The 43,864-nt window shown below is 41.3% G+C and carries 32 protein-coding genes; 10 read left to right on the top strand and 22 right to left on the bottom strand.

Going from position 1 to position 43,864, the window contains the following annotated elements; genetic code table 11:
• Window positions 1-309 precede the first annotated feature (309 nt).
• Window positions 310-1,278: a response regulator gene (locus I8752_RS03340; RefSeq protein ID WP_214430911.1), complete on the bottom strand. Its 969-nt coding sequence runs from the start codon at window positions 1,276-1,278 to the stop codon at window positions 310-312.
• Window positions 1,279-1,684: 406 nt separating this feature from the next.
• Here I8752_RS03340 and I8752_RS03335 point away from each other — a divergent pair, with 406 nt between their 5' ends.
• Window positions 1,685-3,778, top strand: coding sequence for a prolyl oligopeptidase family serine peptidase (locus I8752_RS03335; protein ID WP_214430947.1), 2,094 nt, complete (start codon window positions 1,685-1,687; stop codon window positions 3,776-3,778).
• A 262-nt stretch (window positions 3,779-4,040) separates the two neighbouring features.
• Here I8752_RS03335 and I8752_RS03330 read toward each other — a convergent pair whose 3' ends face one another.
• From I8752_RS03330 to I8752_RS03320, 3 genes are all read right to left on the bottom strand, one after another.
• A complete protein-coding gene (locus I8752_RS03330) occupies window positions 4,041-5,399 on the bottom strand; it encodes a YcaO-like family protein (protein ID WP_214430910.1) in 1,359 nt (452 codons plus the stop codon).
• Window positions 5,399-6,526 carry a TOMM precursor leader peptide-binding protein gene (locus tag I8752_RS03325; RefSeq protein ID WP_214430909.1) on the bottom strand — a complete coding sequence of 376 codons (1,128 nt, stop codon included), beginning with the start codon at window positions 6,524-6,526 and terminating at the stop codon, window positions 5,399-5,401. Before I8752_RS03325 ends, I8752_RS03330 begins: the two co-directional genes overlap by 1 nt.
• Before the next feature lie 244 nt (window positions 6,527-6,770).
• Window positions 6,771-7,109 carry a hypothetical protein gene (locus tag I8752_RS03320; protein ID WP_214430908.1) on the bottom strand — a complete coding sequence of 113 codons (339 nt, stop codon included), beginning with the start codon at window positions 7,107-7,109 and terminating at the stop codon, window positions 6,771-6,773.
• An 802-nt stretch (window positions 7,110-7,911) separates the two neighbouring features.
• Between I8752_RS03320 and I8752_RS03315 the strand changes: the two genes are divergently transcribed.
• Both I8752_RS03315 and I8752_RS03310 read left to right on the top strand, forming a co-directional pair.
• Window positions 7,912-9,720 carry an ABC transporter ATP-binding protein gene (locus I8752_RS03315; protein ID WP_214430907.1) on the top strand — a complete coding sequence of 603 codons (1,809 nt, stop codon included), beginning with the start codon at window positions 7,912-7,914 and terminating at the stop codon, window positions 9,718-9,720.
• 206 nt (window positions 9,721-9,926) lie between these two features.
• On the top strand, window positions 9,927-12,110 hold the full coding sequence (locus I8752_RS03310; RefSeq protein WP_214430906.1) for a tetratricopeptide repeat protein: 2,184 nt from the start codon (window positions 9,927-9,929) through the stop codon (window positions 12,108-12,110).
• Window positions 12,111-12,211: 101 nt separating this feature from the next.
• Here I8752_RS03310 and I8752_RS03305 read toward each other — a convergent pair whose 3' ends face one another.
• From I8752_RS03305 to I8752_RS03295, 3 genes are all read right to left on the bottom strand, one after another.
• A complete protein-coding gene (locus I8752_RS03305) occupies window positions 12,212-12,637 on the bottom strand; it encodes a KTSC domain-containing protein (RefSeq protein WP_214430905.1) in 426 nt (141 codons plus the stop codon).
• A 226-nt stretch (window positions 12,638-12,863) separates the two neighbouring features.
• Window positions 12,864-15,038, bottom strand: coding sequence for a putative bifunctional diguanylate cyclase/phosphodiesterase (locus I8752_RS03300; RefSeq protein ID WP_214430904.1), 2,175 nt, complete (start codon window positions 15,036-15,038; stop codon window positions 12,864-12,866).
• Window positions 15,039-15,404: 366 nt separating this feature from the next.
• The gene (locus tag I8752_RS03295; RefSeq protein ID WP_214430903.1) at window positions 15,405-16,085 is read right to left on the bottom strand and encodes a RibD family protein; all 681 of its coding nucleotides are present in this window, start codon (window positions 16,083-16,085) and stop codon (window positions 15,405-15,407) included.
• 254 nt (window positions 16,086-16,339) lie between these two features.
• Between I8752_RS03295 and I8752_RS03290 the strand changes: the two genes are divergently transcribed.
• On the top strand, window positions 16,340-16,555 hold the full coding sequence (locus I8752_RS03290; RefSeq protein WP_214430902.1) for a hypothetical protein: 216 nt from the start codon (window positions 16,340-16,342) through the stop codon (window positions 16,553-16,555).
• Between the two features lie 128 nt (window positions 16,556-16,683).
• Here I8752_RS03290 and acs read toward each other — a convergent pair whose 3' ends face one another.
• A complete protein-coding gene (gene acs, locus I8752_RS03285; protein WP_214430901.1) occupies window positions 16,684-18,657 on the bottom strand; it encodes an acetate--CoA ligase in 1,974 nt (657 codons plus the stop codon).
• Between the two features lie 968 nt (window positions 18,658-19,625).
• Between acs and I8752_RS03280 the strand changes: the two genes are divergently transcribed.
• Together I8752_RS03280 and I8752_RS03275 are read left to right on the top strand one after the other, a co-directional pair.
• Window positions 19,626-20,330 carry a hypothetical protein gene (locus I8752_RS03280; protein ID WP_214430900.1) on the top strand — a complete coding sequence of 235 codons (705 nt, stop codon included), beginning with the start codon at window positions 19,626-19,628 and terminating at the stop codon, window positions 20,328-20,330.
• Between the two features lie 53 nt (window positions 20,331-20,383).
• Window positions 20,384-20,821, top strand: coding sequence for a hypothetical protein (locus I8752_RS03275; RefSeq protein ID WP_214430899.1), 438 nt, complete (start codon window positions 20,384-20,386; stop codon window positions 20,819-20,821).
• 19 nt (window positions 20,822-20,840) lie between these two features.
• On the opposite strand, the gene I8752_RS03270 is transcribed toward I8752_RS03275, so the two are convergent.
• The 6 genes from I8752_RS03270 to I8752_RS03245 form a co-directional block, all read right to left on the bottom strand.
• On the bottom strand, window positions 20,841-21,284 hold the full coding sequence (locus I8752_RS03270) for a hypothetical protein (RefSeq protein WP_225895414.1): 444 nt from the start codon (window positions 21,282-21,284) through the stop codon (window positions 20,841-20,843).
• A 448-nt stretch (window positions 21,285-21,732) separates the two neighbouring features.
• Window positions 21,733-22,812 (bottom strand): PstS family phosphate ABC transporter substrate-binding protein, encoded by a 1,080-nt coding sequence (locus tag I8752_RS03265; protein WP_214430898.1) that lies wholly within the window; start codon window positions 22,810-22,812, stop codon window positions 21,733-21,735.
• 218 nt (window positions 22,813-23,030) lie between these two features.
• Window positions 23,031-24,281 carry a serine/threonine-protein kinase gene (locus I8752_RS03260; RefSeq protein WP_214430897.1) on the bottom strand — a complete coding sequence of 417 codons (1,251 nt, stop codon included), beginning with the start codon at window positions 24,279-24,281 and terminating at the stop codon, window positions 23,031-23,033.
• Window positions 24,282-25,100: 819 nt separating this feature from the next.
• Window positions 25,101-25,727, bottom strand: coding sequence for a cytochrome c oxidase subunit 3 (locus tag I8752_RS03255; protein WP_214430896.1), 627 nt, complete (start codon window positions 25,725-25,727; stop codon window positions 25,101-25,103).
• A 114-nt stretch (window positions 25,728-25,841) separates the two neighbouring features.
• A complete protein-coding gene (gene ctaD / locus I8752_RS03250) occupies window positions 25,842-27,578 on the bottom strand; it encodes a cytochrome c oxidase subunit I (RefSeq protein WP_214430895.1) in 1,737 nt (578 codons plus the stop codon).
• A gap of 119 nt (window positions 27,579-27,697) precedes the next feature.
• Window positions 27,698-28,804 (bottom strand): cytochrome c oxidase subunit II, encoded by a 1,107-nt coding sequence (locus I8752_RS03245; RefSeq protein WP_214430894.1) that lies wholly within the window; start codon window positions 28,802-28,804, stop codon window positions 27,698-27,700.
• Window positions 28,805-29,207: 403 nt separating this feature from the next.
• Between I8752_RS03245 and I8752_RS03240 the strand changes: the two genes are divergently transcribed.
• The 3 genes from I8752_RS03240 to I8752_RS03230 all read left to right on the top strand — a co-directional run bounded on the left by I8752_RS03240 (window position 29,208) and on the right by I8752_RS03230 (window position 31,918).
• Entirely contained in the window at window positions 29,208-30,191 is a 984-nt protein-coding gene (locus tag I8752_RS03240) for a COX15/CtaA family protein (RefSeq protein ID WP_214430893.1), read from the top strand.
• Between the two features lie 372 nt (window positions 30,192-30,563).
• Window positions 30,564-31,508 carry a heme o synthase gene (locus I8752_RS03235; protein WP_214430892.1) on the top strand — a complete coding sequence of 315 codons (945 nt, stop codon included), beginning with the start codon at window positions 30,564-30,566 and terminating at the stop codon, window positions 31,506-31,508.
• 167 nt (window positions 31,509-31,675) lie between these two features.
• Entirely contained in the window at window positions 31,676-31,918 is a 243-nt protein-coding gene (locus I8752_RS03230; protein WP_214430891.1) for a type II toxin-antitoxin system HicB family antitoxin, read from the top strand.
• A 74-nt stretch (window positions 31,919-31,992) separates the two neighbouring features.
• On the opposite strand, the gene I8752_RS38950 is transcribed toward I8752_RS03230, so the two are convergent.
• From I8752_RS38950 to I8752_RS03190, 7 genes are all read right to left on the bottom strand, one after another.
• Window positions 31,993-35,061, bottom strand: a complete 3,069-nt coding sequence (locus I8752_RS38950; RefSeq protein ID WP_225895413.1) for an AAA-like domain-containing protein — start codon at window positions 35,059-35,061, stop codon at window positions 31,993-31,995.
• Between the two features lie 45 nt (window positions 35,062-35,106).
• Complete coding sequence (locus I8752_RS03215; protein ID WP_214430890.1) at window positions 35,107-36,237, bottom strand: hypothetical protein; 1,131 nt, start codon at window positions 36,235-36,237, stop codon at window positions 35,107-35,109.
• Window positions 36,234-37,190, bottom strand: a complete 957-nt coding sequence (locus I8752_RS03210; RefSeq protein ID WP_214430889.1) for an AAA family ATPase — start codon at window positions 37,188-37,190, stop codon at window positions 36,234-36,236. Before I8752_RS03210 ends, I8752_RS03215 begins: the two co-directional genes overlap by 4 nt.
• Window positions 37,175-38,155 (bottom strand): hypothetical protein, encoded by a 981-nt coding sequence (locus tag I8752_RS03205; protein WP_214430888.1) that lies wholly within the window; start codon window positions 38,153-38,155, stop codon window positions 37,175-37,177. Before I8752_RS03205 ends, I8752_RS03210 begins: the two co-directional genes overlap by 16 nt.
• A gap of 40 nt (window positions 38,156-38,195) precedes the next feature.
• Entirely contained in the window at window positions 38,196-39,044 is an 849-nt protein-coding gene (locus I8752_RS03200) for a CHAT domain-containing protein (protein WP_214430887.1), read from the bottom strand.
• A 106-nt stretch (window positions 39,045-39,150) separates the two neighbouring features.
• A complete protein-coding gene (locus tag I8752_RS03195; protein ID WP_214430886.1) occupies window positions 39,151-39,963 on the bottom strand; it encodes a CPBP family intramembrane glutamic endopeptidase in 813 nt (270 codons plus the stop codon).
• Window positions 39,964-40,214: 251 nt separating this feature from the next.
• Complete coding sequence (locus I8752_RS03190; protein WP_214430885.1) at window positions 40,215-40,652, bottom strand: AbrB family transcriptional regulator; 438 nt, start codon at window positions 40,650-40,652, stop codon at window positions 40,215-40,217.
• A gap of 1,415 nt (window positions 40,653-42,067) precedes the next feature.
• Here I8752_RS03190 and I8752_RS03185 point away from each other — a divergent pair.
• Window positions 42,068-43,072 carry a succinate dehydrogenase/fumarate reductase iron-sulfur subunit gene (locus tag I8752_RS03185; RefSeq protein WP_214430944.1) on the top strand — a complete coding sequence of 335 codons (1,005 nt, stop codon included), beginning with the start codon at window positions 42,068-42,070 and terminating at the stop codon, window positions 43,070-43,072.
• 236 nt (window positions 43,073-43,308) lie between these two features.
• Here the strand turns inward: I8752_RS03185 and I8752_RS03180 are convergent, their stop codons facing one another.
• Complete coding sequence (locus I8752_RS03180) at window positions 43,309-43,836, bottom strand: TolB family protein (RefSeq protein WP_214430884.1); 528 nt, start codon at window positions 43,834-43,836, stop codon at window positions 43,309-43,311.
• Between the last annotated feature and the right edge of the window lie 28 nt (window positions 43,837-43,864).

The following is a 43,864-nucleotide window of genomic DNA, read 5'->3' as shown; positions in this document are numbered from 1 at the left end:
ATAGGTATGACCGAAACGATAGGTATGACCGAAACGATAGGTATGACCGAAACGATAGGTATGACCGAAACGACAGGTATGACCGAGACGATAGGTATGACAGATAGGAAAATGAGGATTTATTCGACATAGTAAGTAGTAAAAATCAAGAAACACTACAGTTAAACTATGTAAAATCCTTTGCAACAAGTACAACAGCGGTATTCGTGCTTTCTACCGCTGTTGCTTGCCGAGATTGGCGATCGCAATTGGATAAATTAGCCAATTCTCTTGACAAATCATTTCAAGAAAACAACTAAAGTAGCTTCTTCAGCCTCTTCCTGTCAGTTGTGCAATCATTGCAATCAACTCCATTGGCTCTGCTAATTTATGTAAATGCGAGTTAAAACCTGCTCCCAGTACCTTTGCTCGGTCTTCTCCAAGATAAGCTGTAAAGGCAATAGTCGGAATTTGCCATCCCTTCTCTATTTCTAATGCTTTTACTTTTTGAATCAAAGCATAGCCATCTTTCTCAGGCATCCTGATATCACTGATGATAATATCGGGGCGCGATCGCTCTAATTCCGAGAGGGCCTCTGTTACTGAGGCAACAGTTGTCACCATTATTCTATATTGCTTTAGCACTGCTGCAATCAACTCGCGGGTATCGGCCTCGTCATCTACAAAGAGTATGTGTAAACCATCAAGCCTATGAAGTGTTTCCACAGGTACGTTCGAGACAGACTGTTGACTTGCTGCTAATTGCGATTGCTTTACAGTTTGCTTGTACTTGGTAATATCATGCAAGCATAACTGTAGTAAACTCTGTGTTTTTGCAGCGTCTCGCACAGGTTTTACTAAGAGTAAAGCATCAAAAGCTTGACTGTTACGCGGACAGATAGATACTTCCCATTCTTGCACAGACTTGACGTTTAACGACTGGTTGAGTTTGGTACGAAACAATGGACGTTCTAGCTGAGAGACAAAATTGATTAATGGTTTGCCAATTAGCAAACTGGGTAACATATTTAATAATGCAGCAGCAGTATAGTTTATTTCTTTAATTATTCCTTGAGTAGTTATTACCAAATAAGCATTAGGTGCAAATTTGAATAAATTATAATAAAGCTGACGTTCTTTGATGAGTTTTTCATTTTGGTGCAACACTTGTTCTTCAATGATTTCCATTGCTTCTAAACTAGCCTGCATTTCTTCTCTAAGTAATTCTAGGTTTCCTATAGAAATGTCAAGAGTTTTCAATGCTGCCGCTACTTTTTGTTGCTCGATTGGCGACTGCATTATATAACTGTATAGTGTCTCTATCTGGTCTCTGATTTTTTGAAAATCATAGTTAAACTCATTTTGGATCACAGCTAACTTAACCTTTACTACTTTAAGTTTTTGCAATTAACACAATATTTTTAATTTTAAAATGCTCGGAGCTTCATTAGGTCGATTTCTAGTAAGATTTTTGGCAACAGTTATAGTATGTAGTTACTTGCTACCTAATACTGTTACTATAGCTCAGACTAAGTTAGATTCAAAGATAGTAGCCCAAACAAGAGAAAAAATCCTACCTGAAACTTCCTCTGTTTGGCACTCGATCGGAGATGATGACAATGGGAAATTGAGAAAATGGGTAAATTCTCATTCCATTACTCCAGTTTTTGAGTACTTTGCCCCTAGAAGAGTTCCATCTCAAATTATGCCCTATTCTGAAAAACGCTTAACATACCCACCCAGTCGCAAGAGCGATCGCGTCAATAACTATCATAATACTTTAGTTGCAGATCCTTATCATTGGTTAGAAGACCCTAACTCAGAAGAAACAAAGACCTGGATTGAGGCAGAAAATAAAATTACTTTTGCCTATTTGAAAGAAATTCCTGTTAGAGAAAAAATTAAACAACGCCTGACTAAACTTTGGGATTACGAAAAATATGGCATCCCATTTAAAGAAGGCAAATTGCAAGATGGTACTACCGAACGCTATTTTTATCTGAAAAACGATGGACTGCAAAATCAAAGCGTCCTTTATACTTTGAAAACCCTCGACGCAGAACCCAAAGTTTTACTCGACCCCAACAAACTCTCAGCAGATGGCACTGTTGCTCTTTCAGGTTTGTCTATCAGCGATGATGGTAAACTTTTAGCATACGGTCTATCTAGTTCGGGTTCTGACTGGCAAGAGTGGAAAGTCCGCGATGTCGAAACCGGGAAAGATTTACAAGACCACCTAAAATGGATTAAATTTTCTGGGGCATCTTGGACAAAGGATAATCATGGCTTTTTTTATAGTCGCTATGATGAGCCAAATGCAAATAGCAAATTTGAAGATGTCAACTATTATCAAAAGCTTTTCTATCACAAACTAGGTACTCCTCAATCTGAAGATGTACTAATTTATCATCGTCCAGACTATAAAGAATGGGGTTTTAGTGGCGGAGTTACTGAAGATGGACGCTATTTGATAATTTCAGTCTGGTTGGGAACTGATTCCAAAAATTTGGTTTTCTACAAAGATTTGACTAACCAAAATTCTGAAGTCGTAGAATTAATTAATCAATTTGAAGCAGATTATAGCTTTATCGACCGCGACGAAAGCATTTTCTATTTTCGCACCGATTTAAATGCGCCGCGTGGTAGAGTCATTGCTATTGATATTAACAAACCCGCTGAAGAAAACTGGCGAGAAATTATTCCTCAAACTGCGGCAACTCTAGAAAGTGTTAACATCATCAATAACCAGTTTGTTGCTGATTATCTCCAAGATGCTAGCTCGCAAATCAAAATTTTTGACCTCAAAGGTAAATTTGTGCGCGAGGTAGAATTACCCGGACTCGGTGCGGTTGGTGGCTTTGGTGGGAAGCGTACTGACACAGAAACTTTTTATAGTTTTACCAGCTTTACAACACCCGGCACTATTTATCGCTACAACATGGTGACTGGAAAAAGCGAACTGTTTCGTCAGCCAAAAGTAGATTTTAATCCTGATAATTACGAGACAAAACAAATCTTTTACAAAAGTAAAGATGGCACGCAAATGCCAATGTTTATTACTCATAAAAAAGGCGTTAAATTAGATGGAAATAATCCCACCTACCTTTATAGTTATGGTGGTTTTAATATCTCGATGACCCCTAGCTTTTCTGTGAGTACGTTGGTATGGATGGAGATGGGTGGTGTTTATGCCATGCCTAACATCCGGGGTGGCGGCGAGTACGGCGAAGAATGGCATCAAGCAGGGATGAAGGAGAAAAAGCAAAACGTCTTTGATGACTTTATTGCCGCAGCTGAGTGGTTGATTGCCAATAAGTACACAAAACCTCCAAAATTAGCGATCGCTGGTGGTAGTAACGGTGGCTTGCTAGTGGGTGCTTGTATGACTCAGCGTCCCGATTTATTTGGCGCAGCCTTACCAGCAGTCGGTGTGATGGATATGTTGCGCTTCCATAAATTTACCATTGGCTGGGCTTGGACTTCCGAATATGGTTCCCCAGAGAATCCGGAAGAGTTTAAAGTGTTGTACGCTTATTCGCCACTGCACAATCTGAAAGTCGGTACAGCTTACCCAGCAACCTTAATTACCACAGCGGATCGCGACGATCGCGTTGTCCCAGCTCATAGTTTCAAATTTGCTGCTGCTTTGCAAGCCGCTCAAGCAGGCGATGCACCAGTACTGATTAGAATTGAGACTAAAGCCGGGCATGGTGCGGGTAAACCCACAGCTAAAATTATCGAAGAAGCCGCAGATAAGTGGGCTTTTTTGGTGCGGACTTTAGATTTGCAAGTTGAGTAGTTTTGTCGGCTGGGCAATACCAGCCCAGTCAAAATAATTCGTAATTGATAATTCGTAATTCGTAATTATTACCAAGCCCCGTTGAGGCGGGGTGTAGGGTGTAGGGTGTGGGGTGTGGGGGAAGAAATAGCCCCAACAACCTCCAGGGTAAAAGCCCCGCCCTTTCAGGGCGCTTGCGCCCTAAAGGGTCAGAATCCTCTTTCAACGCCGTCTTCACTACACCCCACACCCTACCCCCCACACCCTGTTCAAGAATTACGAATTAATCAAGGGGATGCGGGCAAGGATTTAAGTCATCTTCAGTACGCCGACCACCATAACCTAACCGTTCTGGAACCTCGAATAGACGTTGAGAGCCTAGTGGCTCTTGACCGTAACCAAAATATATAGGGACTAATTGACTTGCTAAAGTCCGCACGACTCGAAAACCAATCGAGGCGATGTCAGGGGTTGTAACATCTACTAAATATGCATCAGCACCTACTGAATGCAATTTTTCGACCGTCGATCGCAATCTCTCTAGTTCTGATGAAGCTGTATAAGTTGGTAAATCTGCAACTTTTAGCGATCGCTCGTTGTGAAGTAAGAAGTCCAACTCGCCTAATCGTGCTGCTGGGAAAAAGAAAGCACTGTGATCCTGTAAATCTTGAATATCATCATATTTATGGAGATTAGTACCTGCACCTGAAGCCATGCGTTCTATATCATGAGGGCGGGCTTGGCAAACTTCAAAGATAGCTTTACGTAGAGCCGTTCGGCCATCGAGATGGCATCCCAGACCAATAACGAGGCTGGGGCTTTTACCCGAACGGTCAATTGCCATTGCTGCTATAACTGGAATTTGAATATCAGTGGTGAAATCAAACGCCATCAGTTCAATGCCAAATCTTGCATAGTTGCGGGCAATTTCAGTTTCAATTCCTGGTTGACCATCGAAATAGATGCGCGGTGCAGGTAGGCGATTCAACCATGTAATTATTAAAGCATCGCGTTCTATTAATTCGCACAAACCGCTGTAGGCAGCAAACTCCACAGAAAAGCCGCTAGCCATGCCGTTAGTAGTGACAGGTAAAATATAATCCCCTGGGAGATCGCTGCAAAAGTTGAGATAAACCAAGGCCGCAGGTACTAAAGTTTGTTGGTTGCTTGCAAGATTCAGCGCCGCCACCCATGAAGTCTGCATTGCTGGCTCGAAAGCTGGAAACCCAAAAGCTGGGTCAGAGTATTGTTTGTCAGAAAAAGAGAAAAAAGCTGGAGGAGGAACTGCGCGATCGCCTACACCCTGCTGTATCTGTTGTCCAAAGGAGTTATCACAAGCATTGCTTAATTCCTCGTAGCTACTAACAATTACCTTTTGACGCTCAACAATGCTGCCGCAGTAGCGCTCCAAGGCTTCGCCAATAGCACCAATAATCGCTTGCTCATCAGTCATGCCTTTACCTACGCCATAGCGCAAATCATCTTGTTGTCTGCAAAAATTGAAATGTGCTAATTCAGCTTGCCATAAGACTGGGAGTTCAAATTCTGTGTAAGGCTTAGTTAACCTATCGAGTGCGCGGATAACACCAGTGTGGGGGCTGATTAAATCGCGCCAGCGTGGACTAACAAGTGTTGAATTCACTATGTTTGCTCCTGAAGTTGGGAACAATGGGGGCAACCTGGTTTTTTGAGTACAACGTTGTGAGTCAGCTTTGTACCGATCGCATCTAAATGCAGTAGTTTACTGTTAGTGGCGATCGGCAAATTAAGTAACATCTTTACTGCTTCAAGACTTAAGTAACCACCAACCAACAGATGTACTGTGGGCAAGTTTTCCCGGAGTCGTGGCTGAGAATGGCGTTCTCGGTCGAGAAAACGCTCAAGAGCCAGTTCTGCTTCTGGCAGTTTCGCACACGCTATAGATCGCATCCGATAGCACAAATAACAAGGGCCATCATGGGAAAAGACTAGCGGCCCAACAGTTCCCTCAATACCAGCTGCTCCACCTGGTAGTAATGGGCGTTGCATTTTCAGACATAATCGGTTTAAGCGATAGGCTAAATTGACGGGCACTGCATCGGTGGCGACAATAACTAAGTCAACGTCCTCAAGCAAAGCATTGATTGTTTCGTCATCAGTTAAAGGATCTGTAACAATCTCAGTTTGAGTTATTCCTTCCATTGCTTCGATGCGTCGAGCCGCTTCCACACTTCGCCAAGCACCAACCTGAGTAAGTCCCCAGCTTGACATCATCATGGAATCGTAAGATACTGTGCAGGCATCGTCACACAGGCGAAGAAAACCAATACCACAACTAGCCAGGGTTATTGCTGCGACTAAACCTGAGCCTCCTAATCCAAAAACAGCAATTCGGGCATTAGCTAAATGCTTCTGAGCATCTTTTTGTTTAAAGCCTAGCTCATGGTACAGACCGAGTTGAGGAAGCAACTGTGCGTGGCTATCTAAATCGACTGTATCTTCTGAAAATTCCTCTACTAAACGATTATCGATCAAAAACTCTAAACATTTATCTAGTGATATGTCTGTCATTTTTTCCCAAACAGCAGCACGTATTTCTCCTATTGTTCGGTTTCCATCTAGTAAAGGTAAAAGAATCTTTTCTACATCGTGTAGGGCTTGACCTTTAACTTCTAATGTCCGTCGCGTTGTATTAAATATCATAGTTTCCTCACCATTAAAATCTGATGGGATAACGCGAAAAACTAGATGTTTTAGTAGACGTAGGCGCTGACTATCGTTTAATTTCATAAGCTTTCTTTTATACTTCCAAGCTCTACAAAAAAATATGAAAACTCGGTTTTATACCTGAGAAGTCAATTTTATTGCTAGATAAAATAGCTCTGCAAAAGTTTTTTGGTTCGCTCGACTAAAAAAAGAGAAACAATAAGTAAAGATTTTAAGCCTCTCCCCAAGATGAGGAGAGGTTTGGCAAATAATTAATTTGCGATTCAAACAACTTTAGAAAAAATTCTCAGTTCTAAGTCTGCAATGCTTAGTATCCAAATTCTGAGTCGGAAGTATCTTCTATGACACTTAATCCGAGACCGTAACCACATCGACCGCAACCAACACATCGACCGCAACCAGAACATCGACCGCAGCCAGAACATCGACCGCAGCCATAACATCGACCGCAGCCGAAACATCGACCGCAACCGCCACAGTTGCCAAACCATCTTTGGTTGGTTTCCGAGTCAAATACCCCTGGAATTGCTAATTTTTCTAAAGCTGCTATTTCTTCTTCTGATAATAGATTTTGTTTTAGTTTATCCTCGCTTTCTACTAAACGCATTTCTATTGTTTGCGGGGTAAGTGTTTTTTCTGCAAGCATGTCATTTACTCCTTTTAACTTCAATCTACTCGTTTGTTGTTAAATTCAATGACTATCTGAAATCCGCATTCAACTCCATGTAGGCGTAGCCCACCGTAGGCATCGCTGTTGCTGATGTTTCTGAATTAACTAGAATTTACCTAAAGATAAATATCTTTACCACTGAGGATGACAAAATTACTGAAAACAAGCAATAACTAGTTCCTGAAGGCTATGCTTTTATAGCGATAGCTAAACAGAAAAATCAAAGCTTATAGTCAGATTTTTGCTAGCGTACTTATCTGTCAGAAAGTAATTATGACAGATAAGTACGCCATCTACCTCATGGTTTTTATTTACCACAAATTCTTACTGTTCAAAAACTTATACCAATTTGCCAAAGTTAGTTTCTTTGGAATCAAGTCGTCTGCTGGATTGACTTTCAAGCAAATAATAGTAACCAAGACAACTTGGTATGATATTGCTCTAAGTGTCAGAAATCGATATCGCTTTTCGAGCATCTGACTTCTATAACAATATCCACGATATCTTCTTCTTGAGCTTTTTGTTCTTTCCTAAGTAGTATTATTTTGATTCTAGATAATACTAAAGTTATAGATAGCGTCGGCAAAGATAAATTATCCTGGCATCAACTGAGTACAGCTAACGATTCTCAGTCTTAATATCTTAAGGTTTAGGCTGTGGTGACTCTTGAGTGAAAAACTCTTGATTTTCTAGTGTAAATAGTAGCAATAGTTCAAAAGTAAGCAATTAATTTGAAATTAGAGAATTATTGAGCACTGAATAACATAAGGTTCAATTGATGAGTGATTTAAGAATTTGGTTTGAAGTTTATACTAAAGCCTTATTTCGTTCTCTACCCTTGTTATGGACAGCAGCACCGAAGGAAATCGTCTTTTTAGTTGCTGTTACTTTATTTCAAGGGTTTCTGCCTGCTTTGAGCGTTTGGATTACAAAATTGGTAGTAGATACAGTTGCGACAGCTTTATCTACTAGGGAAGAATTAGGTTACGCAACTCTAGTACCTTTGCTAATAGGATGGGTTGGAGCTTTACTGCTACAGACACTTTTAGATCCTTGGAGATTAGCGCTTCAAGGAAACCTCAACGACAAATTAACGGCTCACATCAGCTTAATGCTGATGAGTAAAGCAAAGACTTTTCCAGACTTAAGCCGTTTTGAAGATTCTAAGTTCTATGATGAGCTACAACTTCTCCAAGAACAAGTTAGATATCAGCCACTAAACTTACTAGCGAATTTGGTGGAATTAGGTCGGTCTTTTGTGACTTTAGTAGTTATGGTTGGGCTATTAATTCCCTTAGCCTTTTGGATTCCATTAGTAATTGCGATCGCAACCGTACCCCAGGTAGTAGTTTCTTCTCAGTATGGAAAAACTATTTGGTTGACTCTATTTGAAAACAGTCCTTATGCTCGGAGAATGCAATACTATACTTCGGTGATGCTTACTGATAGCTACGCTAAAGAAATTAGGCTGTTTCAGTTAAGTTCATTTTTTATGAAACTTTACTTGCAAGCATTTCAGTCTCTACATCAATCTATGCGCTATTTAAGGGGCAAGCAAGCGTTTTGGTCATCTAGTTTAGCTGTTTTGAGCGCTTTTGGAAATGGTTTTGCTTTCTATTGGGTAGTTAAAAAGGCTTTTAGAGGTGAATTTAGTCCGGGAAGTGTCTTGCTATTTGTACAATCGTTGACTTACTTTCAGCAAAATCTCGAAGGATTTGTCGGGAATTGGCTAGAACTGTTTGAAAATGTTCTTTATATGCAACAGTTTTTCAACTTTCTGGATAGCACAATCTCAATGCCACTGAGTATACCAGGAGAGAAAATCCCCACACCGATACGTTCTGGTATTACTTTTGAGAAAGTTCACTTTCGTTATCCAGATAGTGGATGGGCACTCAAAGATATATCTTTTACTCTTTATCCTGGAGAAACAGTAGCGATAGTAGGAGAAAATGGTGCGGGCAAAACTACTTTAGTCAAGCTGTTGACTAGATTATACGATCCGACAAAAGGACGTATTTTAGTCGATGGTATAGACCTGAAGAATTTAAACTTAGAGCAGTGGCGACAGCAAATTACTGGGGTATTTCAGGACTTTGGCCGCTATGCGCTCACCTTGCGAGAAAATATCGCTTTAGGAAACTTAGAAGCTTTAGAGCGTCCAGAATTGCTCAAATATGCGATTGAAAAAGCTGATATAGTTAACTTAGTTAATCGCTTTCCCACAGGAGAGAATACACCGCTAGGTAAGCAGTTTGGTGGTACAGAACTTTCTGGAGGTCAGTGGCAGAAATTAGCTCTAGCTCGTGCTTTTGTCCGCAAAGAAGCTCAATTACTGCTCTTAGATGAGCCGACTGCTGCGCTTGACCCCCGTAGTGAGTATGAACTCTACCTGCGTTTTGTTGAATTAACTCAAGGCAAAACTACCATTTTGATTACCCACCGACTGGCTTCAGTATTAATGGCCGATCGAATTTTTGTTCTGAAAGCTGGTCGTTTAATCGAGGATGGCACTCACGATGAACTTTTACAGCGTGGAGATGAATATACTACACTGTGGAATATGCAGGCAAAACAATATCGTTAACTGATGACTATTGACGGTTGAAACTCGAAAATCGATGGCTGCTACTTGCGCGATATCTATCGACACCTCACCTTGGGAAAAGCAAAGGACGAATGGGAAGACGTTGCTTTATTCAATACTCTAATTAAATTCCACAATAAATTCTGTTATAGATTGGAGAGAGGCTCACTGCTTCAAAAACTGACCGACAGAACGAGATGGTTGTTATGAAGAGCAAGAATCAAGTTGTTTTCACCTTAGTTTTGAAAAGTGCTATTGTCTTTTCACCCTTGCTGCTGTCTGCTGGTAGTACAAGCGGACAAATTACACCATCTGTCTCCAGAGAGATTACTACTGCTCAAATAACATCAAATCAAGAGCGAGAAGAATTAGCAAGACTGCGAGCAGAAAAGCGGCTGCGAGAACAGGAGCAATTAGGTTTCGATCGCGCCTTTAGTCGTACAACTATTTTACTGAATGTCTGGTTAGTAATATTAAGTTTATTTCCAGTGGCGATCGTTGCTTTATTTTGGCTATTACGACGGGTGGCAATCCGTGAAATTGTTGAAAGAGCTATGGCACAGCTGCAAGGATTAGAAAATTTACAAAATCAGCTAGCTATTGTAAAGCAAGAAGCTGAAAATACAATTCAAGAAGCTAAAAATATCAATCGGCAGTTAGAAAAAGAAGCTGATATTCTACAAAAAAATCTCACCAGACAGCAAGAAGATGTGTCTAATTTGAAATTAGAAATATTGCAAGCCAAAGATAATATATTGGCAGGATTAGAAACGGATATTAAAAGAGTTCAAGGAAATATAGAACAATTAGAGTCTGATTTTATCGCTCAACTATCTGAATTACAGTTGGATAACCAACGCAAAAAAGATAGTACAATAGGTAATTTAGCAAAGCTGGAATCAGACCTGAATTATCAAATATCTCAACTTCAATTAGATGCCCAACAACAAAAAAATACTATATTGGAGAATATAGAAAAATCTAGAGATGAGTTCATTGCTTTAGTTGCTAACTTGCAGTCTGATACTCAGCAAAGAAAAGACAATATTCTTGAGAGTTTAATCAACGTTCGTGCAGAATTGACTTCACAACTATCAGAATTAGGTTTAGATGCTCAACAACAAAAAGATGTAGCGCTGACAAATCTCAAAGAACAAATGGCTGCATTGCAATCTGAGACTCAGGTAAAAAGCGAACAAATCCTTGAAAGTTTAACTCAATTGCAGTCAGAATTTGCAGCGCGACTATCAGAATTACAAATAGATGCTCAACAACAAAAAAATATAGCTCTAGAAAGCCTGAAAAATCAAATTTCTGGCTTAGAATCTGATACTCAGCTACAAAAAGAAAAAATTCTTGACAGTATAACTCAATTACAGTCAGAATTTGCAGCGCGACTATCAGAATTACAAGTAGATGCTCAAAACCGAAAAGACTTAATCGTTGAGAATTTAGAACAATCCGGTTCAGAATTTATTTCTCAATTTTCTCAATTGCAATCAAGCGCTCAAGAACAAAAGTTGCTAATTTTAGAAAAGCTAGAAAAAATTGAAACAGAAGTTGTATCTCAACTTTCTGAGTTACAATTGGATGCTCAAGAACGCAAGGATACCATCTTACAAGAATTGGTTGAGATGAAATCTGAATCAATTACTAAAGAGGAACAAATACAGCAACCGCAATCGCAGCCAGAATTGTTAGCAGATGATTACGTCAAACAGGGAGATATACTGTTTTCTGCAAAGCAATATAAAAAGGCGATCGCGGCTTACAATCAAGCAGTAAAAATCCAACCTGACGAACCTGTTATCTGGTTAAAAACAGGCTTAACTCTCGGCAGATTGAAACGCTACCAAGATGCGATCGCTTGCTATGATAAAGCTATTGCAATCCAACCTGACTATCATCAAGCTTGGTGCGATCGCGGTGTAGCTTTTGGTAATTTAAGACAGCATCAAGAAGCTTTTACCTCTTTTGATAAAGCTACGCAAATCAAACCTGATGATGCAGTCGCTTGGTTAAATCGCGGTCTTTCTTTGATAGAATTGGAAAAATATGAAGAAGCGATCGCCTCTTTTGAGAAATCTCTACAATACCAACCCAATTCTCCCAAAGCTTGGGATAAACGAGGTTATACTCTGGTAAGATTGGGACGAGATAATGAAGCGATCGCTAGTTTTGGTAAAGCACTGGAAATTAAGCCAGACTACGCCAGTGCTTATTACAATAGAGCGGTTTGTTATGCACTGCAAAGAGAACTACAATTAGCCTTAGAAAGTCTGCAACAGGCGATTCAGATTAATCCCAGATACAAAGAAGAAGCAGCCACGGATATAGATTTTGATGATATTGCAGATGATGAGAGTTTTAAGCAGTTGATTGGAAAGTAAATACACTTAAGTTTGATACAGCTTTTTTCAGGTAAATGAGGTACACGGGTAAGGGCGCTGTTACGTTCGCCCTTACATCATTTCACCAGATGTTTATTAAATTAATAGCAACAGTCATCAGTATCTATCCGCTCAGATTCATATCTACCTTTAATCTCCTGATTAAAAAACCTCCCAATTGAATCTGCTGCATGTAAATCTTCCCAAGTTTCTGGATCTACTCCTGAATATTGATAGATTGTGCCATTTTGAAACTCAACTTGTAAAATACATTCGTCGCGATCGTAGCCTACAGCCGCCGCCATTGTTGAGCTAACTGGTAACATCGCAATTGGTTCTTCTTCAAAAGGAAGTGCAGGAGGTTCAGCAATAATTTCGTTGAGTTCTTGCAGTCCTTCGTAAGCTTGGATTGGTGCAGGAATTTCTAAAAACTCCAGTTCGTCACCTCGGTCGAGCAATAACTGCAAATATCCGTCAGAGTGAGCGATCGCTAATAAATTACTCAAGTCTACTTTAGATAGCTTCATTAATTGTGCTCTCCTGTTGGCAACGCGAGAGTGTTAAATTTTGATGCAAGAAAATTTATAGTACATTTATACTAAAAAATTCTTTGGCTGTCAATATTACTACCCAAGCTGTTGTTTTTTAATTTATAGCCGTAGTCACACTCTTTAGGACAGTATTGATTGCTCAAAGCCTTGAAAAAACTGGATTTTTACTCAGCACTAAAGTGCAAATTAAAAGCACAACAGCTTAAAGTTTTTTCCCCCTGCTGAGGCATTTAGAAGAAGACGCTAGGTTTACCTGTTTCGCAATCAAATCTCCTGCTGCTGATGCCTGTAATGGCTTGGAGAAGAAGTTTCCCTGTCCATATTTGCATTGCAGTACTTTAAGTCGTTCGAGTTGTTCAACTGTTTCTATGCCTTCGGCCGTAACATCTACGCCCAGATTGTAAGCTAGGGTAATAATCGTGCTGACAATCTCTGCGTTCTCACCATTGATATCCATTCGGTTGACGAAGGAGCGGTCAATTTTTAATCCACTAATTGGAAAGCAGTGCAAATAACTTAATGATGAATAGCCAGTACCAAAGTCGTCTAAATGTAATTCAATACCTAGTTCTCTCAATTGCACAAGCATGGCTGTTACAGATTGAGTGTTTTCTAAGAGCGCACTTTCGGTAATTTCTAGCTTGAGCCTGCGTGGATCTAAATTATTTTCTTGTAAAATTTGGCTAATTTGCTCGTTGAGATGAGATTGTGAAAGATGTTTGCTAGAAAGATTAACACTGATTGTCAAACGGTTTTCCAGAAATAGCTGCTGCCATTCGTGTAGTTGCCGACAAGCCTCTTTAAGCACCCAATCGCCTATAGGGACAATTAGTCCAGCTTCTTCCGCCACAGGAATAAAATCTGTAGGGAACACAAGACCTTGTTTGGGATGCTGCCAGCGCACAAGAGCCTCAAAACCAATAATTTTGTTAGTTTTCAAACAAACAATCGGCTGATAGTGGATGAGAAATTCTTGGCGCTCAATAGCACGCCGCAAGTCTATTTCTAACTGTAAAAGCTTTGTGGTTTCGCTGTACATTACCTTGTCAAATATCTTATAACGCGCTTTCCCCAAAGCTTTGGCACGATACATTGCAATCTCAGCATTGCATAAAAAATTCTCTGGTTGGTCGTAGTCTGTTGTACTCAGGGCAATGCCTATGCTGACGGTAGTGAATACCTCATGTCTATTCAGATAAAAAGGTATAGTTAATTCTTGTTGGAGCTGCTCGGCAATGTAAATGGCATCGTTAATGTTTTGAATTTCCTCCAATAGAATGGCAAACTCATCTCCTCCGAGACGTGCCAATGTATCTTCAGACTGCAAGCAAGTTTGCAGTCGGTGCGCGATCGCAATTAAGAGACGATCTCCGCTAGTGTGCCCCAGACTATCATTAACGACTTTGAAACGATCCAAATCCAAAAAGAGGACGGCAAATAAATGCTTACGCCTTTTGGCACGTTCGACTGTCTGCCCCAGTCGCTTGATGAATAAGGTACGATTTGGTAAATCTGTTAATGCATCATGATAAGCAATATGCAGTAATTGTGCCTCTGCTCGCAAGCGATCGCCAATCTCCTGTTTTAGAAGCAAACTAGATAATGACAGTTCGACAGTTGGTTCCTCAACCAATTTTTCTAAATCATCGCCAGCTTTTGTTATTGTCTGCTGATTTCGCTGGTACTGAGCGAGTTGGATTGCCTGTTCTGCCCATATCTGTTGTTCGTGCCTGACTTTATCTATGTAGTTGCAGAAAAAATCAGTTAAACTTGGTGCTTCCTCAAGTAAATTACTTAGTTGCTCAATAACCCGGTTATCTGCTTCATAATTGACTTCTGGGTGAGCTTCCATCCATAGATGACAGGTCTTAATATAAGCTAAAAGTGTCACTAAGTGCTGATAATTCACAGGCCCAAGCAGACGGCGCAACTCAGACCGACAGTACTCAGCTTGCTCTCGTTCCAAGAAGATAAATATTGAACAAAAAAGTAGACTTTTTTCAATTACCGAACTCAAATCCGATAATACTATCTGTTCGCTATCCGAACGCCCAAGCATATAGAGGTGTGTTGCAACTTCTTTTTCTGTTGGGGGCGGCGATTCTAATAGCTCTAATACTTCCTGTGTCTTCAAACCCAGAGTACGTAAAGTACAACTATGGCAAATCATACAGTAAGGAACAGTACAATAACGGGAGAGGTATGCAGAAAGCTTTTCTTTCAACAGCGCCGATATAGGATTATTGATATAGGCAGAAAGTGTCTGTTGCCATAGATTTTCCAATACTTGTGCATTTTGTTCAGCTGGCTGAAAGAAGGGTGGGACAAAACCAAATTTTTCCCTGATTTCTGCCTCGATCTCCTTACTGGTTCGCATAGGCTTTCCTAGTTTACGCCTTCTTGAACATACAGTTATTATACCAACCTGCTATTAAGCTGATTTTAACATTACACAAGAAATATAGTTAATGAATTGTTTTTAATTGAACTCGTATTAACTTAAGTAGACAAGATGCCTATCCTTCAGGAGTTTGATGAAATCTAAATGTGTTTTAGCTTACTTTTTTGTCTTTAACAGATTTGCTGAATATAATTTCCCGTCTTCTCTAATAAGAAATCTATATACCTAAATTATTAGTCAAGTTCGGAAAATGCTTTTTTAATCTATGTGTGGCATAGATAAATCTTGATATAAAAGCGATCGCCTGAACTAACAAGCGATCGCTATTTTTTTATCGCTTTTTCACTTGATTATTTGATAATGCAAAAACAACTCACTGCCAACTTGGCGAGTTTCTAGGAGTTGCAGATTAGGGGCATCATGGGGAAGAAAACCCTTTCCTTCCACTGGGGTAGGTGCGTCCTTTCCTCCATAAATGACAGGCCAAATAGTCAACCACAAATCATCAATTCGCCCTACTTCCACAAGGGCGGCTGTTAAAGAACCACCTCCCAAAGCCACGACTTTTTGGATACCCCTTTCTGCCATTAAGGTGTAAGCTCGATTCCAGTCTAATTCTTTATCCCCTAGTTCAATTAGATCGGCTACCTTCTGTAAGTTTGTTGTACTAGAATTGCGCTCTAAACCTGCTTTTGTTGTAAAGATCCATCGCTCAACATCTTGGCTGAAAAAAGGCCAGTCCGGACTGAGATCGAGCGATCGCGTCACAAGACAAGTAATAGGTTGGGGAGACTGACCCCGAACTTGACGCGCTGCTAGCAGTTCGGGATTGCGAATTGTAAAAGTCTGTGCTTCAGCTCGCATTGTCCCCGCTCCCACTAAGATGAGATCGGCAAAGGATACTTGATATTCCAAATGTGCTTGATCGGCTGGATCGGAATCACGAGGTGCTTTTGGGTCTACGGCGCTAATTTTTCCATCAGCCGTCATCGCAAGAACCACAGTTGTTTGAATAGTTGTCATGTTAAGGTTCTGACGGTTCTGTTAAATTTTAATTCATTTTAGCCAGTAAATAATCAATAATTGTCAATTTTCAGCGATTTAAACTTCAAAATCCTCGATGATAAATAGGCTAATGTAAATCCATATTAATTCTGCTACTGAGGGTTTAAACGCTCATTACCAAATAAAGTAACAATAAACTCTACCTAAAAATTACTTGAGATTATGCCTAAAGAATGTAAATGTTTAACGAATAAATTTAAGAAATTGAGGTTATGAACATTAACCCCAGAAGTTTAATTCAATATTTTCCTAAACAGTTTTTACTTTTGCTATTGAGTTTATTAGATGACGTTTTACTATTGGGGTTTTCTCATCTCGGATTACACCTGCAATGGCTAAAATGGCTTTCTCCAGTAATACTTTATGGTACGATATTGTATTTTTTTGTACAAATCATTCGCTACCTATCTAAGTCACAAGTATTGTAGATAAGATTTACGCAAAAACACTCTCAAACTCTCATTTCTCATTGAGATATCTTGTATAAAAAGGCATCTCCAATCAAGGAAATGCCAATCCAAAATCTAAGTCTTTAATCGGACACGATATGGAATTACTAAGCGCCTTCTCGCAACTTATCCAACACACTGCGATCTTCTAAGGTTGAGGTATCGCCAGAAACCTCTTGTCCCGCTGCCAAATTTCGCAGCAATCGCCGCATAATCTTACCCGATCGCGTTTTCGGTAAAGCATCCGTAAAGCGAATTTCTCCCGGACGGGCGATCGCACCGATTTCCTTGACTACGTGTTGCTTGAGTTCTTTACTCAAATCCTCACTGGCCTGATACGTACCTTCTAGAGTCACAAAAGCGACTACTTCTTCACCTTTAAGTTCATCTGGCTTACCCACTACGGCAGCTTCTGCTACTGCGGGGTGAGACACTAAGGCTGATTCTACTTCCATTGTACCGAGGCGGTGTCCTGATACATTCAGCACGTCATCTACACGACCCATCACCCAGAAGTAACCATCTTCATCGCGTCTAGCTCCATCACCGGCAAAGTAAGTATAGTTGCCATCTCTGGGGGGGATGTGTTCCCAGTAAGTGCGGCGGAAGCGTTCTGGATCGCCATAGACTGTCCGCATCATTCCCGGCCAAGGATAACGCACTGCCAAATAACCACCTTGATTATCGGGTACAGAGTTACCTTCTAAATCGACGATATCTGCAATAATTCCGGGGAAGGGACGAGTTGCTGAACCGGGTTTAGTAGGAATTGCCCCAGGTAGCGGCGTAATCATAATACCGCCAGTTTCTGTTTGCCACCAAGTATCGACAATTGGGCAGCGATCGCCGCCAATTACTTTGTGATACCACATCCAAGCTTCTGGGTTAATCGGTTCGCCGACGGTTCCCAATAAACGCAACGATGACAAGTTACGTTTATTGGGATGCTGTTCGCCCATTTTAATAAATGCGCGAATTGCCGTAGGTGCAGTATAAAAAACATTAACCCCGTATTTTTCAATTACATCCCAGAAACAGCCAGGATTAGACGCACGAGGCGCACCTTCATACATCAAAGTCGTTGCCCCGTTGGAAAGAGGGCCGTAGACTATGTAGCTGTGACCAGTAATCCAACCTACGTCAGCAGTACACCAGTATACATCTGTATCTTGCAAATCGAAAATCCATTTAGTGGTCATGTGGACGTACAAGTTATAACCACCAGTTGTATGGACAACGCCCTTCGGTTTGCCAGTACTACCAGATGTGTAGAGAACAAACAGCATGTCTTCGCTGTCCATCAGTTCGGCAGGACAATCGGCTGAGGCATCCTTTTGCAAATCGTGCCACCAAAAATCGCGTCCCCCCAACTGCATATAAGTTTCTTGTCCTGTCCGCTTGACAACCAAGACACTTTCTACACTAGGAACAGCGCCATCAGCTAAAGCTTTGTCTACCTGTTCTTTTAGAGGCACGATCGCATCTTTGCGCCAACCACCATCGGCGGTGACTACTAATTTAGCTTTGGCATCAATTAAGCGATCGCGTAAAGCTTCCGCACTAAAACCACCAAATACTACACTATGAGATGCGCCAATTCTCGCACAAGCCAACATGGCGATCGCGGCTTCTGGAATCATTGGCATATAAATACCGACGCGATCGCCTTTTTGTACTCCTAATTGCTTTAGTACATTGGCAAACTGACATACTTCGCGGTGCAGTTGGGCATAGGTGAGAGTCCGTGAGTCTCCTGGTTCTCCTTCCCAAATCAGCGCGGCTTTATTTTTGCGCCAAGTGGTGAGATGTCTGTCAAGACAGTTGTAAGAAATGTTAATCTTACCGCCGACAAACCACTTAGCAAAGGGCGGTTGCCAGTCTAGTATAGTATCCCATTTTTGGAACCAGTGCAGTTCTGTCTGCGCTAATTCTGCCCAGAATTGCTGAGGATCGGCTTTGGCGCGGTCGTAGAGATGCTGATAATCTTCTAAACTCTTGATATGAGCGTTTTGGGAGAATTCAGCAGGGGGATGGAATAGGCGTTTCTCTTGCAGGATGGATTCTATAGTTGGTTGGGACATATTTTTGGCAGCTAACGGTATTGTTAATGAAAAGTATTATTAGCAAAGTTGTGCCAGATGGTGTTTAGCTTTTCATTGAGCTGGGCGGAAATCACCAAGTTAATCAGTTTACACCAATCAAAAGCAAGTAGTGACGAAGAGCTATAACTCCCATAAGAAATTTAACCTTTAAGGAAAGTTCAGATGGAAGAAAAAGGGACTGGGGATTAGGGATTGGGGATTGGGGATTATTTTTCTCGTTCATTATTTATTACCTAGTCCCTAGTACCCAGTACCTAGAGCCACCAATCTCTGGTATGGTGGGGAATCCTAGCCGCGACCAGTTGATTCTGCTCGGTATTGGGTACAGCGATTAAAAATTTGCGCTATTAATGAGACCTATGAGCAAAAGTGCTTTTTGCACTCTTGTGGTCAAAGGGACTCATCTTTATTGGGGAAAGTGGGGCCCCCTCTGGGGATAAAGGGCGAGGGAAAATACCAAACCTTTCCCCCTTTCCCCTTACCCTTTTCCCGACTTCTGCAAGAGGTCTATGGTAGTACCGTTCGAGTAACTTGAACCAACTATTTAGATCGTGTCGATTATAGCCGTAGTCATATGGGTTAGGATAGTGTTGATAGCTCAAAGCCACCAAGCAGCTGGATTTTCACTCAGCACTCAGCACTTTGCTATATTTTCATAGCCAAATGCCTTCTAGCTGCTTACCCTAGCTTGCATTATGAGATAGGCGATGGGGAATGCTGCGATCGCCTGTTATGTATTAACGCAAATATCCAGAGTGGCGGATACAATATATTATGCAATATAATCTCACAAAGTTAGTCTAGAGTGCAGTTGCCAAATCAAAGGATGCGAATCTACCTAGGTATCAGAAAAAAGCTGACACTAACATTTTTGTTAATAGAGATATTAGGTAGTGAAATTAGGTATAAATTAAAAAAAGCGTTAGTTACTGAAAGTAGGGCATAGTTTGCAAGCAAAAGAGATTAAGGATCGGCTAAAGTCCCTCATCGAGCAAGCCTCCTCGATAGACCCTAATTTAGCGAGAAGATTAGATGAAATCAATCGTTGGGTCAAGAATATCAAACCTGGTTCCCTGACTGCAAAGCCATTAGTCCTTGCCTTCCTCCTAGAGGTGATTACCGATTCTACAATTTGGCTGACGATCAAATCCTTACCTTCAGAGGAAGAACAAAAAGCCAAATTCGAGCAAATGACACCCAATGAGAGATATTGGTATGGTTATCTTTTTCCTAAGTGGATCGATGCAACTGATTCTAAGTTTTATATTTGGAAGCAAAAATTAATGGCAGGAGAGTTTAATCAGATTGATGATGATATCATTAAATCTATAGCTCAAGATATTGTCAGTCGTGAAGGTAGTTTTTGGCAGCGTTATATCGCCGACCTTTCTATGGCTACAGATTTAATTGTGAGCAGTCGTCAGCAAAAACCACTATGCATTCAAGTTACCAGTGTATCTGAAGAATTTAATCACCAAAAGTATCATTATTGGAAAAGTACATTACATTTATGGGAAATTGAGAGAGGACTATTCTTAAGCTATAGTCCTAAAAATGCTGATTTTATCAATCAGTTGGTGAATGTTGCTCTCTATAACAGCGATTATCTTGCGGGTGGCAAGTATCTAAAATTTTCGCGTTCCTTTCAGTAATTGGTTATTCAAGATTTGTGTTTTACTCTACAAACTTGCTCATCACAGATTTTATGGCTAATCAAAGAGAAATTCACGAGTTAGAAAATCAAGTGGATAAATTTTCTGAAACTTTAGCGACAGCCCGAAAAATGCAGCAAGACTGGCTAAATTACGGGTTAAATTTTATCCATCTTTACGTTGAAGACGTAGATGGAGATTGGCTAGAAACCTGGGAAGATGGAGAAATAATAGGTAATTCTTTATTAGACAGTATCAAAGAATTTCTAGTAAGTGACGATCGTGTTGCGCTCAGAGTCAGACAGCATTTAAAAGAACGTTCCCTTTTTGATTTAGCAGTGAACTTAGAAGAATACTGGAGAATTTATAAAGCAGATGAGAGGTTATCTGCTGTGAGAAATTTGTTGGCCAGTAATGTAAGTAGGGAAGTGGATGATGACTTTTTAGATTTAGCAGATAGTCTATTGGCAAAGTTGGCTGAAGTTTTGTGAAAGTTTTAAATGTGCTTTTCTATCTGATACTTACATGTCGTCTATAAACAAACCAAGTTTGTCCACCTTGGTTTAGCTGACTGCTGCACCTAGAGGGTAAGTTCTGAAAAGTAACTTCCCAGTAATCACCTGGGTATTCAATATTGCCAAAGTAACGACTATTGCGATTGTCTTCTCTTACTGGTGATTCATTGACTGGTCGTCTATAAGACGAGACAAGAAATCGCTCGCCTCGTCTGGCATAACACCTTTGATTAGCATCGGTTATTTCTGGTGACTGTTGATACCAATCTATTTGGCGTTTGAAATAAGTACCTGTATAGGCAGTCACTTCTAAATCGTTAGTAGGACTAGGGGTAGTTTGAGAAGATGCAGTATCTGAAGTCACTACACCTAACATTCCACATACCAAACCTAAACCCAAAATTACTTTTGGATACAAATTAATAATATTAATATTCATGTTTGATTTTTTAGTGCTTAGTATGATATTTTTCCGTAATCTCACTATTATTACATAAATTTAGACCTAAGTATAGTTGCGTTTGAACTTGATGTCAGCTATTCAAAAGCTTGTTGCATCAAAGAGAAACTAAAGCAATCTTCTAAAAGAAGTAAGTTTTAAAGGAGATTAAATAGGTTGTGTGAATATTTATCCTGAGAATAAGGCAGAAGGAAAGAGAGTTTTAGCTGATTTTATTTTTCGGCGTTGCACAAAATCGGGAATTATCCTAAAAAGAGCAAGAGCGATCGCTTAAAGAATAATATAGAATTGAGAATCAATTAGTACCGGATTTAGACCCGCCACTAATCGAATAGTGGGGGACTTAAACCCGTTTATTCATCCGCACTTATACAGAATTTATCCTGAATTCTGACTCCTAAATTCTTTTTTGTTAATCTTCAAAAATTTAGTGGCGAACCCCTAAGAAACCAGCTTGTTCGAGTGCCTTTTGCCCTTGGTCAGTAAGTAAAAGATTGGCATAGGCTTCGCCAGCCTTCTGTTCTCGACCTTGGTTTTGCTTAATAATTACAAACAAGCTAGTGGTAATTGGATAGCTGCCATTGGCGATCGCTTCACTATTAACTCGATTGCGCTGACGCGGACATTGTTCGGGTAGCACTAAGGGTTCTCGATAGGGCGGAATTAGGCGATCGCTAGTGCGACCGATTGGCAAAGGCTTGATGCTACATTGAGGCACTACTGCGCGTGCAGAAGCGTAGTATATACTACCCGGAGTTTTACTAACTTGGCGCACAGCCTCTGTAGTGGAGTAGACATACTTGACATTAGGGTTAAGGGCTTGTTTGTGAGAACCACTTTTTGTTGAAAAGATTGCTGTGTCTGCATCCTCTGCTCGTTGAGAGAAAGCAGTAATAGGTAGGTTTGGCCCGCCCACTTGTTTCCAATTAGTAATCTGCCCTAAATAAATCTGCTGCAACTGTTTAATAGTTAACCCTGGTACTTTCAACGATGGGTTGACGATCGCAGCTATGCCATCAATCCCTACCTGCTTTTCCTCCAAAGTAAAGCCTCGCTGCTTGGCAATGGCTCGTTCTTCATCTGTGAGAGGACGGGAGGACTGAGCAAAGTCCAATTGTCCGTCAAGCAACATCCGAATCCCCGAAGTAGAACCAGGGCTACCGTTAACGGGGTTTATGTAGTGTAATTTCAGTTCGGGACGAGTGCTCTGAATCTGAGAATCTACTAGTTGGCGGATAAATGCCCAAGCTGTACTACCACCGTAGTTAAATGACTCAGGTGGGACATTAGCAACTGTTTCAAAGCTGGATGTCGCCTCAGAGGTAGTATCTGCATTTTGAATATTAGCTGTTTCAGGGCTGCTGCGAGTCAAGGAGCCTGGCTTCAGTAACCACCAAAGTAGTCCGCCAATAACCACAAGTGTCAGGACTTTGCCAATGATCAAACCTCTGAGAAAGACAGCCATATCTCCTTTGATTAGAGGTTTTCTTTCGTTTGTATTGTCCATATCATTGCGTTGTTTATATTATTGATTTATATTATTTATCTTTATGGTATTTTTAAATATTAAAGTTCAAAGAATATCGATCTCAAAACTAAATCTTTTGTAAAATTACTCTCAAAAAATAAATTATCTGACTTGAAGTTGTTGACAATTCACAGCTATTCACCATTCAGCGTTCCATCGGTGGTAAGTAACTAACTTTTTATCTGGGAAAATGCAATTTATCTATTAATATCTTCGGCGATCGCACAATTGCTGTTGCAAACTCTTTTGTTATTTGGAGATTTGGCTATAGGAATATCTGTTTTAACCAAGGTTAAATCAAAAAATTTTTCGATGAAACTCTTAAATTTTAATTGAATGGGATTATTTGGTAGTGATGTACTCGTAAACATAAATGTATAGATTAAAACTATCAACACTAAACTAGTGATCGTGCCAAGGCCTATTCCTAATAGCAAAATAAATTTTTTATAGAGTAGTAAATAGTCATCAGTATTTGTGTTTGGCTCGGTAGATTGTGAGGATGGTGAGATAATTTGAGTAGCAGTCAGCGCCTCTAAAGCTTCTGCGGCAGAGTGATAACGCTGGCTATGGCGAACGCGAATCATTGTATCTAAAACATCTGCTAGGGAGTCACTTACCTGAGCCTTGTCACGCCAGATAATTTCTTCTGTATTGGGATCTTCTTGTAGTTGGCTAGGCATTAAACCTGTCAACGCTTGAATACCAATCATGCCTACTGCATAGATATCACTGCAAAGCTTTGGCTTTCCTTTAGCTTGTTCGCTTGGCATATAGCCAGGAGTGCCAATAATAATCGTGGCATTGGTTCCCACGGCACTCATTTTCTTAATACTGCCAAAGTCAATCAACACAATCTTCTTATCAGAGTGTCGCCGCATTAAATTTTGGGGCTTAATATCGCGGTGAATGATTTTGTGCTGGTGGACAAATACCAATATTTCTAGAATTTCTTTTAATAAATTGAAGACTGTTTTCTCGCTGAGACGTTGACCTACTATGAGTTCTTCAGTCAAATCATGACCGTCAATAAATTCCTGGACTAAATAAAAATTTTCGTTTTCGTTAAAGTGGGCAAACAGTCTAGGAATTTGGTCGTAGTTGTTGCCTAACTGATACAAAACTTCGGCTTCACGAGCAAATAGTCTTTTAGAGATCGGCAGAGCATCTGGATTAGAATCTTTTGGCTGAAAATGTTTGACGACGCAGTAGGGTTGTCCTGGTAAATCTAAGTCTAGGGCTAAGTAAGTATCACCTGAACCGCCTCTTCCCAAAAGTTTAACAATCTCAAAACGATTCCGAAGTATCGTTCTTATCAGAGGGGACTGATTTGTGTGGCGGATTTTACCTGTTAACAAGTGGGTATTACCAGATTCTCCACTCTTCAAAAATTTGATAGTGTATGAACCATTTTGAAGTGTTTTTTTGATGAGAGGATACCGACGCATCTGGCGTATTCTACCTACTATAATTACTGACCAGTCAAAGTTAGTTTAAGTATAAGAATTTTTTAATGCTGCGTTTTTGTATCTGAAGCAACAATTTACCATACTTTCTCTGAACTTTGAAGCAGTTCTATGGGTCAGCAGCTTGATTGCTTGATTTTATATTATTATAATCATCTTGGTTTCATGAGACTCATGGAAGAATTTTAGCAAATAATGAAGACTCACAAAATACACAACTTATATTAGGATAATTTGCTTTCAGCCAAACTGACAAATTCTGACCAATGTTTAGATTTGACTGCAAAAAATGCGATCGCCTGAAATTCTCCTGAGTTCGAGGAAGCTAAAAAGCAGCAGACAAACAGATCGAGCTTGAGAGTTAATTCATCCTATAAGTAAGTAGGTCGATGTTAAAAATTGTCGTTATGACAAGGCAGGAGGCAGAGGGCAGAAGGCAGAAGGAAAGAGGGTTTTAGGTAACTTTACTTTTCGTTACATACTTCGGTTTATTTGCACCGTTCTACTTAGAAGGCAGAAGGGAAAAGCCAAATTCTGAGCGAATTTCACAGATTGGCATTTTATATTTAACCTGATACCAATTCAGGAAAATCTTGATACACATGCAAGGACTTGTAGGGGCGCTGTTACGTTCGCCTTTACGTCCGTATTTGTATCATTTATAAAGTGAATTGGTATAATATTTAAAGCTTGTGTCAATAAACACTTATAAATTTATCGCTACCAAATATTAATTAAAAAAGCCCCCAAAAGGAGGCTTGTTAAGTTATTCGCGTGGAGTGAACAACTAATAATTAATACTTACAGTAAATACAGTAATCCGAACAAAATAATCCAAATTACGTCAACAAAGTGCCAATAGATTTCTGCGGCTTCAATACCAAAGTGCTTTTCGCTATTGTAATGACCTTTAACGCGCGATCGCCACAACACTGCAACAATCGCTAAAACACCGATGGTCACGTGTAAGCCGTGGAAGCCAGTCAAAACATAAAATGCGCTAGCAAACAAGTTGGTAGTCAAACCAAATTCCAGATGCGTGTATTCATACACCTGCCCTACCAAGAAAACAGCACCCATCGCTGCCGTGATGGCTAACCAAGTACGCGCACCCCGCGTATCATTCTTTTTGATCGCAGTATCAGCATTGTGCATGACAAAACTGCTAGCAATCAGATTGACAGTGTTAACTCCAGGGAGTAATAGTTCTAATTCTGGCGTGCCTGCGGGAGGCCAAACAGGTATGGTAGAACGGAAAGCTAGATAAGCTCCGAACAACCCCATAAAAATCATTCCTTCAGCGATCAAGAAGACAATTAGCCCAAACAAACGATGGTCTGGATGTTCTTCGTGATGGCCAGCCGTAGCTTCCGCTGTGTGGTGATGATTCAGTTCAGTTTTCGCTGGGTCAATTGTTTGACTTTGCATGAATCTTTATAAGTGAGTGGGGACTGGGGACTGGGGACTGGGGACAAATCAATTAAAAATTAAAAATGTAAAATTAAAAATTTTTAATTCTCCAAAGGTCTCCCAGTACCCAGTTTATTTACGGTCTTCGGGATTAGCAGCAACCGTTGGGTCGGGTTCTGCTCTTAATACTGAGTTAGGGCCGCCGGACAAGACTGGATTGGGGTCAGATAAAGGTACGCCTTCATTAGCCTTTTCTAAGCCGTAGTCGTAAGGGCCTGTAGCTAGTACTGGGGTTGTGTCAAAATTTTCAATCGCTGGCGGTGAGGTTGTCATCCACTCTAAGGTTAATGCCCTCCAAGGATTATTACCTGCTTTTTCTCCGTACAACCAACTCCAAATCGCATTGATAATGAAGGGGAACGTCGAAACTGCCAGGATATAAGCACCATAAGTACAAATTTCGTTGATAAACGCAAATTTGGGATCGTACTGAGCAACGCGGCGATTCATCCCCATCATTCCCAGCTTGTGCATGGGTAAGAAGGTCATGTTTAAACCGACAATTGTCAAAGCAAAGTGAACCTTACCCCAAAATTCGTTCAACATTCGTCCCGTCATTTTCGGGAACCAATGATAAATCGCTGCATAAATGCCGAGAACGCTACCACCAAACAAAACGTAGTGCAGGTGGGCTACAACAAAATAGGTATCGTGTACGTGAATATCAAAAGGTACTGCCGCCAACATTACGCCACTGATCCCGCCGATCACAAATGTGCCGACAAAACCCATAGCAAACAGCATGGCACTGTTGAGTCGGATTTTGCCGCCCCACATAGTTGCCAACCAGCTAAAAATTTTAATTCCTGTAGGTACGGCGATGATCATCGTGGTGATCATAAAAAACATCCGCAGCCAACCAGGGATACCGCTGGTAAACATGTGATGTGCCCAGACGATTAGACCTAAGAAACTGATGGCTAGGGATGAATAGGCGATCGCTTTATAGCCAAAAATCGGCTTGCGCGAATGCACGGGGATCACTTCGGAAATTGCCCCAAAGAAAGGCAAAATCATGATATATACCGCTGGGTGGGAGTAAAACCAGAACATGTGTTGGTACACAACCGGATCGCCACCGCCAGTCGGGTTAAAAAATGTCGTTCCTGCCAATAAATCAAAAGCCAGCAGAATCAAGCCTGCTGCTAGTACTGGCGTTGATACCAAAGTTAGCGCGGAAGTGGCAAACATCGCCCAGCAAAACAAAGGCAATTGATTGAACCCCATACCTGGAATCCGCATCCTCAACATGGTGACGAGGAAATTGATTGCCCCCAGAATCGATGATGTACCCAGCAGGAGGACGCTCATAATCCAAATTCCCTCACCCACTTGACCTGTCACCAAGCTCAAGGGAGGGTAGGAAGTCCAACCCGCATCCGGCGCATCACCTACTAGTAAACTAGCGATGAGCAACAAACCAGAAGGGGGGATCATCCAAAAAGCCACAGCATTTAGACGAGGGAATGCCATATCCTTTGCCCCAATCATTAAGGGGATCAAGAAGTTAGCAAACCCCGCGCCTGCTGGCACAATCCACAAGAAAATCATGATTGTGGCGTGCAGCGTAAATAAACTGTTGTAGACTTCAGGCGTGACAAAATCCACTTCTGGCGTTCGCAGTTCCGTGCGAACTAAGTCAGCCAAAACGCCGCCTATACAGTAAAAAATGAATGTGGTGACGAGATATTGAATCGCAATCACCTTATGGTCGGTGTTAAAGCTAAAGTAGTCTTGCCATTTTCTCACTGGTGGTTCTTCACCATGAGCGGGAAGATTGGCAGTTTCTTGCAACTGAGCTTGTGTCATAAGAGTGCTGAGTATTGAGTAGAGACGCGATTAATCGCGTCTGTACAAGAGTCTTAAGTTGTCAGTTGTTAGTTGTCAGTTGCTTAGTTGTTTCTTTACCACTGACCACTGACCACTGACTAATGATGAATTTGGTGGAGGATTTCTGTTTGAACTCCCATGTCCTTGGTGTAAGGAGCGAGAAATTCATGGGGGGATAGATCCGCAGGGTTGACAGCAACGGCTTGGTTAAGTGTTTCTTTGCTGGCAACTAACTGCTCTTGCATCCATTTATCAAATGCTTCTTGTGTTTCAACTACCACTTGTGTTCTCATTGCGCCGTGGTAGGGGCCGCAAAGTTCGGCACAGATTAGGGCATAGTCACCCACTTTGTTAGGTGTGAAGCGAATCTCACTTTGCCTACCAGGGATTGCATCCTGTTTTAAACGGAATTCAGGAACCCAAAAGGCGTGAATGACATCGTTAGCTGTCATATTGATTTGGACTTCGCGCCCGATGGGAACGTGGAGTTCGCCAGTGGTTACACCAGTTTCAGGATAGGTGAAAAGCCAAGCATACTGTAGACCTGTGACGTTAATCGCTAACTCTGGTGGTTGATTTGCTTTTTCCGGAGTTGGGCCAATACTGGGAGCGACGCTACCGACACCAGGAGCGTTCCGCAGTTGGGGAATTTGGTCGGCGTTGCGGACTGCTGCGGTGGCTGGGTCTTGCATTGCCTCATCAGATTTTTCTTGATTGAGGTTGGATTCTGTGCTGGGAGGCGTATCGTTTAAAGTTGCGGCGATCGCGGTTCCCGGACGCTGTGCAATTGCAGCCCCAGACTTCATCGACATGTCCTGAGTAATTGGGGCTTCATGAACAGCATGAGGATTAAAGCCACCAATTTCGTTGTATACATCAAAGCTGTAGACAGAAATACCGATAACGATAACTGCTGGGATCGCCGTCCAGAGGATTTCTAGAGGTACGTTGCCCTCAACTGGCGGGCCGTCTTCATTGTCACCTGCACGCTGACGGTATTTAATTGCAGAGTAAATTAAGACACCTTCAACTATCAGAAATATACCTGTGGAAACGATCATCATCGCGTTGAACAGACCATCCACCAAAACGGCTTCATCCGAGGCGGCTGCTGGCAACAGACCGTGATTTTGACCATACCAAAGGCTGACTAGCGTTAGCCCGATGCCAATGAGTAATGTCCAGATCGAACTTGGAATCTTCACGGTTTACTTAAATGAATTTACTACGTTATCTCGAAGCTACTCACCTACTAAGTTAGTCTAGGCTAGAAGACATTGAATCTAATCGTCTGAAATTTTTATTAATTTTTTTGGCTAATTTCCTAATCTTAAGTAAAAGAGACTTATTAGATACTGCCAAGAATAGACGTACATCAGTGAGAAAATTTAAGGAAAAATTTAGGATAACAAATTTAACTGCTATTTATCATCTAGTGACAACTTGAAAAATACCTAAAGCTTCAGGCTAAAACTAGCTGGAGTGCTTCAAAGTATAAGTGAAAGCTAAATTTATAAACTTTAGTCTGTACGCTAGGGTAAAGATAGATCGGTACTAAAAATTGAGGATTTTCCAAGCCTTACCAAGAGCGGGCAAAAGGTATTGTTCATGAATGAAATTGTCCTAGAACAGCAAAATGAAGCGGCAGCGAACCAGCAAAAGCCCAAGGAAGTGATTCGTCGCTTGGTGTGGAGAATGTGCATCGCCACCTTAATTTTGATGGCAATAGGCAGCGCCACCCGCGTGATGAATGCTGGACTTGCTTGCCCAGATTGGCCTTTGTGCTATGGGGAACTTGTGCCAGCCAAGCAAATGAATTTCCAAGTGTTCTTAGAGTGGTTTCATCGATTGGATGCCGGTTTAATTGGAGTCAGCGCGATCGCCCTATTTGGTTTATCTTGGTGGCATCGTCGTTCTTTACCCAATTGGCTGCCTTGGGCATCCACATTCGCCCTGTTTTTAATCGTGTTTCAAGGCGTTTTGGGGGGACTCACCGTCACCGAACTGTTGCGGTTTGATATCGTCACCGCCCACTTGGGAACGGCACTGTTGTTTTTCACAACGCTGCTGATTGTTGGTACGGCACTCACTCCCTATCAAGGAACTGGAACAGTTGGGAATTTGCCTTGGGTGAGTTTAACTGCGGCTATTTTAGTTTACTTACAAAGTCTACTAGGTGCTTTGGTAGGGTCGCGCTGGGCATTACATCAATGCCTTGGCGGTTCTCAACTTTGTAGTGTGATGTACAGCCATATTTTCGGATTAGTACCGCCAACTGTCGCCACCTTGACAGTGGTATTTATTTCTTGGCGTACCCCAGCACTGCATCCGGCTTTACGACGACTAGCAAATATGGCTGGTGTATTGTTAGTTTTACAAATCCTCTTGGGATTTGCGACTTTCCGCCTACACCTGCAAGTCGAGCCACTTACAGTCTCTCACCAAGCTGTAGGAGCTACTTTACTGGGTAGTTTGGCGGCTTTCACAGTTCTGGCACTACGTGACTGGGCTGCTAGCCGTGAAATTAACGCTTATCCTGCGGGATTAACAGCAGTTGCTACAAGTACACCAGCAAATGGCTCGAATCCATAATGTGTAGGGACTGGGTACTGGGGACTGGGTACTGGGAAAGAAATATAATCATAAATTCTCCCAATCCCCAATCCCTAATCCCCGATCCCCAGTCTCGAACAGCGAACTGAACATCACATCTAGCACCAAAGCCTAGCAACTAGAAGTGGTGGAACCATCTAAACCCTCACCCTAACCTTCGCCTGCACTCCAAGAGACTACAAATCAGTGACTCTACAAATAAAGCTGTTAGTAGCACTCTTTCATGAAAACTGCAACGGCGAAGATTGCGACTCCAGCAGTATAAAAAGTCTGTGTTTTCGTTCGATGTTAACAACCAGACTGAGCAAAGGCTGCACATAAGTTTTTGAAAAATAAGGAAGTAGAGTCAACATGATTGAGACTAATGTCTCTCGCCACCACGAAACTTTTCTCCAAGTAGTTCAAAGTTACTACCAGTTAACGAAGCCGCGGATTATTCCGTTGTTGTTGATTACCACGGCTGGCAGTATGTGGATTGCTGCTAAGGGAGAAGTAGATCCATTGCTGTTGCTAGTAACTCTTACTGGTGGTACGTTGGCTGCTGCTAGCGCCCAGACGATTAACTGTATCTATGACCGAGATATAGATTATGATATGGAGCGGACGCGCCATCGGCCGATGCCTGCCGGTAAGGTGCAGCCGCGTGATGCTTTGATTTTTGCGATCGCTCTGGCTGTGATGTCCTTCACGCTGCTAGCAGTGTTTGCTAACCTTTTAGCCGCAGTGCTGGCATTTTCGGGGATCGTTTTTTATGTCTTGGTTTATACCCATTGGCTAAAACGCCACAGTACCCAGAATATTGTGATTGGTGGGGCGGCGGGAGCAATTCCAGCTTTAGTAGGTTGGGCCGCTGTCACTGGAACTTTAAGCTGGGCAGCATGGTTGATTTTTGCGATCGTCTTTTTGTGGACACCGCCTCATTTCTGGGCATTAGCTCTGATGATTAAGGATGATTACGCAAAAGTTGGCATACCAATGTTACCTGTAATAGAAGGTACTACGGTGACAGTGAAGCAAATTTGGTACTACACCTTGATTACAGTGACAGCAACTCTGTTATTGGTTTATCCCTTGCACGCAAGTGGAATCTTATATGCAGCAGTCGCGCTGAGTCTGGGCGGATTATTTATCCACAAATCTTGGCGCTTGTTGCAAAATCCAGAAGATCGCACTGTCGCTAGAGATTTATTTCTTTATTCCATCTCTTACATGATGCTGTTGTGCTTGGGTATGGTGGTGGATAGCCTACCGATTACCCATCATTTGATTAGTGCAGCGATAAAGCTAATTGTTTAGGGCATGGATGAAAATGCGATCGCGTTGAGAAAAAGGCGCGATCGTATTTTTATAAATTAAAAATTATTTATTGAACAAAATCAAATTTGTAGATTCGCAATTAGAAATAAAATTTCACTCATAGGAAAATCGAGCAAAAAGCTAAATGAACTTCTAAGAAAATATAAATGTTAACAAATTACATTCATACAGCTATGCACAAAGCAACCTACGAGTTGCTTGAAGATGGAACTTTTTATGGTGAAATTCCAGAATGCCAAGGAGTGTGGGCAAATGCTATAACACTAGAAGCTTGTCGAGAAGATTTGCAAGATGCTCTTGAAGGATGGATTATATTAGGACTGCGTTTGGGTCATATTCTGCCAATACTGGATGGCATTGACTTGAATTTCAAACAAGAGGTAGCCTAATGCCACCCTTTGGAGCTATTAATCGGCTTTTCAGAGATTAAATCTTAGCTAAATATTTTGTGTGATGAATTAGCCTATGCTTCAGAGTTAATTCCTAAGCGCTCAAGAAAATATTGACGATACAAATTACATAAAGGTATGACATCATTACCCTGAAACTTAACTAACCCCATACTGCGGAGTTTAAACGCTTGTTCTGCTCCTACATCCACAGGTGAATTTGTTGTAACTACTTGTTTAATTGCCTCTAGTAATTCTGGATCTGTTTGCAAATTCAACCAATGGCGGCGCAGATGCCCACTGTAAGGACTTTCCTCAGTTACAGCAATTTGCTGTAGTTTCGCAAGCGTTATTCTACCACGGGCAATTTCATAAAGTGCCACTCGCAATAAATAAGGATGACCATCCACCAGCGCCATCAATTCTTCGACTTGTGAACCTGACCAATTAAGCCCGTGACGCTCTACTAAATCTTGAACCTGCATCTGATTAAAGCATGGCAATTCAATTGGTAAACCTACATTAAAAGGTGATTGATTGATATTGAGCGGGATATAAACTTCTTTGGAATGTACAATTATTAATCGAAGTTTTGACCAGACTGGGTTAGTTTTTGACATTTCATGCCAAGCTCGTAGCAATCCAAAAAAATCAGTAGTAATTATGGGATGTTGGAAGACCTCGTCGATTTCATATAAACCTAAAGCAATGGGAGTATTAATAGTGGGCAACAAATACCGTTGAAAGTAATTTGTACACTTGTTCCTACTACCCAAAACACCCTTCCAATACTTATTTAGGTTATCTGGTAAATTCAGTTCAAAAGCAATGCTGGCACAGAACCATTGCAAAAACCGATCTAAGCTAGTGAAAAATTCCGTATCTGCTGATTGAAAGTTCAAAGATGCAGTTTGATAGCCATTTTGATGAGCATGATTAAGAATCCGCATCATTAAAGATATTTGTCCCATCTGCCGAGGAGCTTTGATCCGAATTAAAGCACCTGGCTTAAGAATAGTTTCATAACAGTTTGCTTCAATTGGCGGACGTTCGATATAAAAGGGAGAATCTAAAGGTACTTGTCCCTCTGGATTTTCAAAGAATGTTAGTGCTGTTTGTATTGTTTGACTATCGTGAACCAAATTTTTCTTACTTTTCAGCACTGGAGTTACAGACTCTGGAATATTCTCTAGGGCAATGGCACTACAGCCAAACTCGTAAGCTTCTTCATACGATAGACCAGCTCCTAGTGCGTCATAAAATCCTACTGCAAAATTAATGGCGGCGCGATCGCCAATTGCCGAATTCATGCCCGCCACGTAGTTAATATATTGAGAAATCGCCTCAGCTTGCACCTCGTTATAACAGGCGTTTAATAACACACACTCAATTTTGTCTTTAAATAATCTAAACAGCCTAGCCAGTGACTCTGAACTCACCAGTTGCATTTGCCCTGTGTTATCTTCAAAGGCTAAAGCTTGATTTTCTGGCCCATATCCAGAAAAATGGACAATCTGAGGTTCATAATCCAAAAGCGCGCGACGCAAATCATCAGTACGTACTGTCCATTTAGCGATGATTTCAAACTGTTCTCGCCTTTTATAAAGTTTAAAACCTTCCTGAATTTCCCTTACTTCCTGATCTAAGTGCAGTCGGTTTGTATTTATAGGATTGGCAGGCACAATCAAAATTCTTTTACTTGTTGATAGAGATACCTGCCTTTCTGGATTTTCTAGAGAGACTGCTTGCATTGGGATATCTTGAACCTGTTGGTGCTGGGTTTGCTGTGGAATCATTTGGCTAGAAGAGGATGCATTTTTGAGATTCTTCCTACTTTTCAGTACTGAAGTTCCAGACTCTAGTATATTTTCCAAATAAATGACACCGCGACCAAACTCGTAGGCAACTTCATACGATCTACCAGCTTCTAGTGCGTCATAAAAGGCAACGGCAAACTCAATCGCTGCTCTATCTCCCAGTGCCGGATTCGTCCCAACTACATAGTTAATATGTTGATAAATTGCCTCAGCTTGTACCTCGCTATAACAGGCATTCAAAAATACACACTCAATTTTGTCTTGAAATAATCTAAACAGCCTAGCCAGTGACTCTGAATTCACCGATTGCATTTGTCCAGAGTTATTTTCCAAAACCAAGCCTTGATTCCCTGTGCTATGTCCAGAAAAATGGACAATTTCAGGTTCGTAATCTACAAGGGCGCGACGCAAATCATCAAGACGTACTGCCCATTTCGTAATAATTTCAAACCGCTCTCGTCTTGTAGTACGTTCCAACCCTGCCTGAATTTCTCGTACTTCCTCATCTAAGCGCAATTGGTTTATATTGGTAGGATTAGCTGACAAAATCAGAATTTTTTTTAGTATTGCACCAGAATTATTAGTTCTGTTTCCAATAGATTTAGCAGGTTTGGGATCTGTTTCTATTTGTCTGATTAAGGATGTAGGAATAGATAAGTTAACTCCTGCAATTTCTACCTTGTCTTGCTGTTTAGCAACTTGGTTTAATTCAACTAAAGCTTTTGTCGAATTGCCACGAGCCAAGTTAGCCATGCCGCGAGTATAAGTCATTAGGGGTGCAAATTCTGCTAGTGGCTCTGCAAAGGTATCTATAATTGATGCCATGCGAACCCACTCTGCTTTTTCTTCCAATTTCAACTTTGAAAGAGTTAAAGCTAATTCACGTGCTGCTTCACTCGGTCGCGTATAAGCTAGTGCTGTCCACTTTTGAGCTTGAGCAAAATCACGAATATCTGGGTCGTGGCTTTCAAGTTGCTGCTGCACGTAGGTAAGCAAAAAATCAGATAATTCATTAATTCGCTTTTCGCCAAAACGGGGATTTTCTTTTAACTTTTTCAACAGCGCATTTCTTACCACTGTATCCATTTCATAGAGTTCATGTCCAACCTCATCACAAAGGCTAGAAAGCAGTAAATCCGCCACAGCTAGCCAGGGTATTTTCAACTCTTGCTTATGAATATCTCTTTGAAAATTCGCCCACAAGCGGTAAAGCAAATCTGGTGTAAGGGCTAACGGAAAAGCAGCATGGTAAGCCAGATAAAGGTGCGCTTCCCCGAAGCGTTGACCAAAAGACTCAATTCGACGACTAGCAACTTCTGGCTTCATGCTCTCTACCTTTAAAATACTCCTAGTTAAATTAATTACAAGCCGCTACCTTAATTGTGCATTAATTCCTCGACCCCGCAAAACATCGATCGCACCATCAAAACCCTGTCGGCTAACTTCAAACATTGGCACTAAACGCGCAATTTCCCCAGCTGTTGTGCCAAACCAGCGCTCTGTCGCCATTGGATTTAACCATGCAATATAACGCGATCGCTGTTTCAGTTGGTCTAAAAATGTTTGGGTTAACTCCAGCCTTTCCAAACTAAAACCGCCCCGTGCTGCTCCCCCATCACTAAAAATTAATACAGCGGAACGCTCCGGGCGCAACTGAGCTAGAAAATCTATAACAGGCTCGGCTTTTTGGCGTGTCTGGTCATGGTAAAGATATTTCGTTGGGCAATTGTGAAAGTAGTAAATACTAGCTTTTCCTAAACGTCCGCCTCTTAATGCCGTCTCAGCTAATCGCTGGGATAAGGCGTGAAAGGGAACCATCGACCCCTTGTGGTCAATCAACGACAGCAGTTCAGTTCTGTTCGCCCGACTGGGTACGAGTAAAGGCTCTAGCAAAAATCCTTGCCGTACTACTTGCTCAATAGTTGCTTCTATGTCTAACTCTGTGGGCAAACCTTGGCGTACCATTCGCCGTAAATGCCGCCAGCTTTGTTTCATTTGCCGCCGCGTCACCGGAAAATATTCATCGGTTTGCGTGAAGCGATTAACAGTAATTTCCTCATTGCTTTGAGTAGTAATCTGTACTGCTTCAGCTACTTGCATTTCATCCTGTACTTCCATCAGTTCTGATGAAACGGGTACAGTAGCAGGTGTTTTGTTGGATGGCTCAGGTGAATAATTACTCTCACTATCTGCCGTTACTGGCGTAGGAGAAGGAGAGATAGTAGTTTTATTTTCTTGCTTTGTAACAGAAGGCTTCACAGGATGAGGTTCTGTTATTACCTGCTGAAAGTAATAGTTGAACAGATGTTCTTCATCCTGAGATTTTACCCACAAGGTACGGCACAGTTCTGCTAACGCTTCTTGGTCAGTCGTGCCAAAGCCTTGCTGTAAAGCTGTCAAAACGAGACGGTATTCATCGATACCCAAGGGTAAACCGGCCTCGCGCAGTCGTGTAAACAGGTCGAGTAGTGGTAGTTCTTCTTGAAGAGATTCTATCTTCATGCTTCAGACTGCGATCGCATTTGTTCGCCATAGCGGCGGTAATCATCCCAATTCTTCAGCAACACCCCAGGATACAAAAGTTCAGTTTTCAACTTGCTAAGAATTTCATCATCTTGATGATGGCTAAGAATCCGCACCCAATCCATCAGTTCGCTGGTGCTGACTTTTTTACCAGCTTCGCCCTTGTCTCGCCGCATTTCTTCACGCAGTTCTAAAAAACGGTCAATAATTGCGTCTACTAATTCCAAAGGTGAAACTGAAAACCGAGTTTTAACAATATTGATTAGCTGCTGACGTTCGGGGAATTTAACGTAGTGAAACAGACAACGGCGCAAGAAAGCATCAGGCAAGTCTTTCTCATCATTACTGGTGATAAAAACAATTGGTGTTGCTTTAGCCTGAATTTTTTTGAGCGGACTGTTTTGTTTGACTTCTGTAACTTCAAACCGTTGCTCATCAAGCTCTAGCAGCAAGTCGTTAGGAAAGTCAATGTCGGCTTTATCTATTTCATCAATCAAAACTATAGTCGGCTGTTCATTGCGAAAGGCACGCCCTAACGGCCCCCACTCTACATAGGCATCAGCATTTTTTGCCTGAACTGCGGCTTCTTCATCTATTTTGGAAGCTGCAAGTTGAGCATCCCGCAACCTGCCAACGGCATCATAAGTATAAAGACCATCTCGCGCTCGGCTGGTAGATTTGATGTACCAAGCTTCATAAGGCAAATCCAACTCATAAGCTACCGCACGAGCCAATTTTGTCTTGCCACACCCTGGTTCTCCTTTCAATAGTAAGGGGCGTTCAAGAGCGATCGCCAAATTTACAGCCTCCACCAATTTCTCACTCGGCAGATAGGGATACAGGATTTGCCCTGTCTGCGGATCTTGCTCTTTTGGCTGGGGTTGCACCTTACCCGTATATTTCAATTGTTTTCCATCTACAGTTCTAGCCACTTAACTTCTTCCTCCTCCCAGTTACAGCCACACAAACCAAAAATTTGGGCAAACACACGTTCTGGAATACCTTCACTCTTCTCTAAAATTATCTGAACTGTATAGTCAATTTTTCTAGTTGCCTCTATTGGTAAAACATCAATTGCATTTTCCATCCAGTTAACCAAGACTTGCTTAGATAAGGGGTCAATCATCGGTAGCCTAATAGGAATATGAGGTTTCCATAGCAGATCGAGCCGATCTGCAAATCCAAGATTCCAGGTGTTGACACACCCATCGCAATCGACCAAAAACATTAGTAGAAAAAATTCGCTGCTTGGGCAAATTGTCTGTGGGGTTGAGTTTACCAAAGGCAACCAAAAATCACGGATTAATTCTTGCAGATAGATTTCATCGATACAGTCGAGATCGTGAAAAATTAAAATGATATGTTGAGTTTTCAATTGAGCTACAACATTTCGGGCAATTTCCTGTTGGGATGAATAATCTTGTACTCCCATCTGACGACCTAATTCTCTCCATAGGGCTGCAATATCAGTTCTAAGTACTCTACGTGAGAGATGAAATGAAATTGGCGGAGTCACCGTACTCTCAGGAATTTTCTGTAATAAACGCTTCAGTAACCAGATTTGACCGTGTTCTGGCGAACCATGAACTAAGAAAGCTCCTATACGTTTTTCTGTAATAAATTCTCGAAATAACTGTACCTGTGCTATGTAGTTGAGACGAAACAGTTCGCTGTGTATCCGCTCGCTCTCGCAAGACTTCTCAATAGTTAGAATCTGTTTGAGGAGGCGATCGCGCTCTTTCTCAACCAGCTCAATTTCCTTATCTAACTGAAAAGCTACTAAAGTCCCCGCTTCAATCGCGTATTTATTCCGCAAGAATCCTATCTTCTCACTGAGCAGATCGTATTGTTGTTGAAGTTCTTCCCGTTTTTGCTGTAAATGCCGAACTGAGAACATTTGTGAGTTTTAATACCCAACTATTGAGATATTACTACTTTTATTGCAGGCTGTTTTCTAGCTGCTCGATCCGTTGATTAAGTTGTGTTATTTCAGCTTCAGCATTTTCAATCTGTTTTTCCAATTGAAACTTCACAGCAGTACCAGATTCTATCGCTAAAGCCGACCGCAGGCGACTCAATTTCTGGCTTAATAAATCGTACTGTTGCTGGAGACTTTCGATTTCCTGTAAGATTCGCCGCTTCTGTCCCAGATTTAAACTAGTCATAGATTTATTCGAGTTTATCTGCTGCACCTCTGACGCTGGAGACACAGGGCTTTGTTCTGCATACAAAACTGGTGTCAAATGTTCTGAGATGCCTTGCAGTCTGATTTCTACACAACCGAATTTGTAAGCCCGATCTATCGTCTGCCCTGCTGCTAAAGCTTTGTAAAAACCAACCACAAAAGCGATCGCGGCTTGGTCTCCAATTGCTTGATTCATACCAATGACAAACGGAATGTGTTCTGCGATCGCTTTTGTTTGGGCTGCGGAATCACAAGCATTTAACACCACACAATTGATGCGATCGGCTACCAATTCAAATAACGCTGCTAGCGCTTCAGGTTGTACGGGCTGGTAGTTTCCCAGTAAATCTTCAAAACAAAGTTCGCCTGTACCTGTTCCATGTCCAGAGAAATGCACGATTTGCGGCTCAACATCAAATATTGCTTGGCTGATATCCCCCGGACGCACAGACTCACGAGATTCTAAAACAAATTTATCTCGCTCTTTTGCTAGTTGCAGCCGCTCACGAATCTCACGCAACTCTTGTCCTAAACGTAATCGTGCCGCATCAGTTGGATCTGCTGCCAGAAACAGAATCTTGATTTGAGCAGTACTGTTCATCTAGACAATTAACTCGGAGTTTAACGATCTAACAGGTCAAAGCTAGAATTATTACACCTTTTCTGCTGCTTGTAGTGAAATTGCTTAATTAATTTTAGGTTGGTATTTAAGTTGAAAAATACTTAGATAATACCCAGAGGATCGAGCTGGTTCCTATTACACAAATAATTCCCGCCACTCCAGCTAAGGGTTTTTTATTCTTACCAGTGAACCACTCCGGGACTTTACCCGTGTAAGTAATTAGTTCTGCTGTATCTATGGTAGCGATCGCCCATACCAATGCAGCGTGCAATCCCCAAGCTATACCTAAACTCCCACCATCAGCAACTCTTGCCAACACCAGCATCATTCCCATTAACCACAGTCCGGGAAGTTGCGGTAGAGTTTCGCGTTGCTCCCAAACCAAATGGAGAACGGCAAAAATTAAGCTAGAAATTGCTGCTGCTAGCCAAATTGAATAATCCCGCTCTAGTTCAGTTAACACAAATCCGCGAAAAACTAACTCTTCTATGCCCCCGACTAACAATGCTATTAATAAAATCGGTAGCAGTATGGATGGTATCAACTTTAGATTCGATTTTTGTAAGGAACACCAACCCAACCAGAATTGACAGGTAAACATAATAGCTAAACTCAGCACTCCTAACCCAAAACCTAGTGCTAAAGAACCGAGCAGAGAAATATTCACTAATAAGCCATAATCTGAAAAAGACCTATTAGTAAATCTAATAACTACCCAGAGAACCAGGGGAGCTAATAGGTAAAGTGACACCATTAAGGGCAACTTTTGCTCTGGTTGCAAAGATTTTGTCGGTTTTAAATTAAGTGCGATCGCTGTTACTGCTGCTACTGGCAACCAACAACCTACCCAAAAAATAAAAAATGCCATCACTACAACTAGTACTGATGCATCTTTCATAAATGCCAGTAAAGAGTTGAATGATGACTCCAAGAAATTTATTAAAACAAACAAAAAAAACACAATAGATTCCTTGAGCAATATATTTCTTGCTTCTCGATCGAGACTCTACTAAAGATAGTGACTTATGCAAGGAGTCTAATCGTATTTTTTCTGAAACAAAATTTTCTCAATATAGCTAGCAATTTGCTGTGAGGATAGGGACAAGTTATTGGACATTCACCTTTAACTTATCCCTACCATTAGCAAATTTATTCCTCCTCATCCAAGTCTTCGTCTGACTCATCGGAGTCTACATCATCTAGAGTTGCTTTTTTATCAGTTTCACCGAGTTGAATCAGGTGAATATGCTTATATCCCAACCTAATTTCAAACTCATCTCCAGGTTTTAAGCCCATAGCTTTAGTATAGGTAGCACCTATGACAATCTGACCGTTTTGATGGACGCTAACCCGATATGTCGGTTCGCGACCACGACCATCTTTGGGTGCTTCTGGACTCAGAGGAATTCCTCTAGCCGATAACAATGCATCATAAAAATCTGTGAGATTGACGCGAACCTGATTATTCTTAGTAACCGTGTAATAGCCACACTGCTTGGCTCTTTCTCGGCGTGGTAAAGTGGAAAGTTCTTTTACTTTAGCTAGCAGTGCTTTTCCAGTTAATGGTGCGGTTGCAGTTTCAGTCATTACGCTCAATTTTTCCTTACTCTCTCCAAACTGATAAACAATGTCCTTTTACGCCAGTATTTGACTTTTTTGCATCTGCATAAAGCTACTGGTGACTCTAGGGTGAGGTGTGAATTCCTGCTTATAGAAAACCCAAGTGCCTCTATTATGGTTGCCCACAATAGATAAGAATTCATGGGATCACAGGTATTAATTTTGGTGATTTTACGGCACTTTTAACCATGATTCGCCATCGGAAATCAAATTATTTTCTCTTTTGGCGCTACTGTGGCGGTGTAACTTTAAGCCACTTTTACATATGGATAGGTTCTACTACAAATAAGTTGTAGACCCTATATATAGCAGGCTTTTCAGGTTTATCGCTTGCCTTTATTGCCCTTGAGTTGTAAGGTTTTCCTCACTCTTACTCTTAAGCTTAGGACAGCATCGTATTTGAATATGGTCTTTTGGACATACACCCTTTTGTCCTACTTGTAGAGACAAGAATTTTCATGTCTCAACATTACGAGGTAACAAAGCAGTATCAGCCGCGCTTATACGGCTAATGAATCTGGTTTTGTGACTTCGTAATTTTATATTAAATACTAGCATGGACTAATAATAGCAAAATAGTTGTTAAATTTTGAATTTAAATTGCTGGTAAAGTTTTATCTAAATCTTCTCGCTCTAGGAGGTAAAAAGCAGTGAGGATTTTTCTCCCTCTTTATTACCCTAGTGAGTAGGGCAGTATGACTTTTATAAAAATTAATCTAAATATAGACGAGTAGTTTTGATCTGTGAGTTACATCCTTTGATTTACTTGATTGAGTGGAGACAAAAAGCTATGAGGATATGTCTGGTGATTTATTGTCACCAGACAAAAAGCAGCTAGCTATTTTGTACTTCTGTCTGTGGGAAGAATATATTTACACAAATCTGGTAAGTGCTTTATTGACACTACTAGATGTTTGTTATCCGCTTTCACACTTCAATATAACTAAATAATTTCCAGGTCAAGACTAATGGAGGGATGTTTTTCAACCAGTGGCTTTGATAAGCTATTGACATGAAGAAGTATTGAGAACCTAAATTGGATTGATTTGGGATATTTTTCCGATTGTGGGGATAAATAAAAGTCTTTCTCTTGACAAATCCCTTTCCTTTGCACTTGCCAATAGGTAAATTAAATGTAAGGCTGCAATTACTTCTTTTTGCGGTTGGACTTAGAACTTAACACAAATCTTGCCTGTAGTGCCGATCGACTCAAATTTTAATGGTTATCCTTAAACTAGATCGGTCGCTCTTAAATCGCCAGTCCTTTAACTCTTGACTTTGAATTAAGAGCTACAAGAGTATAGCTCACTTTTTGCAACTACCTGCCTTGACTAATGATTTCTGAGGCTGGTGAAACAATTTTAAGACTTTGGTTGGTCAGAATGGAAGTTATTTTTAAAATTATTCGGCAGCAACAAAATTCCGCTCCTGTAGTGCAAACTTACTTGATAGAGGTAGAATCTGGCAATACAATCCTAGATTGTCTTAATCGGATTAAGTGGGAGCAAGACGGGACATTAGCATTTCGCAAAAATTGTCGCAATACCATTTGTGGTAGCTGTGCTATGCGAATCAATGGACGTTCAGCTCTTGCTTGTAAAGAAAATGTTGGTAGCGAACTTGCGAGATTACAACAGATTCCGGCGCTAGAAAATAAAACAAATTCTATTCCAGAAATCACAATAGCTCCTTTAGGGAATATGCCTGTGATTAAAGATTTGGTCGTGAATATGAGCAGTTTCTGGAATAATTTAGAGGCAGTAGCTCCTTATGTGAGTACCTCAGCGCGACAAGTTCCAGAAAGAGAGTTTTTACAAACACCACAAGAGCGATCGCGCCTCGACCAAACTGGCAATTGTATTATGTGTGGTGCTTGCTACTCTGAGTGCAACGCCCGTGAAGTCGATCCAAACTTTGTTGGCCCTCACGCCTTGGCTAAAGCCTACCGCATGGTTGCAGATTCCCGCGATAGTGAAACAGAAAATCGTTTAGCAAACTACAACGAAGGCACTAAAGGAGTTTGGGGTTGTACGCGTTGTTTGTATTGCGATTCAGTTTGTCCAATGGATGTAGCACCACTAGAGCAAATCACCAAAATTAAACAAGAAATTCTCTCCCATAAACAAGTTAGCGATACTCGCTCAATTCGTCACCGGAAAGTATTGATAGATTTAGTTAAAGAAGGTGGCTGGATAGACGAAAGGCAATTTGGTTTACAAGTCGTTGGTAACTACTTTAAAGACTTGAGAGGATTGCTTAGTCTTGCACCCTTGGGGTTGCGAATGATTGTTCGGGGCAAATTTCCCCTATCATTTGAACCTTCCCAAGGAACGCAACAAGTGCGATCGCTCATCGAATCGGTGCAAAATGATAGTGCTGAGTGCTGAGTGCTAAGTGCTGAGTAGAGACGCGATTATACTCTTACGCGTAGACGCTCGTAAGAGCGTCTACGCGTCTTTACAGAAGTGAAGAGTTATTCCCCTTGTCTTTTCTGCTCCTCCGCTCCCCTGCTCATACCATTTCACCAAATAAATGATACAAATAATTTCTCCTCTGCCCCTCTGCTCCCCTGCTCCCCTGCTCCCCTGCGGCTTATTCGTATCAAATTTAAAGTGAAACGGTATCACCTGGGGTCTTGCGGCACGTTCAACGGTTGCCCAGAACGGTCGTAAACTAAAATATCCCACTGTCCGTTGTTACTGGATTCAAAGGCAATCCTAGTACCATCGGCACTAATATTAGGGTTGCGGACTTCTGCTTGGAGGTTGTTAGTCAAATTCCGCGATTGGCGTGTTTCTCGGTCAAAAAGAAAAATCGCCGATCGCCCTTGACGACTAGCAGCAAAGACAATATAACGGCCATCAAGAGAAACGCTAGGATGAGAAGCGATCGTATCTAAAGAATTTAATCCTGGTAAATCAACTAAATTGCGAGTCAGCGTATCAAACATATAAACATCTTGGCTGCCCCGGCGATCGCTAGTGAAAACAATATATCTTCCAGAAATTTGAGGATTTTGTTCTGACGATAAACTGTTGATACTCCGACCCCCCGGATCGAAAGGATAACTCACCAGACGGGGATAGCCAAAACACCCAGTCAACAAACCCGAACATAAAAATACAGGTATAAAAATAATACGATTAGTCATTAGTCAGTAGTCAGTAGTTAAAGAGTGC

This window comes from Dendronalium phyllosphericum CENA369 (assembly GCF_016056275.1).
In the GTDB taxonomy this organism is placed as follows: domain Bacteria; phylum Cyanobacteriota; class Cyanobacteriia; order Cyanobacteriales; family Nostocaceae; genus Dendronalium; species Dendronalium phyllosphericum.
Note: the sequence above shows the minus strand (reverse complement) of the source record. Positions and strands in the feature narration are given on the sequence as shown.

Excerpts from the sequence above, each read along its gene's own strand:
- I8752_RS03340 (WP_214430911.1), bottom strand. The coding sequence starts at position 1,278 with ATGCAGTCGCCAATCGAGCAACAAAAAGTAGCGGCAGCATTGAAAACT.
- I8752_RS03335 (WP_214430947.1), top strand. The coding sequence starts at position 1,685 with ATGCCCTATTCTGAAAAACGCTTAACATACCCACCCAGTCGCAAGAGC.
- I8752_RS03325 (WP_214430909.1), bottom strand. The coding sequence starts at position 6,526 with ATGAAATTAAACGATAGTCAGCGCCTACGTCTACTAAAACATCTAGTT.
- I8752_RS03320 (WP_214430908.1), bottom strand. The coding sequence starts at position 7,109 with ATGCTTGCAGAAAAAACACTTACCCCGCAAACAATAGAAATGCGTTTA.
- I8752_RS03315 (WP_214430907.1), top strand. The coding sequence starts at position 7,912 with ATGAGTGATTTAAGAATTTGGTTTGAAGTTTATACTAAAGCCTTATTT.
- I8752_RS03310 (WP_214430906.1), top strand. The coding sequence starts at position 9,927 with ATGAAGAGCAAGAATCAAGTTGTTTTCACCTTAGTTTTGAAAAGTGCT.
- I8752_RS03305 (WP_214430905.1), bottom strand. The coding sequence starts at position 12,637 with ATGAAGCTATCTAAAGTAGACTTGAGTAATTTATTAGCGATCGCTCAC.
- I8752_RS03300 (WP_214430904.1), bottom strand. The coding sequence starts at position 15,038 with ATGCGAACCAGTAAGGAGATCGAGGCAGAAATCAGGGAAAAATTTGGT.
- I8752_RS03295 (WP_214430903.1), bottom strand. The coding sequence starts at position 16,085 with ATGACAACTATTCAAACAACTGTGGTTCTTGCGATGACGGCTGATGGA.
- I8752_RS03290 (WP_214430902.1), top strand. The coding sequence starts at position 16,340 with ATGAACATTAACCCCAGAAGTTTAATTCAATATTTTCCTAAACAGTTT.
- acs (WP_214430901.1), bottom strand. The coding sequence starts at position 18,657 with ATGTCCCAACCAACTATAGAATCCATCCTGCAAGAGAAACGCCTATTC.
- I8752_RS03275 (WP_214430899.1), top strand. The coding sequence starts at position 20,384 with ATGGCTAATCAAAGAGAAATTCACGAGTTAGAAAATCAAGTGGATAAA.
- I8752_RS03270 (WP_225895414.1), bottom strand. The coding sequence starts at position 21,284 with ATGAATATTAATATTATTAATTTGTATCCAAAAGTAATTTTGGGTTTA.
- I8752_RS03265 (WP_214430898.1), bottom strand. The coding sequence starts at position 22,812 with ATGGACAATACAAACGAAAGAAAACCTCTAATCAAAGGAGATATGGCT.
- I8752_RS03260 (WP_214430897.1), bottom strand. The coding sequence starts at position 24,281 with ATGCGTCGGTATCCTCTCATCAAAAAAACACTTCAAAATGGTTCATAC.
- I8752_RS03255 (WP_214430896.1), bottom strand. The coding sequence starts at position 25,727 with ATGCAAAGTCAAACAATTGACCCAGCGAAAACTGAACTGAATCATCAC.
- ctaD (WP_214430895.1), bottom strand. The coding sequence starts at position 27,578 with ATGACACAAGCTCAGTTGCAAGAAACTGCCAATCTTCCCGCTCATGGT.
- I8752_RS03240 (WP_214430893.1), top strand. The coding sequence starts at position 29,208 with ATGAATGAAATTGTCCTAGAACAGCAAAATGAAGCGGCAGCGAACCAG.
- I8752_RS03235 (WP_214430892.1), top strand. The coding sequence starts at position 30,564 with ATGATTGAGACTAATGTCTCTCGCCACCACGAAACTTTTCTCCAAGTA.
- I8752_RS03230 (WP_214430891.1), top strand. The coding sequence starts at position 31,676 with ATGTTAACAAATTACATTCATACAGCTATGCACAAAGCAACCTACGAG.
- I8752_RS38950 (WP_225895413.1), bottom strand. The coding sequence starts at position 35,061 with ATGAAGCCAGAAGTTGCTAGTCGTCGAATTGAGTCTTTTGGTCAACGC.
- I8752_RS03215 (WP_214430890.1), bottom strand. The coding sequence starts at position 36,237 with ATGAAGATAGAATCTCTTCAAGAAGAACTACCACTACTCGACCTGTTT.
- I8752_RS03205 (WP_214430888.1), bottom strand. The coding sequence starts at position 38,155 with ATGTTCTCAGTTCGGCATTTACAGCAAAAACGGGAAGAACTTCAACAA.
- I8752_RS03200 (WP_214430887.1), bottom strand. The coding sequence starts at position 39,044 with ATGAACAGTACTGCTCAAATCAAGATTCTGTTTCTGGCAGCAGATCCA.
- I8752_RS03195 (WP_214430886.1), bottom strand. The coding sequence starts at position 39,963 with ATGAAAGATGCATCAGTACTAGTTGTAGTGATGGCATTTTTTATTTTT.
- I8752_RS03190 (WP_214430885.1), bottom strand. The coding sequence starts at position 40,652 with ATGACTGAAACTGCAACCGCACCATTAACTGGAAAAGCACTGCTAGCT.
- I8752_RS03185 (WP_214430944.1), top strand. The coding sequence starts at position 42,068 with ATGGAAGTTATTTTTAAAATTATTCGGCAGCAACAAAATTCCGCTCCT.
- I8752_RS03180 (WP_214430884.1), bottom strand. The coding sequence starts at position 43,836 with ATGACTAATCGTATTATTTTTATACCTGTATTTTTATGTTCGGGTTTG.